Consider the following 42,515-nt stretch of genomic DNA (forward strand, 5'->3'; position numbering starts at 1 on the left):
GGCGATGGGCCTGCCGGTACGGCCGCCGCTGGAGCTTCTCGCCGGGCTGGTGCCCCGGATCCAGGCCTGGCAGGACGGGGACCGCTGGACAGCGGTCGGCGCGGGGCAGAGCGGACCGGAGCAGCCGTGCCAGGTGCTGGCGGCGATAGGGGAGGGGACACCACCGCCGGGGGCCCGCATACCGTAGCCGTGCGCGGGCCGCCCGCAGGGACCGTCGGCCTGATTCCCCGCGGGAGCCCCGGTGGCCGTCCGGTCAGGACTCGGCGAATGCCGCGGCGCGCAGCCGCCCGTATTCCTCCGCCATGGTGGCCGCCGTCCAATGGGCGTTCAGGCCACTGGGGTTGGGCAGCGCCCAGATGCGGGTGGTGCCGAGGGTGCGTTCCTGGGGGCCGATCCGGGCGTGCTTGTCGCCGAAGGCGACGCGGTACGCCGTGACGCCGGCGACGGCGAGCCACTGCGGGCGCAGCAGGTCCACCTTCTCGGCCAGCAGCCGGCCGCCCTCGCGGTACTCCTCCGCGCTGAGCTCATCGGCCCTGGCGGTCGCCCGCGCCACCACATTGGTGATACCGCAGCCGTGGTCGAGCAGTTCCCGCTGCTCGGCGGGGAGCAGCAGCCGGGGGGTGAAGCCGGCGGCGTGCAGGACGGGCCAGAAGCGGTTGCCGGGCCGGGCGAAGTGGTGGCCGGTGGCCGCCGTCATCAGCCCGGGGTTGATACCGCAGAAGAGCACCCGCAGACCGCTCGCCGCCACGTCGGGGACGAGGCGGTCGCGAGCGGCCTCCAGTTCTTCGGGGGTGAAGCGCATGGCTGCGGCCCGGGTCAGAGGATTGCGCCCGGGGTGTAGGCGGCGGCCTCGGGGTGCTGCTTGGCGATCTCCTCGATCCGGGCGACGACGGCCGCCACCTGGTCGCCGGCCGCGCCGGTGAAGGACAGCTTGTCCGCCATCAGGGCGTCCAACTCCGCCTTGCCCAGCGGGATCCGGGAGTCCGCCGCCAGCTTGTCCAGCAGCTCGTTGCGCTCCACGCCCTGCTCGCGCATGGCCAGCGCCGAGGCGACCGCGTTCTCCTTGATCGCCTCGTGCGCCTCCTCGCGGCCGACGCCGGCGCGCACCGCACCCATCAGCACCTTGGTCGTGGCGAGGAAGGGGAGGTAGCGGTCCAGTTCGCGGGCGACGACGGCGGGGAAGGCGCCGAACTCGTCGAGCACGGTCAGGAAGGTCTCCAGCAGACCGTCCAGCGCGAAGAAGGAGTCGGGGAGCGCGACCCGGCGGACCACGGAGCAGGACACATCGCCCTCGTTCCACTGGTCGCCGGAGAGCTCGCCGGCCATCGAGGCGTAGCCGCGCAGGATCACCATCAGGCCGTTGACGCGCTCGCAGGAGCGGGTGTTCATCTTGTGCGGCATCGCCGAGGAGCCGACCTGGCCGGGCTTGAAGCCCTCGGTCACCAGCTCGTGCCCGGCCATCAGCCGGATCGTCTTGGCCAGCGAGGAGGGGGCGGCGGCCAGCTGCACCAGCGAGGTCACCACCTCGTAGTCCAGCGACCGCGGGTAGACCTGGCCGACGGAGGTGAACGCCTGGCCGAAGCCGAGGTGGGCGGCGATCCGCTGCTCCAGGTCGGCGAGCTTGGCGGCGTCACCGCCGAGCAGGTCGAGCATGTCCTGGGCGGTGCCGACCGGGCCCTTGATACCGCGCAGCGGGTAGCGGGCGAGCAGCTCCTCCAGCCGTGCGTAGCCGACCAGCAGTTCGTCGGCGGCGGTCGCGAAGCGCTTGCCGAGCGTGGTGGCCTGCGCGGCGACGTTGTGCGAGCGGCCGGCCATGACCAGCTCGGAGTACTGGGCGGCCAGCGAGCCGAGCCGTGCCAGCACGGCGACCGTACGGTCCCGCATCAGCGCCAGCGACAGCCGCACCTGGAGCTGCTCGACGTTCTCGGTCAGGTCGCGGGAGGTCATGCCCTTGTGGACCTGCTCGTGGCCGGCCAGGGCGTTGAACTCCTCGATCCGGGCCTTGACGTCGTGCCGGGTGACCTTCTCGCGCTCGGCGATCGAGGCCAGGTCGACGGTGTCCAGGACCCGCTCGTAATCGGCGAGCGCCTGCTCGGGAACCTCCACCCCCAGGTCCTTCTGGGCACGCAGCACCGCGAGCCACAGCTTGCGCTCCAGCTTGACCTTGTACTCGGGGGACCACAGCACGGCCAGCTCCGCGGAGGCGTAGCGGCCGGCCAGGACATTGGGGATGCGAGGCTTCGCAGACACAGCAGTCACGTGGCCAGAGTCTACTGGCGGTTTGCGCAGGCCAGCGCCCCGCCCCGGCCTGTGCGTTCCTCCAAGCGGCGGGGGGCGCCCTCCGGCGCCCCCCGGGCCCCGCTGTCAGCTCTCGTCAGCCCTCGTCGTCTTCTGCCCGGCGCTCGCCCTCCGCCTGGGACGGCTGGGTGCGCATCGTCTCCGGGTGCCGCGGCTCGGCCGGATCCATGTCCTCCTCCAGCCTCTCGCCCTCGGCCTGCGACGGAGTCGTGTACTCGTCGTACTCGCTCATGGCGGCCTCCGCATGATCGGGAACTATGCCGACAAATCGAGCGTAACGCCTGGACCGGCCGACGGCCCGGGCCGACCGTGGTGCGCGGCGGCGCGTTCCTCTGGCCGAGCACCACGCACGGCCCCCCGGAATGCCGCACGCGAAGATCTGCGCGGAGCAGCCGCGGGATTCCTGCGCCGCGCCGACCCGACCGCCGACGGGGTCTCCCGCCGCGAGGGCGCGCTCCGGCGGACAGCGGACGAACTCCCGGAGACGAGCCGCGAGTTGCAGGTGTTCACGGCGTCTCGTGCCAGTCCGTCACCGGGCCGGGGTCCGTCCGGTCGACAGGGGTTATCCAGAAGGCCTTGCCCAGATCGGCACTGAACTGGGCGCCGGTCCGGCCGTCCCCCGACGACCGCCCGGTGAGCCGGCGGCCGATCCACGGGACCAGGTGCTCGCGGGCGAAGCGCAGATCCGCGGAGCGGCGGGCGGTCCAGCCGGGCGGTACGGCGGCGGGCAGCGGGGCGTCCCAGTCCGACTCGGCGGGCAGGCCGAGCGTCTGCCAGACGGCTTCGGCCACCCTGCGGTGGCCCTCGGCGTTGAGGTGCAGCCGGTCGTCGGCCCACAGCCGCGGGTCCGCCAGGGCCCGCGACGCGTAGAGGTCGACGACCAGGGCGTCGTGCCGGGCGGCCAGCTCGTCGAGGTGGGCGAAGAGCTGCTCCATGCGCGGGCGGAAGCGTTCCAGTACGGGACCGCGCCGACCGGGGCTGCGCATGAGGACCAGCCGGCCGCCGCCGCGCGCCAGCAGGTCGGCGGCGGTTGTCAGTTGTGCGCACACCTGGTCCACGTCGCACTTGGGCCGTAGTACGTCGTTGAGGCCGCCGACCAGGGTCACCAGGTCGGCGCCCATCGATGCGGCCGGTCCGCACTGTTCGTCGAGGATCTGCCCGATGAGCTTGCCGCGCACCGCGAGGTTGGCGTACCGGAAACCGGGCGAGCGAAGCGGGGCGGGGGTCCCCCCGGCCGAAGGCTGGGGGAGCGTCGCGAGCCGCGCGGCGAGCAGGTCCGCCCAGCCCCGGTAGGAGCCGTCGGGAAGCCCGTCCGACATGCCTTCGGTGAAGCTGTCGCCGACCGCGACGAAACTGGTGTATCGGGCATTCATCTCCATGGCGCGGTGATCCTATCCCGCGGTGTACGGTCGGGTTCCGGCAGGACCGCGGGACATCACGCGGCGGCCAGAGGCGGCGAAAGACAGAGGTGCGGGTGCGATGACTCCTCGGCAGCGCGCGGATTCCGAGGCGAAGACGTTCACCGAGCGGGCCCGCCGGCAGCAGTTGATCGACTGCACCGTCGACCTGATCTCGACCCGCGGCTATCCGGCGACCTCGCTGTCCGCGATCGCCGAGCGGGCCGGGGTCTCCAAGGCCGCGGTGCTCTACCACTTCTCCTCGAAGGACAACCTCACCCGCGAGGCGCTGACACAGGTGCTGGACCAGTTCGGCGGCTACGTCGCCGAGCGGGTGGCGGGGGCCCCGGACCCGCAGGCCGCGGTCGTCGCCTACGTCCACGCGATGATCGGCTACCAGCGCGACAACCGCCGCCAGGTCCGGGTGATCACCGAGATGCTGCTCGACGACCAGGGCGGCACCCGCCTCAAGACGCCCGGCTCGCATGACACCCACGACCGCTGGCAGACCCTGGCCGCCCTGCTGGCGGAGGGGCAGAAGGCGGGCGTGCTCCGGGAGTTCGACACCTGTACGGTGGCGCTCGCGATCGGCGGCGCGATCGACGGGGTGATCGGGCACTGGCTCGCCCACCCGGACCTCGATCTGGACGCCGCCGCCGCGGAGCTGGAGACCTTCACCCTCAACGCGATCGCGCGCCGGTCCTGACACGGGCGAAGTCCGGGGTCGGCTCGGGGCGGATGCCGACACCGCCGAGATAGCCGGTGACGGTCCGCAGCGCGGGTATCCGCCGCAGCAGCTTCATCGGCACCGGCAGCCGGTCCCCGTGGAGCGTGCCGTTCAGTGCGGACCGGATCATGGCGTGCTCGCTCGCCTGCGACTTCTGCACCACGGCCATCGGCCACTCCCGGCGCTTCTGCACCCGGGTCAGGTCCTCGGTGCCGACCGTCCCCCGGCGCAGCGGACCGGCCAGGATCCGGGCCGCGGCCACCGCGTCCTGGAGGGCGAGATTTACGCCGACGCCGCCGACCGGCGACATGGTGTGCGCGGCGTCGCCGATGCACAGCAGGCCGGGTCGGTGCCAGCGTCGCAGCCGCCCGAACGTCACCTCCAGCAGCTTCACGTCGTCCCAGGAGCCGAGCGTGCCGGTCACCGCGTCGTCCCAGCCGAACAGTGCGCCCAGCCGGTCCCGCAGCCACTGGATGTCGTGGCGGCGCAGGGCCGCGTCCTGCCCCTTGCCGATCAGGTAGGACGTCTGGAAGTACGTGCCGCGGTCCATGGTGACCGCGGCCTGGCCGCCGCCGAACCGGCCGAACACCCGGCCTCCCTTGAGGCCGTCGGTCGGCGCGTCCACCCGGATCTGCCAGACGTCCATCGGCACCTCGAAGTGCCGCTGGTGCATCCCGGCCGCCTGCCGGATCAGCGAGTCCCGGCCGTCGCAGGCGACCGTGAGGTCCGCCGCCAGCTCCCCGGCCGTGCCGTCCTCGTCCACGTAGCGGACCCCGGTGACCCGGCCGCCGTCGGTGAGCAGGCCGGTGGCCCGGGTGCGCATCCGCAGGGTGAAGGACGGTTCCTCGGCGGCGGCGCCGGCGATCAGGTCGAGGAAGTCCCACTGCGGCACCATGGCGAAGTACTTGTGCCGGCCGGGGATGCGCCGCATATCGGCCATCACGACGGTGGTGTCGCCGATCTGCGCCCGCATCTCCTCCAGTTTGGGGAACGGCAGCCGCGCGAATTCGTCGCCGAGCCCGAGGTCGTCGAGCAGGTTCAGGGTCGACGGGTGGACGGTGTCCCCGCGGAAGTCGCGCAGGAAGTCGCCGTGCTTCTCCAGGACGGTCACCTCGATGCCGGCCCTGGCAAGCAGCAGTCCGAGCATCATGCCGGACGGGCCGCCGCCCACCACGCAGCAGGTCGTGCGCTCCATGTTGTTGCCCCCTCGTCGCGTACGCGTACGGATGCGATGGCTGATCGGCGGGCAGCCGCAGACGCGACTGACCGATCGGTTAGCAATCTAACCGATCGGTCAGGGCGTGTTTCCCGGGGGGTCCGTTCCCGCGTACCGGCGGGGTCCGGGTCAGACCGCGGGCTGTTGCAGCACCAGCTCCCGCAGGACGTCCTCCATGGTCACCAGCCCGGCGAGCCGTCCGTCGTCGCCGATCACCGCGGCCAGATGCGTACGGGAACCGCGCATCGCGGTCAGCACGTCGTCCATCGGCGTCGCGGCCCGTACGCGGGCGATCGGGCGCAGCGCGGACACCGGGAAGGGGGCCGTGCTCGGTGCGGCGTCCAGGGCGTCCTTGACGTGCAGATAGCCGAGGATGCGGCGGGTGTCGTCGACGACCGGGAAGCGCGAGAAGCCGGACTCGGCGGCCAGCCGCTCCAGCTCCTCGGGGGTGATCCCCATCCGCGCCGAGACGACCTTGCCCACCGGCAGCACCACGTCCCGGACCGGGCGGCGGCCCAGTTCCAGGGCGTCCCGCAGCCGCTCCTGGGCTCGCTCGTCGAGCAGCCCGGCGGCGCGCGAGTCCTCGACCATCTTCGCCAGCTGGTCGTCCGAGAAGGTCGCGGCGACCTCGTCCCTGGTCTCCACCCGCAGCAGCCGCAGCAGCCCGTTGGCGAGCGCGTTGACCGAGAAGATCACCGGACGCAGCGCCCGGGTCAGCGCGACCAGCGGCGGCCCCAGCAGCAGTGCGCTGCGGACCGGCTCGGCCAGCGCCACGTTCTTCGGCACCATCTCGCCGAAGAGCATGTGCAGATACGTCGCCGCGGCCAGCGCGATCACGAACGAGATCGGGTGGATCAGGGCGTCCGGCATCGACACCGCGTCGAACACCGGCTCCAGCAGGTGCGCGATGGCCGGCTCGGCGACCGCGCCCAGCACCAGCGTGCACAGGGTGATGCCCAACTGGGCGGCGGCCAGCAGCGACGACACGTGCTTGAGGCCCCACAGCACGCTGGTCGCCCGGCGGTCCCCGGCCTCCGCGTGCGGCTCGATCTGACTGCGGCGCACCGAGATCAGCGCGAACTCGGCGCCCACGAAGAAGGCGTTGACGACGAGGGTCAGCAGAGCCAGGAGCAGTTGGAGCGCGGTCATCGGCCGGTCTCCTCGTCACCGGCGGCGCCGTCGGCGCCGGTTGCGGGGGCGTGCAGCAGCACCCGGGCCGCGCGGTGGCCGGACGCGTCCAGCACGTCCATCGACCAGCCCGCCACTTCCAGAGTGTCGCCGGGTGCCGGTATCCGGCCGAGTTCGGTGGCGATGAGCCCGGCGAGGGTCTCGTACGGGCCGTCCGGCAGCCGCAGGCCGATCTGTTCCAGCCGGTCGGTACGGGCGGCGCCGTCGGCCTGGTAGATGGCGCGGCCGTCCGCGTCCGTACCGGCCGGAGCCAGGTCGGGGATCTCCATCGGATCGTGCTCGTCGCGGACCTCGCCGACCACCTCCTCCACGATGTCCTCCAGGGTGGCCACACCGGCCGTGCCGCCGTACTCGTCGATGACCACGGCCATCGTGCGCCGGCCGGACAGCCGGTCCAGCAGCCGGTCCACGGTCAGCGTCTCGGGCACCAGCAGCGGCTCGCGCAGCAGGTCCGAGACCGGGTGGCGGGGGCGCCGCTCGGCCGGTACGGCCAGCACGTCCTTGATGTGGGCCACCCCCACGACGCTGTCCAGGCTGCCGCGGTAGACCGGGAAGCGGGACAGTCCGGTGGCCCGGGTGGCGTTGGCGACGTCCTCGGCGGTGGACTGCACCTCAAGGGCCACCACCTGCACCCGCGGCGTCATCACGTTCTCCGCGGTCAGATCGGCGAGGTTGAGGGTCCGTACGAACAGCTCGGCGGTGTCCGGCTCCAGGGCGCCCTCCTTGGCGGAGTGCCGGGCCAGTGCCACCAGCTCCTGTGGCCCGCGCGCCGAGGCCAGCTCCTCGGCCGGCTCCAGACCCATCCGGCGGACCATGTGGTTGGCCGCGTTGTTCAGATGCCTGATCAGCGGCTTGAAGGCGGCGCTGAAACCGCGCTGGGCGGTGGCCACGTTCCTGGCGACGGCCAGCGGGCTGGAGATCGCCCAGTTCTTGGGGACCAGCTCGCCGACGACCATCAGCACCACGGTGGAGATCGCCGTGCCAAGGACCAGGGCCACCGAGTCCGCGGCCGAGCGCGGCAGCCCGAGCGCGGTCAGCGGCCCGGACAGCAGTGTGGCGATGGCCGGTTTGGACAGCATGCCGATGAGCAGGCCCGTGACGGTGATGCCGAGCTGGGCGCCGGAGAGCTGGAAGGTCAGTCCGCGGACGGCCTTGAGGGCGCTGTCCGCACCGCGCTCACCGCGTTCGGCGGCGCGGGCCAGGTCGCTGCGCTCGACCGTCGTCAGCGAGAACTCCGCCGCGACGAAGACGCCGCAGGTCAGGGTCAGGAGGAGTGCCACGGCCAGCAGGAGCAGGTCGGTCATCGGGTCACCTCCGTCCCATGTTCGAACAGGATCGGAAGGTTCGCGTCCTGTCGCCAGGACGCTCGACAACTGGGAGGTTCGCCCATGGCTGGACGCTCACACACCTTTCGCCGGGGTAGGGGAACTCAATAGTAAAGGGTCGGCAAAGTGGCCGAGATGGCGCGAGCCCGCCCCTCGGATGCGGGGCGGCCTCCCAGAGGGCCCTGCGGCTCAGGCGTCGAGATGCTTGACCCAGCGGCTCCACTGCGGCTCGGGCGCATACCCCGCCGCCCGCCAGGCATGGTGCGCGAGCTCGTTGCGGTCCAGCACCATCGCATCGCCGCGCCGGCCGCCCAGTGCGGTGAACCGCGCCTCGGCCGCCGCCAGCAGTGCGCCGCCGACCCCGCGCCGGCGGTGCCCGGGATGGACGGCGAGCCGGTACAGATGGCAGCGCCAGCCGTCGAAGCCGGCTATCACCGTGCCCACCAGCTCGTCCTCCTCCTCGGCGAGCACCAGCGACTCCGGGTCGCGCGCCAGCAGCCGCGCCACCCCGTCCGTGTCGTCACTGATGCTGGTGCCCTCGGCAGCGACCTTCCAGAAGGCGAGGACGGCATCGAGATCGGCCGGCGTCGCGGCCCGTACCCGGAGTTCACTCATGATCCGATCCCATCACCGCGCGCGGCGCCGTGTCGATCGGATTCCGCTCCCGGTCAGCTGCCCTTCAGCTCCTCGATCACCGGCGCGAACGCCTCCAGGAACGGGTCCAGCACGGTGATGTACGAGAAGCCGTACCGCTCCCGGCGCTCGCGCAGCTGCTCGGCCAGCTGCGCCGGCGTGCCGATCAGCAGGGTCGGGACCTCCAGCGCCTGCTCCTCGTCCACCCCCATGCCCCGTGCGGCGATCTCCCGGGCGGCGGCACGGCGGTCGTCGGTCACCAGCACCTGCTGGACGAGGATGTTCAGCTCGGCCGGCTCCGCGCGGTCCGCGGCGTACTTCTCGTACGCGGCGACCGAGGCCGCCAGCTTCTCGGGCGGCAGCAGCTCCAGCGTGCCCTCCGGCTTGCCGGGCGCCTGCCGGCCGCCGGTGAACGCCGCGATCTGCGCGTGACGCGCCGCCAGCCGCAGCATCCGCGGGCCGTTTCCGCCGATCAGTAGCGGCGGGCGCGGCTGCTGGACGGCCTGCGGCCGGTGCTCGGGGTCGCCGAGCAGCCGGTCCAACTCCTCGATGGTGCGCTCCAGATGGTCCACCCGCTCACCGGGCGTCCCGAAGGGCAGCCCGGCCGTGTCGTGCTCGGCCTTCACATATCCCGTGCCCAGGCCCAGCTCCAGCCGGCCGCCGGTGAGCGCGTCGGTGGTGGCCACCTCGCGGGCCAGCAGCGCCGGGTTGAAGAACCCGGCGTTCAGAACGAAGGTGCCCACCCGGGGGCGTTCGGTCGCCTCCGCGGCGGCGACCAGTGCGGGGAACGGCGCCGGCCACCCCAGATGGTCCGGTACGAGCAGTACGTCATAGCCCAGTTCCTCGGCGCGCCGGCACTTCTCGCGCCAGGCCGGGCCCGAGTCGATGGTGAGCATGTTGACGCCGAAGCGGAACGGACGCGGCATGAGGCCCCCTGTGCAAGTGTGGTCGGTACCGCATGCCGTAACAATCAACCCCCCGGCGCTCATTCCCGGTTGACTCCCGGCGTCCATCCCCGATCGGTGCCCGTACGGTGCCGGATGCGGGGTAGCCCCGGCTCGCGGTGCGTCGAGCCGGGACTCCGGGCAGTACGGGACGACGGCCGGGGTCCGGCGGCCCGCTCAGGTGGAGACCGTCAACTCCTCGTACTCCAGCGTCACCGACTCCTCGGCGGGCCCGCTTCCCGCCTCGTCGTGGAGGGTTTCCCACGACGTCGGGACGGCGTTGGCGAGGTGGAAGCGGCGCAGCGGGGTGCGGTCGGCGGCGTAGTGGACGACGGTCACCGCTTTCCGGGCCGGGACTTCGGCGCGGTCCACCAGGCATCTCGTGAGCCAATCGGTGAAGGCGGTGCTCTTGTCCGGGCCGCGCACGATGGTGATCTCACCGGACCGCCCCGGGCCGTCCGGCTGCCGGCCGGCGCCGGGTGGTGCCGCTCCGATCGCCGTCCCGGTCACCGAGCGGACCGTCTCGACCTGGAACGCGCCGAGTTCGATGCTGACGGCCGAGGGGAGCGGTGCATCAGCAGCTGCGTCTCCGTGAGGCATGGGTCAACTCCTGCTCTGGTCATGGGGACTGGGCCGGCCGGCCCCGTGTCCGGTCGCCGGACCGCTGCCCGTGCCGGTCCCACGGCATTCCCCGGCTCGCTCGAACGGAGGCAGGAAGAACGATTCGGCTCGCTCGGATGGCGCTGTACCGCCGGTCGCCGCACGGCTGATGGCACCAGGCCGGCCCGGGGCGCGGCCGGGCAGGCCCGGCCCCATGCCGATCCGGCCGATATCAGTGGACGTCTGGGGGAGTTCGCCGAGTCGGGTCTGAGGGATCCCGACCGGGCGGTGGACGTGGCGGTGGACGCGCTGACCGCCCGGCGGGCGGTCGAGCCGATCCGGCGCGCGGAACACCTGGCCGCGATGGCGCGTCAACCAGACGATCAGGGGGCCGAGTTCGTCGCCGCCGTCACCCCGAGGCAGGGAAGGCCGCCGTCCCGCCCGTCATGACCCCGGGTCCCCGGCCGCCGCCCCGGCCGCCTCCTCCGCCGTGTCCAGCCCGCTCCAGATCTCGCCCGACAGCGCCACCGCGGTCTCCGTCGCCCGCGCCGCGCAGGCGTCGATCAGCGCGTCGTGCCGCTCGACGGAGGCGCGGGCCCCGGTGCTGGAGAAGCGGCGGCGCTCCAGCCTGCGCAGGAGCGGGGTGTAGCGGCGGACCGTCTCGGCCAGCGCCTCGTTGCCGCACACCTCGATCGGCACGGCGTGCAGCGCGTCATCGGCGGCGATGGCGGCGGCCGGGTCCTCGGCGTCCAGCGCACGGACGAACGCGGCATTGGCCGACCGCATCCGCGCCAGATGCTCCTCGGTGAACCGGGGGACCGCCTCGCGGACGGCGAGGGCGTGCATCGCCTGGACGACGGCCAGCGCATCGCGGATCTCCCGGGCCACGACGGGGGCGACCCGGGTGTAGCTCTGCGGCTTCGACACCACCAGCCGCTCGGCGGCGAGGCGGGCCAGCGCCTGTCGTACGGGGGCGCGGGAGAGGCCCAGCCGTTCGGCGAGCTCGGCGTCGTGGAGTTTCTGGCCGGGCGGCAGCTCGCCGGAGACGATCGCCTCCAGCAGTGCGTCGTACGCCTCGTCGCGCAGCAGCCGTCGCGGCACCGGTTCCAGTGCGGTCACGCCCCTGATCCTAAGCGGCGGCCCCCGGCGCGGGGACCGGACCGGAGGCCAACTAACATTTCAGATGTCAATCTGCCTCAGCGGCCGGAAAGTGCAGGCCAGCTGGGTGGGAGGGCGGCAATGTCACAGCGTTACAGGTGAGGGAGAGGTGGGGCGCGATGCCGATGGCGAGCCCGAGTACGGGAGCGATCCGGGGCGGCCGGGCGCGGGTCCCGATCGTGTACCCGATGGCCCTCGGCATCCTCGCCGCCGGCTGCTTCGCCACCACCTTCGTGCTCAACCGCCTGATGGCCGTCTCCGGCGGCTCCTGGATGTGGAGCGCCGCCCTGCGTTATCTGTTCATGGTCGTCCCGATGGTCGCGCTGGTGGCGGTACGCGGCGGACTGCCCGGCGTGCTGCGCAGCCTGCGGACCCGGCCGGCGGTCTGGCTGGTCTGGTCGACCGTCGGCTTCGGCCTCTTCTACGCGCCGCTGACCTGGGCCGGAGAGACGGGCGCCGGGTGGCTGGTCGCCTCGACCTGGCAACTGGTGATCGTCGCGGGTATCGCCCTGGGCGCGCTGGGCGGCGGCCGGGTCCCGCTGCGCACCCTCGTGGTCTCCGTGCTGATCGTCCTGGGCGTGGTCCTGACGCAGCTTCAGCACGCCGGCGGGACCGGGCCGGGCGCCGTCCTGCGGGTGGTGCTGCCGGTCGCGGTCGCCGCCGTGGCCTATCCGCTCGGCAACCGCCGCCTCCTCGGGCTCGACGGCCTGGACGGGGTGCAGCGCACGCTCGCCATGACACTCGGCTCGCTCCCGCTGTGGCTGACGCTGGCCGGTACCGCCGCGGCGACCCAAGGACCGCCGTCCGGCGGCCAGTTGGCCCGGTCGCTGATCGTCGCCCTGGTCTCCGGGGTGGCGGGCACCACCGTTTTCTTCCGCGCCACCGATCTGGTCCGCGGCCGGCCGGCCGCCCTGGGCGCGGTCGAGGCGACCCAGGCGGCCGAGGTGCCGTTCACCCTGCTCGGGGAGGCGGCAGTGGTCGGCGTCGCGGCACCCGGGCTATCCGGCTGGGCGGGCCTGGCCCTGATCGTCGGGGGACTGTGTGCGCATGCGCGGGGTCAGATATCCGGCGAGGCCGACGGCGAGCAGCAGGCCGACGGTGCCCAGGGTGAACGTCTCGAAGGTGAGCCGGGAGACGCCCCAGGTCGTCCGGAAGCGGTACGGGATGCCGACCGCCGCCTCCAGGGTGCCGGGGAAAAGCGTCGCCCATGAGCCGAGCAGGATCCAGGCGTAGACCAGCAGGGTCGCGACCGTGAAGCCCCGGGTGCCGAACGGGACTTCGTAGGGCCGGGGCACCTCGCGGTGGTGCAGCCGCAGCGCCAGCAGGGCGGGGATCAACGCGAGGTAGGAGAGCAGCAGCGTGGTGATCGCGACGGACAGCACGACGCCGAAGACGGCAGCGGCGTTGCCGTGCGCGAGGTTCATCGCGGCGACCATGAACGCGGTGGCGGTGACGCCGGAGACCAGGTTCATCCGGACTGGGGTGCCCAGCCGCGGATGGAACGCGCCCAGGGCGCCGGTGAAGAAGCCGCCGTCGGCCGCGGCCATCGCCTGCATCCGGTCGGCGACGATCATCCAGGCGCTGCCCTGGGTCAGCAGCGCCACCGCGAACAGCACGGCGACGCAGGTCAGCAGCGGTCCGCTCCAGCTGCCGTAGATCCCGAAGACCAGCTCGGCGGCGTCCATGAAGCCGCCGATCCCGGTGACCCGGCCGGGCGGGGCGGCGGACAGGATGGCTGCCACCGGCAGGAGATAGCAGCAGGCGGCGATGGTGCCGGTCCTCCCGATGGCCACCGGGACGTCGTGCTGCGGATCGTGCATCTCGTCGCCCGCCGCGTTGGGCGCCTCGAACCCGACGTAGGCGAAGAGGAGGACCGGCACCAGCGCCAGGAATCCGGCAGCGGTGGGGGAGAAGGCGGCCTGCTCCAGCCCGCGGAAGCCGTGCTCGATGCCGTAGGCGACCGCGGTGACGGTGAAGAAGGCCAGCGCCAGCACCTTGGCCGCGGCGCCGCCGGTGGTGATCCACTTGCCGCGGCGCAGCGAGACCACCGCGGTGAGGATGGCGGCCCAGATGAAGACGAGTTTGAAGACGTAGTCGGCGAAGGAGCCGGAGCCGAGGCGGAAGACGAAGTCGTTCCAGGCTTCGGCGGCGATGAAGACGAGTGAGCCGCCGAGCCATACGGGGTTGGTGACCCAGTAGAACAGGGTGGTCAGCGCGGCCGGCAGTCGGCCGAAGGCCACTTCCACCCAGACGTAGGGGCCGCCCTCCTGCGGGAAGGCGGCGCCGGTCTCGGCGAAGATCAGGGCGTACGGCAGCAGGAACGCCACGGCCAGGACGGCGATCCAGACGATGGCCTGGCCGCCGCCGGCGGCGATCTGCCCGATCACATCGAAGGAGATCACCGCGGCGACGCCCATCGCCATGATGTCGAACCGGCGCAGACTGCGCTTCAGATGCGGAACAGGGGCGGGGACGGACACGGCTGTGATCCTCCTGGGGCGGAGCGGCGGGCGGGCGGTCCGGTCGGTCGCTCCGGTCTCCCGGCGGATCACATCGTGCGGCATGCGCTCCGGCCGCATCGGCAGCGGCGCGCGGGTGTCGCGGTCCGCGCCCGGATACCCGCCCGGCACCATGCCGGTCGGACTTCCCCGGCCAACGCCAACTCTCCTGACTGCACAGGGAGTTCACGGGGCGGACAGCACGCCCGATTCGGATGGCGCGGGCCGGCGGCCCCTCCCGAGCCCTCTCCCGAACCCCCTCCCGGGCGATCGTCCGCACCGCGGCGTCCCCCGCGCTCGCCCGCGACCTGGTGGCGCCGGCGGGCGGCTGCGGTCAGCACACCATCGGCCGCGACCCCGGCGTGGACCGCACCGCCGCACGCGAGGCGGTCCCCGGCCGCGCCCGTACGATGACCGGCTGCCCGCGGTGGTGAGCCGGGCCCGCCGCGCCGGACCGGCGGCCACCGACACGCCGTCAACGCCCGCGCCGCCGCTCGGTTCAGGACCTTGATGGCCTGGTGCCCCTGTCCACGGAGGGCTTCCCCCCGCTAGGGTCGGCTGCGTTGTCGATCATGGCGCTTCCCCACGGCGCCCCCGGGCGCCGTGCGCCGAGCTCCGAGGAAGGGCCGTGGAACTCAACCTCCACCGACTGTGGATCTTCATGCAGGTCGTCGAGCACCAGGGCTTCTCCGCCGCCGCGCACAAGCTCTACATGAGCCAGCCGTCCGTCTCCAACCAGGTCCGCCGGCTCGAACAGTCCCTGCGGGTCACCCTTATCGACCGCTCCGGCACCCGCGCCCGGCCGACCGCCGAGGGCGAGGTGCTCGCCGAGTACGGCAAGCGGGTCTTCCTGCTCACCGAGGAGGCGGTGGCCGCCGTCCAGCAGGTCGGCGGCCTGGCGGCCGGCCGCCTCCTGGTCGGCGGCTCCACCACCGTGGGCACCTATCTGCTGCCCGCCCTCCTGGCCCGGTACCAGCAGCGCCACCCCGGCATCGACTGCGATGTCTTCGTCGGCAACCACGAGGCCGTACAGGAGCGGCTGCTCGGCGGCGGCATCGGCATCGCCGTCGTCGCCGGCACACCGCAGAGCGACCGGCTGGTCGTCGAATCGGTCCTCGACGAGCACCTGGTGCTGATCACGGCCCCGGACCATCCACTGGCCCGGCGCACTACCGTCGGCCCCGCCGACCTGACCGCGGCCCGCGCCCGCTTCCTGCTCCGCGAACAGGGCTCGCGGACCCGCGAACTCCAGGAGCACGTCCTGGCCGACTGGGGCCTGGCCGCCGCCCCGCGGGCCGACATCTGGGGCCCGGAGGCGGTCAAGCAGTGCGTGGCGGCCGGCCTGGGCCTGGCCCTGATATCCGAACACGCCGTCGTCGACGAGGTCCGCGCCGGCACCCTCGCGGTACTCCCCGTCACCCCGGCCCCGCGGCCCCGCCCCATCAGCCTGGTACGCCGCCGGGACCGCCTGCCGTCCCCCGCGGAACGGGCGTTCCTGGACGTCCTTCGGGGCCTGCGGCACTGGCCGGGGCGGCAGGAGGCGAGCCCGGAGCCCGCGGTGCGCGGGGGACACGCGGAGGGCGGCGACAGCGGCTCTTGCCGGTGCTAGCGGATCCGCGCTAGCTTGGAGGGGTGGCGAAGACGCAGCTGAACGTCCGCGTGGACGAAGCCACCGCCGAAGCGGCGCGGGAGCGCGCCCTACAGCGGGGAGTGAGCATGAACCGCTATATCGAGGAGCTCGTCCTCAAGGACGCGGGAGAGGTCGGCCAGACCTTCGTCGAGGCCGCCTCCGACTTCATGAAGCAGTACGAACGGGTCTTCGCCGAAGAGTTCGGCCTGGAGCAGGGCCGCACACCCCTCAGCCACCCGGAAGGACAGCCGGGCACAACGTGACACTGCGTATCGATCTCGCCTGGCTCCTCCTGATCGCCGAACAGCACACCCCCGGAGACCCCCAGGTCACCGACTGGGGTGCCCTGGTGGCCGCCGTGGGCCGCCACGAAGCGGAGATATTCGGCGTCCCCGTCTACCCCGAACCCCAGGACCGCGCCGCAGCCCTCCTCCAACTCCTGCTGCGCGTACCGGCGTTGGAGCGGTCGAACGCCATGTTCGCGACCGCCGTGGCCTACGGCTACCTCGTCGCCAGCGGCCGGAAGGTCGCCACCTCTCCCGAGCAGGTCCGCGACCTGGCCCGCCTGGTCAAGGAAGGCACCGCGGACGTCCACGCCATCGCGGAGGAGCTACGCACCTGGACGGTCTGACCCGGGGCCACGCCGCGCGACGGTGATGATCTCCGGGCTCGCCGGCGTCAGCGGGCCGCGCTCCCAGTCCCCGTACCGCTCCGCAACCGCCAGCCCGGCCCCGGCCAGAAACCGCGCCAGCGCCTCCGCGCCGAGAAACCGCAGCGCGGCCTGACGCACCTGCGGACCGGCCGGGCCCGGCCCGCTGAACGTCTCGGAGAACCGGACGAGATCCCCCTCCACCGGCAGGCGCACCTCGTGCGCGACCCGCACCGTGCGCCCGTCGGGGTGTGTCACCTCCACCGCCCGGTCCGGGGTCCACCGCTCCCACGGCCGGACCAGCGGATTCCGCGTCTCGAAGACGAACCGGCCACCCTCGCGCAGCGCACCCCGGACGGCGGCGAGCGCGCCGCGCAACGCCTCGTCCGTGGTGAGGCACTGAAAGGCGTGGCCGGTCATCACGACCAGGTCGAAGCCGCCGAGTCCATGGGCGCCGAGGGACTCCGCGTCGCCGGAGACCCATGCGATGCCGAGGTCCGTACGGCGCCGGGCCCGGGCCAGCATCGGGCCGGACGGGTCGATCCCGCAGAGGCGGCCGGTGTGCCCGGCCTCCCGGGCGCGGTGCAGCAGGGTGCCGGTACCGCAACCGACGTCGAGGACGGAGCCCGCGGCCATCACCAGGCCGAGGGAGAAGTCGTTGTCCGGGCCCCAGGGGTTCAGGAGGTCGTACCACTCGCCGTGGTCGGGCGCTCCGTCCGCTCCGCCGTCCGCGCTCTTGGCCATCGCAGCAGCATGCGGCACAACTCGTCTGCGGTGCGAGCGGGTTACGCGGGCGTCCGGAACGCGCCCGAGCCGCCCAGTTCCGGGGCCAGCCAGCCGGGGGCCGCGGCTCGGAACGCGGTCGGGGCCAGGGTGCCGGAGCCCTCCGGGATCAGGCCGAGGAGGGGCGCGCCGGCGGCCTCCGGGAGGTCGGCGAGGTTGCAGCGGCAGGCGAGATCGGGCTCGGCGGGCCAGCTGCCGACGACGATGCCGGGGGAGTCGATGCCGTACGAGCGCAGTGCCATCGCTGTCAGCGCGGTGGTGTTGAGGGTGCCCAGACCGGCCTGGACGACCACGAGGACGGGGGCGCCCGCGAGGCGGGCGGCGTCGGCGAGGGTGTGGCCGTCCGCGTCGAAGCGGACCAGCAGTCCGCCGGCGCCCTCGACCAGGACCAGGTCGTGCGAGGCGTCCAGCTTCGCCGCGGCGTCGGCGATCTCCTGCGGGCCCACCGCCGGCAGACCGGCCCGCCGGGCGGCCGTCCCGGGTGCCAACGGCTCGGGGAAGCGGGCGAGTTCGGTGGTGGTGACCGGCCCGGCCAGCCGCTCGACCTCCGCCGCGTCGCCGGGTTCCTGGGCCGTGACACCGGTCTGGGCCGGCTTGAGCACGGCCACCGAGCGGCCCCGGCCGAGCGCCGCCGCGGCGATCGCGGCCGTGGTCACGGTCTTGCCGATCTCGGTACCCGTGCCCGTGACGAACAGCACCGCCATGGTGCGCCTCCGAACTCCGTACTGGTGGTGGGGATGGTGGGGGTGGTGAGGATGAGGGTCAGTGGTGGGGCGGAGGAGGGGCAACTCTCCCGCCCCCGACGGAGGTTCAGCCCTCGCGGGCCGCCGCGCAGACCGCGGCGCAGATCCGTGCCACGTCCTCGTCGCCGGTGATGTACGGCGGCATCGTGTAGATCAGGTCCCGGAACGGGCGCAGCCAGACGCCCTCCCGGACCGCGGCACGGGTCGCCGCCGCCATGTCGACCGCATGGTCGAGCTGGACGACGCCGATCGCGCCCAGCACCCGGACGTCGCGGACCCCGGCGATGCCCCGGGCCGCCGCGAGCCCGTCCCGCAGGCCGGCTTCGATGCGTCCGACCTGCTGCGCCCAGTCCTGGGACAGCAGCAGCTCGATGGAGGCGTCCGCGACGGCGGCGGCCAGCGGATTGCCCATGAAGGTGGGGCCGTGCGCCAGCACCGGCAGCTCGCCGCGGGAGATGCCGTCGGCGATCTCCGCGGTGCACAGCGTCGCCGCGAGCGTCAGATATCCGCCGGTCAGCGCCTTGCCCACGCACATCACGTCCGGGGCCACGCCGGCGTGCCCGGCGGCGAAGAGCGCGCCGGTACGGCCGAAGCCGGTGGCGATCTCGTCGAAGACCAGCAGCACGCCATGGGCGTCGCAGGCTTCCCGCAGCACCCGCAGATAGCCGGGGGAGTGGAAGGACATCCCGCCCGCGCCCTGCACCACCGGCTCGACGATCACCGCGGCCAGCTCCTCGGCGTGCCGGGCGATCAGCTCGCGCAGATGGTCCGCGTAGCCGTCGTCCGGCGCGGCGTCGAAACCGGCCGGCGGCGCGTCCGCGAAGATCTGCCGCGGGAGCACGCCCTGCCACAACTCGTGCATCCCGCCGTCCGGATCGCAGACGGACATCGGCTGCCAGGTGTCGCCGTGGTACCCCCCGCGCCAGGTCAGCAGCCGCTGCTTACGGGGCTTGCCGAGCGAGCGCCAGTACTGGAGGCACATCTTGACCGCGACCTCGACCGACACCGAACCGGAGTCGGCGAGGAAGACGTGCCGCAGCGGCTCCGGGGTGATGTCGACCAGCCGCTTGGCCAGCCGCACGGCGGGCTCATGGGTGAGCCCGCCGAACATCACATGGCTCATCCGGGACAGCTGGCCGCGGGCGGCGTCGTTGAGCACCGGGTGGTTGTACCCGTGCACCGCCGACCACCACGACGCCATGCCGTCCACCAACTCCGTCCGGCCTTCCGCGGGCCGGGCCAGCCGCAGCCGGACGCCGGAGGCCGACTCGACCAGCAGCGGCTCGCTCCGGCCGGGCATCGGCCCGTACGGGTGCCAGACGTGCTGCCGGTCGAGCGCGAGCAGTTCCTCCGGAGGGAGCGGGGTGCGCGGCTCAGGCATTGGGCGGCAGATCGGTGCCGGCGCCGCGGCGGCGCACCGCGACCAGGTCGCGCCGGCTCTCCTCGGCGGGCGCCGGGACGCCGGCGGTCTCCGCCGTACCGGACACGGCTTCCTCCGCTGCCTCTGCCTCTGCCTCTGCCGCCGGCCCGCCGCACGTGCGGTGTTCCGGCAGCGTCATGGTGTCCGTACCCTCCACCTCGAAGCCGGCGTCCGCGATCATCGCCAGATCGTCCTTGCCGGCCTGGCCCTCGCTGGTCAGGTAGTCGCCGAGGAAGATGGAGTTGACCAGATGGAGGGCGAGCGGCTGCATGCTCCGCAGGTGCACTTCCCGGCCGCCGGCCAGCCGCACCTCCACGTCCGGGCAGACGAACCGGACCATCGCGAGGATGCGCAGGCAGCGCTGCGGAGTGAGGTTCCACTCCTTGGCCAGCGGCGTGCCCTCGAACGGGATCAGGAAGTTGACCGGCACCGAGTCGGGGTCCAGCTCGCGCAGCGCGAAGACCACGTCCACCAGATCGGCGTCGGACTCGCCCATACCGGCGATCAGCCCGGAGCACGCGGACATGCCCGCCGCCTGGGCCTGCTGGACGGTGTCCACCCGGTCCGAGAAGTCGTGTGTGGTGCAGATGTCGCCGTAAGTGGCTTCCGAGGTGTTGAGGTTGTGGTTGTACGCGTCGGCGCCCGCCGTGCGCAGCCGCTCCGCCTGGCCCTCGCTGAGCAGCCCCAGGCAGGCGCACACCTCCACGCCCTCGTTCTGCTCCTTGATGGCGGAGATGGTCTCCGAGACCCGCGCCACGTCCTTGTCCGTGGGGCCCCGGCCGCTGGCGACCAGGCAGACCCGCTTGGCGCCGCCGGCCACCCCGGCCGCGGCGGCCTTGGAGGCCTCATCGGGCTTGAGCCAGGTGTACTTGAGGATCTCGGCCTTCGACCCCAGCCGCTGGGAGCAGTACGAGCAGTCCTCCGGGCACAGGCCCGACTTGAGGTTGACGAGGTAGTTCAGCTTGACCCGCCGCCCGAACCACTGGCGGCGCACCTTCCCGGCCGCGGCCACCACGTCGAGCAGTTCGTCATCGGATGTCGCCAGTACGGCGAGCGCCTCTTCGCGGGTCGGCACCTCGCGCCGCAGTCCCTTGTCCACCAATGCGTTCAGCAGGTCCATGGCGTTGATCCTGGCGTACGCCCCGCCTCCCGGCCAAGGAGGATTCCCACAATGCGCGCCGATCGGGGTGTGTGTATCACCACACTGTCTCCCCGCAGAACGACCGCTAACGTCTATCGACAGCCCACAATCACGGCCGATATGAAGCCCGCTTTCGAGGCCGCCGGACGAAGGACGCCGATGCCGCACGACCCCGCCCCGTCGCTGCTGTACGACACCCCGCCCGCGACGCCCGCCGCGGCCCCTCGGCCGGCCTCCGGCGCGGCCTTCGACTGGATCGACACCGCACGCGCCGAACGCCACCGCGCCGGTCTCGTCCGGACACTGCGGCCCCGCCCCGCCGACTCCCCGCTGCTCGACCTGGCGAGCAACGACTACCTGGGACTTGCCCGGCACCCCGAGGTCGCCCACGGCGCGGCCGAGGCCGCCCACCGCTGGGGCGCCGGCGCCACCGGCTCCCGGCTGGTCACCGGCAGTACCGAACTCCATGCCCAACTGGAACGCGCACTCGCCGAGTTCTGCGGCTTCGAGGCGGCGCTGGTGCTGTCCTCCGGCTACGCCGCCAACCTCGCCGCGGTCACCGCGCTCACCGCCCGCGGCACCCTGGTCGTCTCCGACGCGGGCAACCACGCCTCCCTCATCGACGGCTGCCGGCTCTCCAGGGCCCGCACCGAAGTGGCCCCGCACGCCGACCCGGAGGCCGTGCGCGCCGCGCTGACCGGTCACGACGGCCGGGCGCTCGCGGTGACCGACTCGGTCTTCTCCGTCGACGGCGACGCCGCCCCGCTGCCCGCACTCGCCGACGCCTGCCGGTCCCGGGGCGCGGCCCTCCTGGTCGACGACGCGCACGGGCTGGGCGTGCTGGGCGACGGGGGCAGCGGCGCACTGCGGGCCGCCGGACTCGCCGGGGACGCCGATGTGGTGACCACCGTGACGCTCTCCAAGTCGCTGGGCTCCCAGGGCGGTGCGGTGCTGGGCCCGGCCCGGGTCATCGAGCATCTGGTCAACACCGCCCGGACGTTCATCTTCGACACCGGCCTCGCGCCGGCCGCGGCCGGCGGCGCGCTCGCCGCGCTGCGGCTGCTCCAGCGTGAACCGCAACGCGCCGCACGGGCCCGGCAGGTGGCGCGGGAACTGCATGCCCGGCTCACCGCGGCGGGCCTGGCGGCGGTCCGCCCGGATGCCGCGGTGGTCTCCGTACGCGCCCCCTCCCCGGAAGCCGCGGTGCGCTGGGCCGCCGACTGCCGTGCGGCCGGGCTCGTCGCCGGCTGCTTCCGGCCGCCGTCCGTGCCCGACGGCATCTCCCGGCTGCGGCTGACCGCCCGGGCGGATCTGACGGATGACCAGATCGCCGCGGCGGTGGACACGATCGTGGCCACCGCGCCGCAGGTCTGAGCGGTCCGGGCGGCGGTCCGGCGCCGTACGCGGCACCGCTGCCCGGACGGACGAACCACCGTCACGAACGCCTCGTTTGCCCCAAATACGGTCTCTCGTAGCAGAGTTCACCGCATCGGGCGATAGAACAGCGATAGAACTCTGTATATCTTGGGCGATCGTCCACCACACCGGCAGCATGGGTGGCAGTCTGGCGCACAGTACACATCCGAGGCCGTCGGCGTCCCGACCGGCATCTCGGCTTCCCGGCGGGCCGGAGCCGAGCCTCGGTGGGAAAGGGACGGCGTCGCCATGGCAGACCACCAGGAATCCACCCTCACCCTGCCGAGCCACCCAGCCTCGGTCTCCACTGCCCGCAGACACGTGCTGGACGTCCTCACCCAGTGGGGCCTTCCCGATACCTCCGACACCGCCGACTCCGTCCGGCTGATCGTCTCCGAACTCGCCACCAACGCCGTCCAGCACACCTTCGGCCAGTCCCCGACCTTCACCGTCGAGCTGCGGCTGGACCGCGACGAACTGCTGTGCATCGGCGTCACCGACAGCCATCCCCGCTGGCCGCGCCGGCTGCCCGCCGCCGTCCAGCAGGACAACGGCCGGGGACTGGTCATCATCCGCTGCCTGGCCGCGGAACACGGCGGCCGGCTCTCCGTCGAGCCGACCGACACCGGCGGCAAGACCGTCTGGATCGCGATGCCGTGGACGGTGGCGGTGCCCTGAACCCGCCCCGGCCGGCGGTGGTCGACCGTCATGGCGCCGAGGCGCCGCGAGCCGGGTGGCCGGTGAAGGCACCGCGCAGCAGCGCGCGCAGGGTGTCCGCCGCCGGGGTCCCGCCACCGGGGCGATAGGCCACCGAGATCCGGCGGCGCAGCTCCGGCGGCTCCAAGTGGCGGATGCCCAGCGGCGTCACCGAGCCGGCCGCCATCATCTCCGGGACCACCGCCACCCCGAGCCCCGCGCTCACCAGCGCGCACACCACCGCATAGTCCGGCGACTCGCAGCGCACCGCGACACTCGCCCCGGCGGCGGCCAACGCCGCTTCCACCGCACGCCGGTTGGGGTCGGCCGGGGCCGTGCTCACCAGCGGCTGCCCGGCCAACTCCGCGAGCGGCAGCCGCCCGGAACCCGCCGACAGGGCATGGCCGGGCGCGGTGACCAGCACCAACTCCTCGGTCAGCAGCGGTTCCAGCCGCACCCCGTCCGGCGGTGGCATCGCCTCGCCCGGCACATACTCATGCGTCAGCGCCAGATCGACCTCGCCGACCGCCACCGCTTCCGTGCCCTCAGGGGGTACGTACTCCGTCACGCTCAGCTCCACGTCCGGGTGGGCGCGCCGGAACGAGCTGAGCGCGGGCGGCAGCAGATGCGTACCGGCGGTCATGAACGTGCCGATCCGCAGTCGGCCGCCGGAGAGCCCGGCCAACCGGGACAGCTCGTGCCGCGCCTGATCCAGCTCGTCGAGCACCCGGCGGGCCCGGACCAGCAGCAGCTCGCCGGCCGCGGTCAGCCGGGCCCCGCGGTGGTGGCGCACCAGCAGCGCCGCCCCGGTCTCGCGCTCCAGCTTGGCGAGCTGCTGGGAGAGCGCGGGCGCCGTGTAGCCGAGCCGGGCCGCGGCCCGGGTGATCGAACCGGCCTCCGCGACCGCTACCAGAGCGGCCAGCCGCGTGGGGTCGAACATTAAGAACCTCTTTGGGCTCACATAGAAGATTGCCAATACCTATTAAAGGCTCAGGTCGGTGACGATGGCCTCATGGACGGACAGCTGATCACCTTCACCGGAGTCGCCGCGGGCATGGTCACCCTGCCGGGCGCGGACTTCGCGGTCGTGGTGCGCAATGCCCTCGACTCGCGCCGCGCGGGGGTGGCGACCGCCGTCGGCGTCGCGGGCGGGCTGCTGGTGCACACCGCACTGGCGGCGGCCGGCCTGGCGGCGGTGCTGGTGGCCGTGCCCGCACTCTTCGGCGCCGTCCAACTCCTGGGCGGTGCCTACCTGTTGTACCTGGGCATTCGCGCGCTGACGGCGGTCCTGCGCCGCCCGGCCGCACCCGCGGCCGTACCCCCGGCTGTCCCCGCGGCCGTCCTCGCCGGGCCCGCGCCCGGCCCCGGCGCCCTGCGGATGCTCCGCCAGGGCTTTCTGACCAATGCGCTCAATCCCAAGGCCCCCGTTCTCTTCCTCAGCCTGCTGCCGCAGTTCGTACCGGCGGGCGCGCCGGCGCTGCCCCGGACGCTGCTGCTGGCCGCGATGGTCGTGGCCATGGCGCTGGTGTGGTTCCCCGCCGTCGCCCTGCTCGTCGACCGGCTGGGCACCTGGCTGCGCCGCCCGCTCGTGGCCCGCGCCCTCCAGGCCACCACCGGCGCTCTGCTCACCGTCCTGGGCGGCATCCTGCTCGTCGAGCTCGTCGTCGCCTGAGCACCCTGGCGCCGCTCGTCACAGGCCCGTCTGCCCCGCCCTTCGGGCGACGACGGGAATGCGGCGACCGGCCCTGGCCGCGCGCTCCGTGCGGCACCAGCAGCGCCTCCGCCCCCACCGGCCGGAAGCCCGCCGCCAGCAATGCGCGCACACTGCGCGCATTGCCCGGGGCCACCTGCGCCCACAGCAACTCGCCCGCCGGCACCAGATGCCGGGCGGCCCGCACCAGCTCCCGGCCGAGTCCGCGGCCCTGGGCGTCGTCGGCCACCTCGACGGCCACTTCCCATCGGCCGCCGACACCGCGGCCCATGACCAGCGTCCCGCCGCCTGCGGTCGTCCAGGCCCGCACGGCGTCACGGTGCCGCAGGGCCCGGACTATTCGGGGGTGGCCGCGGTCCACTGTCTCCGTCAGCTCCAACGGCGGCCGGCCGGGGAGCGCCTCGGCGACCGTGAGCATGTCGATGTTGTTGACCTCGCGGCCCGCCTGCTCGCCCAGCGCGGCCAGGAACGGCGGGCAGAGCGGCGCGGAGAGGTCCCCGGGCCGTATCCGCTCGCGCACCCAGGACTCCGTCACATCGGCGAACACCACGGCATGGGCCGTGAAGGACACCACTCCCACATCGCGCGGGGAGGGCGGCGGCAGCACCGTCACCGAACCGTCGGCGGGCGGATAGCTTCCGCGGGCCGCGGCCGTCAGCAGTGCGGTCAGTTCCGAGATCACCTCGCCAAATTACCCGGGGCCACTGACAATTGACCGGGCATAAGGCGTCGCCGCAGCTCAGCGCACTCTCCCGTACCAGACCGTGCGGCTCCAGATCCGCTCCAGACGGACCACCGCGCCGGTTTTGGGCGCGTGCCAGATCCGGTCTCCGCCGGCGTAGATGCCGACGTGGTAAATGCCCCTGCGGGAGTGGAAGAAGACCAGATCGCCGTCCCTGCGGGCGGCGCGCGACACATGCTTGGTGTGGTGGTACTGCTCCGCCGCGGTGCGGGGGAGCGCCCGCCCCGCCCGCCGGTACGAATAGAGCGTCAGCCCCGAGCAGTCGAAGCTGTCCGGTCCTTGGGCGCCGTACTCGTAGGGAGCGCCCTTCTTGGAGGCGGCGATCCGCAGTGCCGTGGCGGACACGGACACCGCCTCGGTCGCTCCCGGGGCCGTCGCCGTGCCGCCCACTGTGACCAGTGCCAGGGCGGACACGGCGCCGGCACGCATCAGGAGATGCGGCACCTGTAAGCGCATGGTCATGCGCAACCCTTCGTCAGCCGGTGATCCGGACGACGGCGGGATCAGGAGCCCGTCCGGACCGCCCCGTCGCTGTGGCGGGGTCTTGTCGTCGAAGGGATCGTCACGCAACCACTCCCCGATTTCCGAGCTGAAATTGCCCTATGTGGCATTGGTCACATTTAGTGCCAATGGGGGATTTTTGTCGCTCCGGCGCGGCGACGGGCGTGTCGCTGAGGCCGGGACCAGCGGCGAAGCCCTAGGGACAGCGGAAATCCCGATGCGCCGCGCAATTTCTCGCCTCCTTACCGCAGCCGCGGACGCTACGCCGTATGCGCGATGCGGAGTCGTTCGTGTCCTGTGCGTGTCCGCCGCGCGCGTCGCGCCGGCGCCTCAGATCTCCTCCTGCGGCGGCACCGCGACACGCCCGGCCCGGCGCTCTCCGTCCAGCACCCGCAGTGCCCGGCCCAGCGTCTCGTGGTGCAGTTCGCTCTCGCCGCGGTTGTGCATCAGCGTCAGCGCGTCCCGCAGCTCCGTGGCCTTGCCGACCAGGGCCTGGGCCGCGCGCAGGCTGCCGTATGTGGAGCTGCCGCGGGCCGGGTTGATCCGTCCCAGCAGGTCGAGGGCCGCCAGATAGCAGTCGATCAGATCACCCTCGGCGCGGGTCAGTGCGGGCAGCGGCGGCGGTTCCGGTGGCAGCACGGCGGCTCACCGCACCACGGGCCGCGCGGCGGACCGCTTGCGGTCGCGGGTGAGCCCGTCGATCAGGCCGTACTCCTGGGCGGCGGGGGCGTCGAAGATCTTGTCGCGCTCGATGTCCGCGGCGATCCGCTCGCGCGGCTGCCCGGTGTGCTCGGTCAGCATCTCCGCCAACTTGTCGCGGGTGCGCAGCAGTTCCTCCGCCTTGATCTGAAGATCGCTGGTCTGCCCCTGGACCGGCTCGCCGAACGACGGCTGGTGGATCAGGACCCGGGCCCGGGGGAGTGCCAGCCGCTTCCCGGGGGTGCCGGCGGCCAGCAGGACCGCGGCCGAGGAGGCGGCCTGCCCCAGGCAGACGGTCTCCACGTCGCAGGAGACGAAGCGCATCGTGTCGTAGATGGCGCACATCGCGGTGAACGAGCCGCCGGGGGAGTTGATGTACAGCGAGATGTCCCGGTCCGGAGCGGCGTGTTCGAGGTGGATGAGCTGCGCCATCACGTCGTTGGCGGAGGCGTCGTCGATGGGGGTGCCCAGGAAGACGATCCGTTCGCTGAGCAGCTTGGAGTACGGGTCCATGGTCCGGGTCCCGTTGGTGGTGCGTTCGGTGAACTCCGGCAGGACGTAGCGCGCCGCGGGTCGCAGCATGGCTGCTCCTCTCGCTCTGTGAAAAATGTACAGGACGTACATCCTGTCAGAATGGGACTCGATTCTAGTAATCAAGTCAAATGCCCAGGTCAGAGGCCATTTTGACTGTTCGCCGAGGGCGTACGTCTCACAAATTTCTCTACGAACTTTCGTTTGGATCGCCGGGCGGACCAGGGGAAGATGCCTGCGATGTGAAGTCCGGCCGGGTAGATGGTTGCCGCCTTCTCGTAGCGGGTGACGATGCCTCGCCCCTGGTCGATGACAGGGTTCACGAGGGTCTGCATGACCGAAGCCGGACACTCATTCGCTCGTGGCCATGGGCAGTGTCGTGTGTGGCCTCAGGACATAGATGACATGCGCTGCTGCTCGGCCTTGTCACAGTGCTGGGGCAGATCGTCTGGGCGCGCCTCGCCCAGGGAGAGGTGGCCTGGGCGCAGGTGGCACTCCTCGTCGGCGTGACCGCGGCACTCGGCACCGTCTTCGCGCTCAACTTCACGATCGGTCACCTGCGGGCCGCACGCGAGCAGGTCAAGCGGCTGGCCGCGCACCAGGAACGGGAACGGGGCGCCCGGGACATGCACGACATCCTCGGCCACACCTTCTCCACGATGACGGTCCAACTGGGTCTGACCCGGCGCATCCTGGGGTCCTCCGCAGACGTAGCCCTCGCCGTCGACCAGGTCACCGAGCTTGAGAACATGGCGCGCACGGCGCTGTCCGATGTACGGGCCACCATCTCGGGCTACCGCACGCTGTCGCTGGACAGCGAACTCGCCGGCGCCCGCATGGCCTTGCATGCCGCCGTGGTCCGGGCCGAACTGCCCGCCGCGACCGACGCCGTGCGCGCCGAGCTGCGCGAGGTGTTCGGCTACTTCATGCGAGAGGCGGTCACCAACGTGCTGCGGCACTCCGACGCCGAACTGTGCACCATCCGCCTCGGGCCCGACAGGGTCGAGGTCACCGACAACGGCAGTTCCACCGGCGGGGCGTGCGCCGGGAACGGCCTCACCGAACGGCTGGCCGCCGTGTCGGGCACCCTCGAACACGAGCCCGCCCCCGGCGGCGGGTTCCGGGCCATCGCCCGCGGGCCGTACCCGGCGATCTACCGCGCACCTTCGCACGAAGCCGAACCGACATGATCCGTGTCCTGCTGGCCGACGACCAGGCACTCGTACTCGGCGCTCTCGCGGCCGTGCTCCGACTTGAGCCCGACATCGACGTGGTCGCCGAGGTCGGCACCGGCACCGAGGTGCTGGCCGCCGCGCAGCGGACCGTGCCCGACATCGCGCTGCTCGACGTACAGATGCCCGGCAGGGGCGGCCTGACCGTCGCCGCCGACCTCCAGCGAGCGCTGCCCGGCTGCCGCACCATCATCTGCACGACCTTCAGCCGACCCGGCTACCTCTCGAGGGCGATGGTCGCGCCCGCGGCCGGATACGTCGTGAAGGACTCCCCGCCCGAACAACTGTTTGATGAGATCCGCCGCGTCCACGCCGGCCTGCGCTTCGTGCATCCGGCGCTGGCCGCGGAAGCACTGGCCGGCGGCGCCAGCCCACTGACCGGCCGCGAGGCGGACATGCTGCGCGCCGTCAAGCAGCTCAACAACGGCCTCAAGGCGGCCGGCTACCCGACGGTCTGACACGCACGGCCCGACGGGAGCGGTCCGTCCGATCGCAGGAGTGGAACCGAGGCGACTGCGTACGCAGTGAGGGGCCGGTGGAAGAATCCACCGGCCCCTCACATCAAGTAGCGGGGACAGGATTTGAACCTGCGACCTCTGGGTTATGAGCCCAGCGAGCTACCGAGCTGCTCCACCCCGCGACGGCACGCTGAACTCTACGTCACTGTCCCGGATCAGCCGAATCGGTTGTCGTTCCAGCTCGCTGGCGCCCCCCTTTTGCGCCACCGCATCCACGCCCAGCCGGTGAGACGAGCCATCAAGGCTCTGGCTCTGCGCGGCGTAAGTCAGGGTCGGGACCGCGCGATGATGATCGGTGTTTCCCCGGCGGGCTGACCTTTCAGCCAGCATTCCTTCGCGTCCGTGCCGGTGACGGCCGTGTCGCCTCTCGCGGTGGTCCAGGCGGTGGCGGTCGAGGCCGCGCTTGACGGGACGGAGCCGGTTATGGCGGCCAGGCTCCTCAAGGCGTTCGGCTCTTCCCTAGCCGATCTCGGGAGTGCATCTCGGTGGGCCGAGAGCTCGCTCACCGAGAGCCGGGCCCGTGGCAGCACGGGAATGCCGGAGGTGGGGAGGCAGACACTGGCTGTCGGAGTAGGCCAGACTGTCAGTACGTGATGGAGGTGAAGGGATGAGCGTTGCCAGCTTTACGCACCACGGGCCCTGGAGCGTCGAGGACGTCCTGGCCCTGCCCGAAGACCGGACCGTCCGCTACGAGCTGCTGGGGGAGTCGCTCGTGATGTCCCCCGCCCCCGGCCTGCGCCACCAGCGTGCGAGCTTCCGGCTCCACGTCGCCCTGGACGCGGCCGCCCGCGCTGCCGGCGCCCCGGTCGAAGTGCTGGAGGCCATCAACGTGATCCTGCCGTCCGGGCTGGTCGTGCCGGACATCGTCGTCGCCGACGCGGGCGCGACCGCCGAGGACGGCGTCAGCCTCGACGCCGACGCGGTACAGCTGGTCGTCGAGCTCGTCTCACCCGGCAACAAGACGATGGACCGCAAGATCAAGCCCCTGCTGTACGCGGAAGCCGCGGTCCCGCACTACTGGCGTCTGGAGTTCGACCCGGCCCCGCGCCTGATCGTCAGCGAGCTGGACGGCGGCCGGTACGTCGAAACGGCGACCGCCCTCCCGGGGACCGTGACCCGCATCAAGGAGCCGTTCCTCTTCGAGATCGACCCGGCAGGACTCGCCCAGCCGCAGCACAGAGGCTGAGACCCAACCCACGGGTGGCGACCGGTGGCCGGCCCCGTGGCAGGGCGGGGGTATGTGCGGCCGATATGCCTCCACCCGCCGTCCGCAGGATCTGGCCGCTGATGGAGCAGAATTTCTACGCCGGGATCCGGCGGGCAAGGTTCCCCGCCAGGTGCCGGGCCGCGTACGCTCCTTCGCCGTTGCTGGCACTGAGTAGTTGCAGCAGCTCGACCGCCGCGCGTGCCTCGTGCAGCGTCAGCAGGCAGCAGGAGCGCGAGGGGATCCTGGTGTTGGTTGCCACGCAGGATGAGTACGTCCAGGGGCAGTTGTGCCATTCACGGTGACCATGGACTGGGTGGTGTGGTGGTCATGGTGCCGGGCTGCACCGTGGCCATCGCCCTGCGCACCGCGTACGAGGACATGCCGAACGAGTTCTGGCGCCTGAATCCTGCGCAGGTCAGAGCCTCATCTCAGGTTCAGTGGCTCGGGCGCCGCCGGGCGACGAGGGCAGCAATGTCGTCGTCGAGGTCGCCGCCGCTGTAGGCGATCAGGTCGCGGTTGAGGTGGTCGAGGAGCTGGTGGGGTGTCTCGCTGCTCCATGAGCGGATCCGTTCGGCGAGGGGGTAGAAGGCGCCGGAGCGGTCACGGGTCTCAGTGACCCCGTCGGTGTACAGCAGGAGCTGGTCTCCGGGGAGGAAGGGGGCGAGGTCGACGTGGTACCCGTCGCTCACCAGCATGCCCAGGTTGAGCGGCGGCGAGGGAGCGGCGGGCTGCAGCTCCCGGACCTCGCCGTGGTGCAGCAGCAGCGGGGGCGGGTGGCCGCAGGTGACGGTCTGGACGACTGGTTCGTCGTCCGGGATCTCGGCGAGGAGCGCGGTGATGAAACGTTCAGCGATCTCCGAGCCCGGGACTCCCGGGTACTGGGAGGCGTGGCGGCTGATGCTCGTCTCCAGGCGGCGTGCGAGGTGGGGCAGGTCGGGCGCGTCGTGGGCGGTCTCGCGGAAGGCGCTGAGCAGCGTCGCGGCCGTCTGCACCGCGAGCAGGCCCTTGCCGCGTACGTCGCCGATGAGCAGTCGTACGCCGTGGGGGGTGTGTATAGCCTCGTACAGGTCACCGCCGATCCGGGCTTCAGCCGCAGCGGCCAGGTAGAGGCTCTCGAGCGTGACGTGCCCGAGGTGTCGCGGTACCGGGTGCAGCACCGCCAGCTGGGCGGTCTCGGCCACTGAGCGGACCTGGACCAGCTGATGGGCGCGTCGGTCCAGCAGGCGGTTGAGGAAGACGGCGAATGCCGCGATCGCCGCGAGGGTGGCCAGCTCGGAGTAGGCGGTCGCATCCCGCAGATCGTTGAAGTCCACCATCAGGCCGACAAAGATGGCGCACGCGCCCACTCCGGTGAGCACGGTCCCCCACAGGGGCAGCAGCGCGGCGGCAGCAACCGTGGCCGTGGCGAGGAAGGCCTCCGGCCTGACATTGCGGGGTGTGAAGAGGCCGAAGAGGAGGCCGATGAGCAGCAGCAGAGCAGGCAGCACGGGCAGCAACCTGCCCCCCGCACCGGTGCTGTGCGGGACTCCGCGTTCCTCAGGAGACCTCGCCACCGTGCCGCTCCCTCGCACAGGTCGAGCGGCAGCCCAGGCCCGGAAGCCAGGCCACCGATTTGCGTATTTCTATCGTCGTTCGCCCGTGGCCCACGAACAACCCGGTGGGCGATGGTGACGCGCAGGCGTCACCAGGTCACGGTGCCGCTCGGCGACAAGATCGACGGAGAAGGTATGCAGAAGGTTACCGGGGCTCATCTTCGGTGAGCTCCGGTTCCATGCCGCTCATGGTGGCCGCGCCCAACCGAACGGCAATCGAGATCACTACAGGGCGCCACGACCCCGTGACCTGCGAAAAGTGGCTGAGGCCCGGTCAGGCCGCCGGCGACTGTCTGGCGGGCGCGGCCCGGTCGGCGGGGCAGGTCACCGGCGGCACGAGAGCGTCAGTGGTCGGCATCTCGGCGTCGGACGCTCCACCCTCTACTGCACCCTCGCCGCCTACGACGCAGCTGCCACGCTTGAGTTGGCGGGCGGGGCGGGCTTCGATGGGGCTGAAAGTCGTTCTTTCGTTCGTGGGGTTTGGAGTGTGGTATCTCTCAAGGCCGGGATGTTGTCCACGGACAGCGGTCCGTCCGGGTGAGCGGATATCAGTATTGGCCGGGCTTGTAGTGGCCGCCGGGGGTGCGGGCGGTCACGTTGAGTCGGTTCCAGGTATTGATTACGGCGATCAGCGCGGTCAGCTGGGCGATCTCCTTCTCCTCGTAGTGCTCTGCGACTCGCTCGTAGACCTCGTCGGGGACGAAGCCGTCGGTCAGCACGGTTACGGCCTCGGTGAGTGCCAGGGCCGCCCGCTCCTTCTCGCTGAAGAACTCGGGCGCCTCGTCGAAGGCCGCCACCAGGGAGATGCGCTCCTCGCTCTCGCCGGCATGGCGGGCGTCCTTGGTGTGCATGTCGATGCAGAACGCGCAGCGGTTACGTGCCCGGGGCCGGGGCCGGGGCCGGGCGCCCGCCCGAACTACTGGAACAACTCCTGGCTGATTCCAGCCCACTCCGCCGGCGGCGCAACCGGAGCCGCGGTCTCTGCAGCGTGGTCCAGAGGGATCGTGTCGATCGTCGCCTTCGTCACGCGTTCGGTGCCGCTGAGGATGGCGTCGAACGCGGCTCCTCGGATCGCGTGGGACAGGGACCCCGATCATGCCGTCGGTCCGTTTGCGGAGGTAGCGGTCGAGTTCGACCAGACTGCCGGGTGGGTGATCGTGCAGCAGGAGTGTGTTCTCCAGGGTCGCGACCAGCCCTTTCCACTCGGGGCCGTAAGAAAATGGGCGGGTGGGGACGAGCGCTCCCGGGTCGGTCAGCGGCCCGCCCCGGGATGGCTGAAAGCGCAGCGGAGGGGCAGGGAACGCGGTCGGGTGCGTCACCGGGTTTCGGCGGGGAGGAATTCCGCTTCGAGTACTTTGAAGAAGGCGGCGATCGGGTTGACCCAGTCGCCGTTCACGTTGCAGACGACCAGGCGCTTGCCGTCACGGGTGCCCATCACGTAGGTCCAGGAGCCGTTGAGTGCGCCACCGCCGCCGAAGACGGTGACGCCGTTGGGCAAGGTCTGCTCGAAGGTGCCCATGCCGTACCTGGTGTCGGGGATCCAGCCCGCGCCTTCGGTCGAGACGGTGGCCCACATCTCGGCCTGCAGGGCGGGCGAGAAGAGTTCGCCGCCGAGCAGGGCGGTGAAGAAGCGGCCGAGGTCGCCGGTGGTGGAGACGATGCCGCCGGCGGCCCAGCCCAGCGACGAGTCCCATTCGGTCACGTCGTAGACCTTGGCGTCGGGGTCACCGGCCGGCAGCTTCGTGTACAGCCGGGGGTGTGGCCCGCTGATGGTGGTCTGGGTGCCGGGAAGGTAGGTCCCCGTCAGGCCGAGCGGGTGGAGGATCAGCCGGGAGAGTTCCTCGGCGAAGCTGCAGCCGCTGGCCCGCTCGATGATCAGGCCGAGGAGCATGTAGTTGGCGTTGGAGTAGCGGAAGGCGGTGCCCGGCGCGAAGTAGGGCGGGTACTTCATGGCGATCTGTATCAGCTGCTCGGGGGTCCACTTGTCGAAGCGGTGGGTGAGGTACCCGGTGGTGACGTAGCGGTCCATCATGTCCGGGTCGTCGAAGGCGTAGTTGACGATGCCGCTGGTCTGCTGCAGCAGGTGCCTGACGGTGATGACGCTGCCGTCGTTGCCGTTTCCCTGGACCAGACCGGGCAGCCACAGTTCCACGGTGTCGTCCAGACGCAGCCGGTGCTCGTCCACGAGCTTGAGGGCCACGGTGGCGGTGAACGCCTTGGTGAGGCTGCCGATGGGGAACTGCTCGCCCTGGGTGCGTGCGCGCCCGGTCTCGATGTCGGCCACCCCGGCCGTGCCGAACCAGCTCCGGTCGCCGTCGCGGACCTCGGCAACGATGCCGGGCAGGCCCTCGGCCACTACCTGCTCAAGAGCGTCCTGGATCTTGTTCATGACGTCGTTCCTCTCGGGTTCGCGAGGCGGTGTCGGCCGCGCCGCAATCGGTGTTCGGTACGCACTGAAAGCTATGTTGCGTTCGATATTCAGTCAAGCAATACATCGGCGAAGTTTCGTATTTGCCAAGGTAGATGGCTCGCAATCATTGCAATGACCTTGATGTTGAATGCACCGCAGTTTCTCGCTTGTTGCAATGAGATGGATATGAACGCACACTGATCGACGGACGGGACCTAGATGGACCGAGACGGGGAGAACGCCGATGCCAGGAGGCAGGCTCAGCCACCAGGAACGCCGAAGCATCGCGGAGGGACTGGCCGAAGGGCTCGCCTACGCCGAGATCGCCAGGAGCCTGGACCGGCCGACCTCGACCGTCACCAGGGAGGTCACCCGCAACGGCGGACCCACCGCCTACCGGGCGGACCAAGCGCACCGGGCCACCGAGCGGCGCGCCCGCCGCCGCACACCCACCCCGACACAGGCGCCGCCGGCCGAGACCGACGCCTACGGACGCGACCCGGAGGTGGTGCGCGACTTCGAGGAACAGTTCACCGCACTGTTCGTCCAGACGGGACTGCCGAAGATGGCAGCCAGAGTGCTCGGCTGCCTGTACGCCGCTGACACCGGCAGCCGCACCGCGGCAGAACTGGTGCAGCGCCTCCGGGTCAGCCCCGCATCGATCTCCCTGGCCGTGCACTACCTGGAAGAGCAGGAACTCATCCGGCGCGAACGCGACCCCGGAAAGCGCCACGAACGCTACGTCATCGACGACGACGTCTGGTTCCGGGCCATGCTCGCCAGCGCCAACACCAACGCGCTGCTCGCCGAGGCCGCCCACCAGGGCGCCCGGACACTCGGCGCCACCACACCCGCCGGCATGCGACTCGCCGACATGGGACGATTCCTCACCCATGTCGGCCAAGACCTGGTCACATCGGCCGAGCACTGGCGAGAGGTCCTCTCGGCCGGGCCAGGCTCTGGAACCGCAGGCCGCCCCCGGCAAGCACAGGACCGGTGTCCCGGCCTCCGTGCGGCGCAGGAGTAGTCCGCGCCGTGCCGCCGCTCACGCACACCGTCGTGCCAGTGCGGCCAGAACGGCTGAGAGCCGACCCCGATCACCGAGGGATCGAAACCCATCTCCAGCCGATACAGCCACCCGCCACCCCGGCACGATCACCCGCACGACCAGGTTCGCTGAGACAGAAGGCCAAACGACTGGGTTCGCTATGACTTCGGGAGTCGCTGCCGCCGTCCTCGCGGGCTGAACGTAGCCTTCGCCTCCCATGCGGCCCCGGGCGCGGCGGTCCCGCCGGTGGCGCGTTCGGCCCGCCCCGACCCCGATGGGATGAACCAGGACGGCACCGCGTGGCCTCCCGCCCTGCGGTGCGGTTGTACGACGGACACCGTCCCGACCGACCGGTCGATTCGGCGGGCGCACGAGCGCCCCGCCTTCCCGAGCCACAAGGGAGTCCGCGTGAACCACGCCCGCACCGCCGTCGCGACCGTCCTGGCCGCAGCCGCCTTCCTCGGCACCGTCGCCCTCGCCCCCGGCGCGGTCGCTGATGACGGCCGCGATAACGCCCCCCAGCACAGGTGACTCCCGAACTCGCGCACATCGGGTATTCGCGCGAGCGTGCGACGGATCGGCGGAGTTCCCGAGGAGACGGCCCGGGTGGCGTCGGCTTGGTGGTGCTCCAGGGGAGGCTGGAGAGGGGCTCAGGAGGCTGGCATGCGTATCCAGGACATCCGGATCGGCGAGACCTACCAGGTGAAGGTCCCCCAGCGACTGCCGCCGGACCCGCAGGTCCGGCGCCTGCGTACCCGTGCCGATGTCGCTGCCAACATGCAGCTGCACCTGCGCCGCGGGGACCGCTTCGACCTCACCGTCACCGAGATCGATCCCGACGGCGCCACGGTCGACGGCTACGAGGCCACCACCACGAACAGGGTCACCCTGCGCCTCACCACCGAGCAGACCGAACTCCTGCAGCTCCCCGCCAGCCCCGAGTACGAGATCGACGGCCCTCCCCGCCACCGTCACCTACACCCTGTCTTCGCCCTGCTCGGCAGCGTCGCGGACGGGCTGACGGACACCTCCCGCGCTCATGGGCCTCCAACGTCCCTCCGGCTGGACACTGCATGCCGCGCGATCGTCGGCAAGGTCAGCTCCCGCTCTTTCTCGATGACGAGCCAGCCCTTACCAAGGAGGGACTGGAGGAGGGGGCGGACTTCGTCGCCCAGCTCGTCCGCCAGGTCGTCATCCGTGGGGGAGTGGCCGGTCCGAAGGAGGGCGGCCACATGGAAGACGAGTGCCTCCTCCTCCGTGGTGAGATCGGCACCCTCAAGGGGCACCTCGCCCCGCTGGTCGACCAGGCCAAAGAGCACGTCAACGAGCACCGGCCGGGAGACGGCGCCTGGCGCCAGGCCGTCGCCGGGGCTGAGTTCCAGCTCCGGGCCGGGCCCGGCAACGGCCTGGTCTCGGCAACGCACCGCCTCCAGGCCCTCGCCCGGTGATAGGGCTCGTTGAAATTGGTTCAGGCAAGATTCTTGTGGAGGGTGACAGAGCGTCAACTACCTGGCATCGTCACCTATGTGTGACGGACTCTTGGACATCGTGTTTCCGCACCTGAAGACGGTGCTGGTGGAGCATGTGTGCGTGGAGGGTGGCACGGTGCATGTCACCCCGCGCACTCCGGACAACCGCGCCGTGGACTGCCCCAGCTGCGGCGTGGCCGCGCACCGTGTCCACGGACGCTATCAGCGGCACCTCGCTGATACCGCTGTCGCCGGTCGGCCGGTGGTCATCGACTTATTGGTGCGCCGTCTCATCTGCGATCATGCAACATGCCCGCGCCGCACGTTCGTTGAGCAGGTCGAGGGCCTGACCATCCGCTACGGGCGGAGGACCCCGCTGTTGCACCACCTGTTGCTGGCCCTCGCGCTGGCTCTGGCCGGCCGGGCCGGAGCCCGGATGGCGGCAGTGCTCGCGGCGGCCGTCAGCCGGGTGACGCTGATCAGCATGCTGATGGCCCTGCCCGACCCTCCCGCCACGAGGCCGTAGAAGATACCCGACGTCACTTATCACTCTCCAAGCGTGCGTGGCGGTTGATGGTTGCGTTGTTCTGTGCCTGTCATGATCGCAGCAGGTGCCGGTACAGGCAGGCTTGGGGGTTCGCCCTGCCTGGGCGGGCTCAGGTGGCGGACGTTGGGGGCCCGGTGTGAGAGGGCCCTTCTCCGGTGTGGCATGCCGCAGCTCGCGCAAAAACCGGACCACCGGTATGCATAGCGTTAAGGAGGCGCTAACGTCCCTCTTGGTGTGCCGGGAAGTCTGGTCGGCGATGCAGGCAGTCATGCCCTTCGTGGACCAGGAGAACCGTCCTGATGGAGATCACCCGCCGTACCGGCACCGCGGCCCGTCTGCTGCACGCCCGACCGGTCTTGCTTGTCGCCTTCGCGTTCGCGGTGATGGCCGACCCGGTCTCCTCCGTCGCCTACGCCATCGAAGCCGCCTTGCGGGCCCTGCACGGCGACCTCGCCCTGCTACTGCCGACCATGACCCTGGTGGTCGGCCTGATCGCGCTGGTCATCGTCAACTACCACCAGCTCGTCGCCCGATACCCCGGCGGAGGCGGGGCAGCTGCCGCCGCCGGGGAGGCGTTCGGCGAAGCCTGGGCCTTCCTCCCGATCGGCGCCCTGATCGTCGACTTCGTGCTGACCATCGCCATCAGCTCCGCCGCCGGAGCCTCCGCGATCATCGCCTACCTCCCGGCCGCCGCCCCCTGGCGGATCCCACTCGCCCTCGGCCTGACCATCGCCGTGGCCGCGCTGACCTGGTTCGGACACATCGGCCGAGCCGTCTTCGCGCTCATGACCCTCGCTTTCATCGTCATCACCACAGTCGTGCTGGTCGGCGGCATCAGAGCACCCGTCCACCCCACCGGCACCATCACCCACAGTGCCGGACACGTCGCCCCCCTCGCCGTCGCTCTTGCCTTTCCCGTCGCCATGGCCCTGGCCACCGGCGTCGAGGCACCCTCTTCCGCCATCGCCCAGCTCGGCCAGCTTGACGACGCCGGACGACGCCGCTTCGGCCGCATCACCCTGTGGCTGACCCTCCTGATCGTCGGCACCATCACCCTGGGCCTGACCTCCGAAGCAGTCCACCTGCGCATCGGCATCCCCGCCGCCGACAGCACACAGATCTCCGACCTCGCCCAGCAGGCCGCACCTGGTGCCCTGCACGCCCTCTTCCAGCTGGTCACCGCACTGCTGCTGCTCTCCGCCGCCTCGTCCTCGTTCCAAGCAGGACCCGGCCTGCTCAAGGCCCTCGCCCGTCGGCACGGGGAACAGGGCGACATGGGGGTCCTGCCCGCGCTGTGGGGGACGACCAACCGCCACCACACCCCGTACTGGGGCGTGGTCCTCTTCCTGGCCGTCTCCGGAGCCGTCATCACGGCGGCCGGGGGACAGGACCAGCGTCTCGTGCTCTTCTACGCGGTGTCGGTGTTCATGTCCTTCCTCGCCGGCCTCGTCGCCATGGCCCGCTTCTCCGCCCGCGAGAGGCAGCCCGGCCACATGGTCCTGAACGTCATAGGCGCACTCGCGGTCGGCTTCACCCTCGCGGTCAACCTCGCCCGAGGGGAGCCCATCGCCTCGCTGGCAGCCGCGCTTCTCATCGCCGGGCTGCTCTACCGCCTGTGGGTGAAGGCGGGACGCCCGCGCGGCGTACGGGACGTCGCCGCCGAGGCGGAACACATCGAGTGACTGCCCGTGCGGCCGACGCTTGTAGAGCCTGACCCGATCGGCATCGGCTATCGCCGCGGTCAACGGGTTGGTCACCGCGGCGAGAGCGGGCAGCCACCCGTGCCGTCGCGGTCATCCGGGCGGGTCAGGACGACCGCGGCGGGCGCTCCGTTGTCGTTTCTTGGCCAGGAGAGCCGAGGCGGTGATCACGATGGCGAGGCCGGTGAGCACGCCGTACAGCAGTGGCCCCGGCCGGGTGATGCCGGATGGGGCATCAGGCGTCTCCTCGGTCGGTGGTCGTGTCCAGCGCATCACGCAGGCTCACGGCCCGTCAGGACGGCGGGGAGCGCAATACCCCTTCAGGGGGTTGAGGGTGCCATTCGAAGAGCAGGATGGTGGCGTCGTCCTGCGGGCCGTTGTGCTGGTAGTCGAGTATGGCGTGGATGAGCAGGCGCAGCGCCTCGGGCGGGCGCTGTTCGGCGGCGGAGGCGCGGATGATGAAGTCCGTGAACCGGTCGAGGCCGAACTCGACGCCGTTCTCGTCGCGCGCGTCGACCACACCGTTGGTGTAGAGCAGGACGCGGTCGCCCGGTTCGAGTGTGGTCTCGTGGACCTGCCGGGCGTCTGGGGCGAGTTCGAGGTGCAGGCCGATCGGCGGCTGCGGGGGGCTGTCCAGCGCCCCGTCGAGCACGCGCATGGCACGGATCAGCAGCGGTGGTGGGTGGCCGCAGTTGATCCAGTGCAACTCCCCGGTGTCGGTGTCGAGTCGGCACACCACACCGGTGCAGAAGTGGTCGGGCAGCCACTGGGCGAGTGCGCGGTCGACGGAGCCGACGAGGTCGGGCAGGTCGGCGCCGCTGCGGCGGGCGTTCCGTGCGCTGGCCATGGCCACCGAGGTGGTCAGACCGGAGGCCAGATCGTGGCCCATGCCGTCGAGGATCATGGTGTGCAGCACGTGCTTGACCACCGCGTGGTCGAAGGCGTCGCCGCCGACGTCGTACGCCGGCTCCAGCACCGCGGTCGAGACGCACTGCTTGCTGCCGATGGTGCGGGGAGGCAGGAAGGCCCTCAGTATCTCGGCGGGCAGCCGCATGGTCGCGGTGCGGGGGCGAGCGGCGATCCAGTCGCTGTAGGCGTGCTTGGAGGTGACGACCATCGCGAGCAGGTCGGCCAGCATCCGGCTGCGGCGCATCCGCGTCCCGTCCAGTGTGGTGGTCCGCACCGCCAGTACCCCCAGCCGCTCCGCACCGTCGACCAGCGGCACCCACACGACCAGGGCGTCGCCGTCGTCCGTCACCCGCGGGGAGACTGTGCGGTACGCCCAGCCGGCCTGCGAGGCGTCCACCGGCAGCGGTTGTAGGGACTCGTCGAGCGGGACGAGCAGCCATTGCTGCAGGTCGACGAGGTAGATCAGCGCTGTGTTCAGGCCGAGGGCCGCGGCGCACCGGTTCGCCAGTGCGGGCAAATCCACCGGGAGGACGATCTGCGCCTCGGTGATCAGCTCTCCCAGCAGACGCTCGTCCACGGCGGCGCCGGGATCGGCTGGCGCCCGCGATGGGTCCGGCACCGGGATCACCCCTTCCGCACCCAGTCTCACACCGATCCCGGCGCCTCTCCCCTCAGCGGCGCGCGCCGAGCTGGGCCCGGGAGCGGTGAGCAGCACCGCCTGCAGCTCCAGCCTGTTCCGGTCGGGCGCCGGAACGGTCGTTGGTGCGGGCTTACGAAGGCCGCCGCGGTGTCGGCACGGGCGCGGGGTCGGCGGCGAGGCCGGGCGGAGCGGAGGCGAGCGCCCGGTGGACATCGTGAGGGCGACCGGCCCTTCCTCCGTCAGCTCCACGACGACCTGCGCGGACGAGCCCTGTCCGGGGTTGAGGAAGCCAATGTTGAGGGTGTGTTCCTGCGGCGCGTGCTGGGGGCCGTCCTCGTTGCCGGTGTCCGCACGTGGCACGGACACCGGCAGGGCCTACGGGGCTGCGGGTTGCGGCTCTGCCGTGGGGCCGTGGTGAAGGGCCGTGAGGACGGCTTGGTGGGTGATCCGGCCGAGGAGGCGGGTGCGGCTGTCGTCGAGAACGGGGAGTCCCGCGCCTTCGGCGGTGACGAGGGCGTCCAAGGTCTCGGACAGCTCGGTGGCCGCGATGACGGGCTTGGGAAGGTGGGTTATGGCGGCCACGGTGGTGGCGTCATGCGCGCCGTCGGCCAGGGTCTCGGCGACGCTCCGGGCGGTCGCGGTGCCCAGATAGGCACCGTCTGCGCCGAGGACTGGCAGGACACCATGTGGGGATCGGGCGAGCGCGTCGAGGGCCTCGGCCAGCGGTGTGGTGCCGGACAGGGGTTCGGGCACGGGTTCCATCACGGCGCTGGCCGTGATTCCGGCAAGTGGCGCGCTGGTCGGGGTGTGGTCGAGGTCGATGCCGCGGCGGCGCAGTTTGAGGGAGTAGATGGTGTCGCGGGACAGGGCCCGGCTGACGCCGGTGGCCAGGACGATGGCGGTCATCAGGGGCAGGATGATCGAATACTCGCCGGTCAGCTCGAACATGATGATGACGGCCGTGATGGGGGCACGGGCGGCTCCGGCGAAGACGGCGCCCATTCCGATCAGCCCGTAGGCGCCGACGGGTCCGGTGATGCCCGGGGCGAGGCCATGGGCGGCGGTGCCGTAGGCCGCGCCGAGCATGGCGCCCATGAAGAGCGAGGGCGCGAAGACCCCGCCGGAGCCGCCGATGCCGATGGTGAGGCTGGTGGCGGTGATCTTGCCGACCAGGAGAAGGAGCAGGAAGCCGATCACGTACTTGCCGCTGACGGCGTTCTCCAGGACTGGGTAGCCGACGCCGTACATCTGCGGCAGCACCAGCAGCAGGCCGCCCAGGAGCAGGCCGCCGACGGCGGGACGGGCCCATTCGGGGCCGCGCCAGGCGAAGTCGCAGGCGTCCTCGATCCGGTACAGGATGCGCGTGAACGCTACGCCGACCGCGCCTGCGATGACGCCGAGCAGGGCGAAGAGCAGGTACTCGGACACGTGCTGGACGCTGAAGGCCGGCAGGTGCAGGAACGGAGTGTTGCTGAAGGCTGCCCGGCCGATGACGCTCGCGGTGACCGAGGCGAGGACGACCATGCCGAAGGACTCGGCGGTGAAGTCCCGCAGGATCAGCTCCATCGCGAAGAAGACCCCGGCGAGCGGCGCGTTGAAGGTCGCCGCGATGCCGCCGGCGGCGCTGGAACAGGCCAGCCCGGCCACGAGCAGCAGGAGGACGGTGAGGCTGGCGAACGCCTTCGCGGCGAAGATCCGCCTGGGCGACCGTACCGCCACGAGCAGGTGGCGCCAGGTGCCGAGCCGGTCCTCGACGGCGAACACGTCGCCGGCGACCACCGAGGTCAGCAACGGAAGTGCCCAGGTGCCCGCGAAACCGAGCACCACCAGCGGTCCGGCCCATCCCGTGGCGTGCATCCAGCGGCCGAAAAGGGTGTCGACGGGCAGCGTGCTCTGTTGGCTCACCGCGGCGACGAAGAACGCCGGCGCGATCCAGCAGGCAAGAACCAGCAGGCGGATCCGCCACTGCGCAACCAGCTTGACCAGCTCGAAGCGGTAGCCACGCACCACCGAGGCGCGGCGGGTACCAGCACCGTGGGGCTGGGCGTGGGCGAGGGTCGCGGTTATCGCCCGGCCTCCTCAGGTTCGGTGAGGGCGAGGAACGCTGTCTCGAGCGGTGATACCACGGGGGAGAGCTCGCGTATCGCGACGCCCGCCTGCACCAGCCGCACCACCAGTTCGTCGAGGGCAGGCGCCGGCGCGCGCACGACGAGCACCCGGGCGTCGTGCCGTGCCCCGACGTCATCCACGAGGCGGATCCCGGCCACCTCGGCAGCCAGTCGGCGGGCGGCGTGCGCATCGCAGGTGCGTACCCGGTAGTCGAGTTCCTGCTCCTCGGCGGTCAGCTTGCTCAGCGGCCCGGAGAAGACGACCCGCCCCGTGGCGAGGATGGTGACGTCGGAGCACAGGGCCTCGAGGTCGTCCATCCGGTGACTGGAGAGCACCACGCCGGCGCCTTCCGCCGCGAGCCGGGTCAGGACACCGTGAACGTGCTTCTTGCCTGCCGGGTCCAGACCGTTGGACGGCTCGTCAAGCACGAGCAGCCGGGGCTTGGTGAGCAGCGCCGCGGCCAGCCCCAGCCGCTGTCGCATGCCGAG

General features: G+C 71.7%; 42 protein-coding genes, 1 tRNA gene and 5 pseudogenes. 18 read left to right on the forward strand and 30 right to left on the reverse strand.

The features are described from left to right. Nucleotides 1-187: pseudogene (locus IEZ17_RS36000) on the forward strand (hypothetical protein); the annotation flags it as partial. 66 nt (nt 188-253) lie between these two features. On the opposite strand, the gene mug reads toward IEZ17_RS36000, so the two are convergent. The 4 genes from mug to IEZ17_RS36020 form a co-directional block, all read right to left on the reverse strand. Next, nucleotides 254-802, reverse strand: coding sequence for a G/U mismatch-specific DNA glycosylase (mug, locus tag IEZ17_RS36005; RefSeq protein ID WP_189307716.1), 549 nt, complete (start codon nt 800-802; stop codon nt 254-256). Between the two features lie 14 nt (nt 803-816). Continuing rightward, the gene (purB, locus tag IEZ17_RS36010; RefSeq protein ID WP_189307778.1) at nt 817-2,250 is read right to left on the reverse strand and encodes an adenylosuccinate lyase; all 1,434 of its coding nucleotides are present in this window, start codon (nt 2,248-2,250) and stop codon (nt 817-819) included. A 124-nt stretch (nt 2,251-2,374) separates the two neighbouring features. Further along, entirely contained in the window at nt 2,375-2,530 is a 156-nt protein-coding gene (locus IEZ17_RS36015; protein WP_189307718.1) for a hypothetical protein, read from the reverse strand. Between the two features lie 274 nt (nt 2,531-2,804). Continuing rightward, on the reverse strand, nt 2,805-3,677 hold the full coding sequence (locus IEZ17_RS36020; RefSeq protein WP_189307720.1) for an SGNH/GDSL hydrolase family protein: 873 nt from the start codon (nt 3,675-3,677) through the stop codon (nt 2,805-2,807). Between the two features lie 100 nt (nt 3,678-3,777). Between IEZ17_RS36020 and IEZ17_RS36025 the strand changes: the two genes are divergently transcribed. After that, nucleotides 3,778-4,401, forward strand: a complete 624-nt coding sequence (locus IEZ17_RS36025; protein WP_189307723.1) for a TetR/AcrR family transcriptional regulator — start codon at nt 3,778-3,780, stop codon at nt 4,399-4,401. Here the strand turns inward: IEZ17_RS36025 and IEZ17_RS36030 are convergent. The 7 genes from IEZ17_RS36030 to IEZ17_RS36060 form a co-directional block, all read right to left on the reverse strand. Next, on the reverse strand, nt 4,376-5,617 hold the full coding sequence (locus IEZ17_RS36030) for an FAD-dependent oxidoreductase (protein ID WP_189307725.1): 1,242 nt from the start codon (nt 5,615-5,617) through the stop codon (nt 4,376-4,378). The two genes, IEZ17_RS36025 and IEZ17_RS36030, sit on opposite strands and share 26 nt — an antisense overlap. A gap of 150 nt (nt 5,618-5,767) precedes the next feature. Then, complete coding sequence (locus tag IEZ17_RS36035) at nt 5,768-6,787, reverse strand: hemolysin family protein (protein WP_189307727.1); 1,020 nt, start codon at nt 6,785-6,787, stop codon at nt 5,768-5,770. Then, nucleotides 6,784-8,130: a hemolysin family protein gene (locus IEZ17_RS36040; protein ID WP_189307729.1), complete on the reverse strand. Its 1,347-nt coding sequence runs from the start codon at nt 8,128-8,130 to the stop codon at nt 6,784-6,786. The genes IEZ17_RS36035 and IEZ17_RS36040 overlap by 4 nt, the downstream gene beginning before the upstream one ends. 210 nt (nt 8,131-8,340) lie before the next feature. Further along, the gene (locus IEZ17_RS36045) at nt 8,341-8,766 is read right to left on the reverse strand and encodes a GNAT family N-acetyltransferase (protein WP_189307731.1); all 426 of its coding nucleotides are present in this window, start codon (nt 8,764-8,766) and stop codon (nt 8,341-8,343) included. 53 nt (nt 8,767-8,819) lie between these two features. Beyond that, a complete protein-coding gene (locus IEZ17_RS36050) occupies nt 8,820-9,710 on the reverse strand; it encodes an LLM class F420-dependent oxidoreductase (protein WP_189307733.1) in 891 nt (296 codons plus the stop codon). Between the two features lie 195 nt (nt 9,711-9,905). Continuing rightward, on the reverse strand, nt 9,906-10,328 hold the full coding sequence (locus tag IEZ17_RS36055) for a phage tail protein (protein ID WP_189307735.1): 423 nt from the start codon (nt 10,326-10,328) through the stop codon (nt 9,906-9,908). 444 nt (nt 10,329-10,772) lie between these two features. Beyond that, on the reverse strand, nt 10,773-11,447 hold the full coding sequence (locus IEZ17_RS36060; RefSeq protein ID WP_189307737.1) for a GntR family transcriptional regulator: 675 nt from the start codon (nt 11,445-11,447) through the stop codon (nt 10,773-10,775). Nucleotides 11,448-11,734: 287 nt separating this feature from the next. Here IEZ17_RS36060 and IEZ17_RS36065 point away from each other — a divergent pair. Continuing rightward, nucleotides 11,735-12,481, forward strand: a pseudogene (locus tag IEZ17_RS36065) (multidrug resistance efflux transporter family protein); the annotation flags it as partial. Between the two features lie 3 nt (nt 12,482-12,484). On the opposite strand, the gene IEZ17_RS36070 reads toward IEZ17_RS36065, so the two are convergent. Beyond that, complete coding sequence (locus IEZ17_RS36070; protein ID WP_229852978.1) at nt 12,485-14,119, reverse strand: APC family permease; 1,635 nt, start codon at nt 14,117-14,119, stop codon at nt 12,485-12,487. 80 nt (nt 14,120-14,199) lie between these two features. Between IEZ17_RS36070 and IEZ17_RS36075 the strand changes: the two genes are divergently transcribed. The 4 genes from IEZ17_RS36075 (at nt 14,200) to IEZ17_RS36090 (ending at nt 16,245) form a co-directional block, all read left to right on the forward strand. Further along, nucleotides 14,200-14,418 (forward strand): hypothetical protein, encoded by a 219-nt coding sequence (locus IEZ17_RS36075; protein ID WP_189307739.1) that lies wholly within the window; start codon nt 14,200-14,202, stop codon nt 14,416-14,418. Between the two features lie 194 nt (nt 14,419-14,612). After that, nucleotides 14,613-15,593, forward strand: a complete 981-nt coding sequence (locus IEZ17_RS36080) for a LysR family transcriptional regulator (protein WP_189307741.1) — start codon at nt 14,613-14,615, stop codon at nt 15,591-15,593. A gap of 23 nt (nt 15,594-15,616) precedes the next feature. Then, a complete protein-coding gene (locus tag IEZ17_RS36085; RefSeq protein WP_159506786.1) occupies nt 15,617-15,877 on the forward strand; it encodes a toxin-antitoxin system HicB family antitoxin in 261 nt (86 codons plus the stop codon). Continuing rightward, entirely contained in the window at nt 15,874-16,245 is a 372-nt protein-coding gene (locus tag IEZ17_RS36090) for a fic family toxin-antitoxin system, toxin component (protein WP_189307743.1), read from the forward strand. Before IEZ17_RS36085 ends, IEZ17_RS36090 begins: the two co-directional genes overlap by 4 nt. Here the strand turns inward: IEZ17_RS36090 and IEZ17_RS36095 are convergent. The 4 genes from IEZ17_RS36095 to bioB form a co-directional block, all read right to left on the reverse strand. After that, nucleotides 16,225-17,007, reverse strand: a complete 783-nt coding sequence (locus tag IEZ17_RS36095; RefSeq protein WP_189307745.1) for a class I SAM-dependent DNA methyltransferase — start codon at nt 17,005-17,007, stop codon at nt 16,225-16,227. The genes IEZ17_RS36090 and IEZ17_RS36095 overlap by 21 nt on opposite strands. A 41-nt stretch (nt 17,008-17,048) precedes the next feature. Continuing rightward, the gene (gene bioD / locus IEZ17_RS36100; protein WP_189307747.1) at nt 17,049-17,750 is read right to left on the reverse strand and encodes a dethiobiotin synthase; all 702 of its coding nucleotides are present in this window, start codon (nt 17,748-17,750) and stop codon (nt 17,049-17,051) included. Between the two features lie 106 nt (nt 17,751-17,856). After that, the gene (locus IEZ17_RS36105) at nt 17,857-19,170 is read right to left on the reverse strand and encodes an adenosylmethionine--8-amino-7-oxononanoate transaminase (protein WP_189307749.1); all 1,314 of its coding nucleotides are present in this window, start codon (nt 19,168-19,170) and stop codon (nt 17,857-17,859) included. Next, nucleotides 19,163-20,329, reverse strand: a complete 1,167-nt coding sequence (gene bioB, locus IEZ17_RS36110; RefSeq protein WP_189307751.1) for a biotin synthase BioB — start codon at nt 20,327-20,329, stop codon at nt 19,163-19,165. Before bioB ends, IEZ17_RS36105 begins: the two co-directional genes overlap by 8 nt. A 180-nt stretch (nt 20,330-20,509) precedes the next feature. Between bioB and IEZ17_RS36115 the strand changes: the two genes are divergently transcribed. Both IEZ17_RS36115 and IEZ17_RS36120 read left to right on the forward strand, forming a co-directional pair. Then, nucleotides 20,510-21,724 carry an 8-amino-7-oxononanoate synthase gene (locus tag IEZ17_RS36115; RefSeq protein WP_229852983.1) on the forward strand — a complete coding sequence of 405 codons (1,215 nt, stop codon included), beginning with the start codon at nt 20,510-20,512 and terminating at the stop codon, nt 21,722-21,724. 291 nt (nt 21,725-22,015) lie between these two features. Beyond that, nucleotides 22,016-22,444: an ATP-binding protein gene (locus tag IEZ17_RS36120; protein WP_189307753.1), complete on the forward strand. Its 429-nt coding sequence runs from the start codon at nt 22,016-22,018 to the stop codon at nt 22,442-22,444. Between the two features lie 28 nt (nt 22,445-22,472). Here IEZ17_RS36120 and IEZ17_RS36125 read toward each other — a convergent pair whose 3' ends face one another. Next, complete coding sequence (locus IEZ17_RS36125; protein ID WP_189307755.1) at nt 22,473-23,402, reverse strand: LysR family transcriptional regulator; 930 nt, start codon at nt 23,400-23,402, stop codon at nt 22,473-22,475. Between the two features lie 72 nt (nt 23,403-23,474). Between IEZ17_RS36125 and IEZ17_RS36130 the strand changes: the two genes are divergently transcribed. Further along, a complete protein-coding gene (locus IEZ17_RS36130) occupies nt 23,475-24,134 on the forward strand; it encodes a LysE family translocator (protein WP_189307757.1) in 660 nt (219 codons plus the stop codon). Between the two features lie 94 nt (nt 24,135-24,228). On the opposite strand, the pseudogene IEZ17_RS36135 reads toward IEZ17_RS36130, so the two are convergent. The 4 genes and pseudogenes from IEZ17_RS36135 to IEZ17_RS36150 form a co-directional block, all read right to left on the reverse strand. After that, nucleotides 24,229-24,855: pseudogene (locus IEZ17_RS36135) on the reverse strand (GNAT family N-acetyltransferase); the annotation flags it as partial. A gap of 57 nt (nt 24,856-24,912) precedes the next feature. Then, complete coding sequence (locus IEZ17_RS36140; protein WP_189307761.1) at nt 24,913-25,377, reverse strand: C40 family peptidase; 465 nt, start codon at nt 25,375-25,377, stop codon at nt 24,913-24,915. A 369-nt stretch (nt 25,378-25,746) separates the two neighbouring features. Beyond that, on the reverse strand, nt 25,747-26,055 hold the full coding sequence (locus IEZ17_RS36145) for a hypothetical protein (protein WP_189307763.1): 309 nt from the start codon (nt 26,053-26,055) through the stop codon (nt 25,747-25,749). Nucleotides 26,056-26,061: 6 nt separating this feature from the next. Further along, nucleotides 26,062-26,697 (reverse strand): ATP-dependent Clp protease proteolytic subunit, encoded by a 636-nt coding sequence (locus IEZ17_RS36150; protein ID WP_189307765.1) that lies wholly within the window; start codon nt 26,695-26,697, stop codon nt 26,062-26,064. Nucleotides 26,698-27,077: 380 nt separating this feature from the next. Here IEZ17_RS36150 and IEZ17_RS36155 point away from each other — a divergent pair, with 380 nt between their 5' ends. Continuing rightward, nucleotides 27,078-27,836: a sensor histidine kinase gene (locus IEZ17_RS36155; RefSeq protein ID WP_229852979.1), complete on the forward strand. Its 759-nt coding sequence runs from the start codon at nt 27,078-27,080 to the stop codon at nt 27,834-27,836. Beyond that, complete coding sequence (locus IEZ17_RS36160; protein WP_229852980.1) at nt 27,833-28,336, forward strand: response regulator; 504 nt, start codon at nt 27,833-27,835, stop codon at nt 28,334-28,336. Before IEZ17_RS36155 ends, IEZ17_RS36160 begins: the two co-directional genes overlap by 4 nt. Nucleotides 28,337-28,444: 108 nt before the next feature. Here IEZ17_RS36160 and IEZ17_RS36165 read toward each other — a convergent pair. Further along, nucleotides 28,445-28,518, reverse strand: a tRNA-Met gene (locus tag IEZ17_RS36165). A 485-nt stretch (nt 28,519-29,003) separates the two neighbouring features. Here IEZ17_RS36165 and IEZ17_RS36170 point away from each other — a divergent pair. Further along, a complete protein-coding gene (locus IEZ17_RS36170; protein WP_189307767.1) occupies nt 29,004-29,582 on the forward strand; it encodes a Uma2 family endonuclease in 579 nt (192 codons plus the stop codon). Nucleotides 29,583-29,697: 115 nt separating this feature from the next. Here the strand turns inward: IEZ17_RS36170 and IEZ17_RS36175 are convergent, their stop codons facing one another. The 4 genes and pseudogenes from IEZ17_RS36175 to IEZ17_RS36190 form a co-directional block, all read right to left on the reverse strand. Further along, nucleotides 29,698-29,862: a hypothetical protein gene (locus IEZ17_RS36175; RefSeq protein WP_189307769.1), complete on the reverse strand. Its 165-nt coding sequence runs from the start codon at nt 29,860-29,862 to the stop codon at nt 29,698-29,700. 175 nt (nt 29,863-30,037) lie between these two features. After that, the gene (locus IEZ17_RS36180; RefSeq protein WP_229852981.1) at nt 30,038-31,090 is read right to left on the reverse strand and encodes a PP2C family protein-serine/threonine phosphatase; all 1,053 of its coding nucleotides are present in this window, start codon (nt 31,088-31,090) and stop codon (nt 30,038-30,040) included. Nucleotides 31,091-31,743: 653 nt separating this feature from the next. After that, nucleotides 31,744-32,070: pseudogene (locus IEZ17_RS43370) on the reverse strand (carboxymuconolactone decarboxylase family protein); the annotation flags it as partial. 440 nt (nt 32,071-32,510) lie between these two features. After that, the gene (locus tag IEZ17_RS36190; RefSeq protein WP_189307771.1) at nt 32,511-33,584 is read right to left on the reverse strand and encodes a serine hydrolase domain-containing protein; all 1,074 of its coding nucleotides are present in this window, start codon (nt 33,582-33,584) and stop codon (nt 32,511-32,513) included. 265 nt (nt 33,585-33,849) lie between these two features. On the opposite strand from IEZ17_RS36190, the gene IEZ17_RS36195 reads away from it, so the two are divergent. The 5 genes from IEZ17_RS36195 to IEZ17_RS36210 all read left to right on the forward strand — a co-directional run bounded on the left by IEZ17_RS36195 (nt 33,850) and on the right by IEZ17_RS36210 (nt 38,351). Further along, nucleotides 33,850-34,632 carry a GbsR/MarR family transcriptional regulator gene (locus tag IEZ17_RS36195; RefSeq protein WP_189307773.1) on the forward strand — a complete coding sequence of 261 codons (783 nt, stop codon included), beginning with the start codon at nt 33,850-33,852 and terminating at the stop codon, nt 34,630-34,632. A gap of 429 nt (nt 34,633-35,061) precedes the next feature. Continuing rightward, on the forward strand, nt 35,062-35,184 hold the full coding sequence (locus IEZ17_RS44015; protein WP_268249884.1) for a hypothetical protein: 123 nt from the start codon (nt 35,062-35,064) through the stop codon (nt 35,182-35,184). A 542-nt stretch (nt 35,185-35,726) separates the two neighbouring features. After that, nucleotides 35,727-36,101: a DUF6415 family natural product biosynthesis protein gene (locus tag IEZ17_RS36200; protein WP_189307775.1), complete on the forward strand. Its 375-nt coding sequence runs from the start codon at nt 35,727-35,729 to the stop codon at nt 36,099-36,101. 100 nt (nt 36,102-36,201) lie between these two features. After that, on the forward strand, nt 36,202-36,648 hold the full coding sequence (locus tag IEZ17_RS36205; protein WP_229852984.1) for a transposase family protein: 447 nt from the start codon (nt 36,202-36,204) through the stop codon (nt 36,646-36,648). A gap of 320 nt (nt 36,649-36,968) precedes the next feature. Beyond that, the gene (locus IEZ17_RS36210) at nt 36,969-38,351 is read left to right on the forward strand and encodes an amino acid permease (RefSeq protein WP_189307776.1); all 1,383 of its coding nucleotides are present in this window, start codon (nt 36,969-36,971) and stop codon (nt 38,349-38,351) included. Nucleotides 38,352-38,661: 310 nt separating this feature from the next. Here IEZ17_RS36210 and IEZ17_RS36215 read toward each other — a convergent pair whose 3' ends face one another. The 4 genes and pseudogenes from IEZ17_RS36215 to IEZ17_RS36225 form a co-directional block, all read right to left on the reverse strand. Beyond that, on the reverse strand, nt 38,662-39,897 hold the full coding sequence (locus IEZ17_RS36215; RefSeq protein ID WP_189307787.1) for a PP2C family protein-serine/threonine phosphatase: 1,236 nt from the start codon (nt 39,895-39,897) through the stop codon (nt 38,662-38,664). A gap of 249 nt (nt 39,898-40,146) precedes the next feature. Beyond that, nucleotides 40,147-40,284 (reverse strand): annotated as a pseudogene (locus IEZ17_RS44020) (DUF6295 family protein); the annotation flags it as partial. A 9-nt stretch (nt 40,285-40,293) separates the two neighbouring features. After that, nucleotides 40,294-41,985: a chloride channel protein gene (locus IEZ17_RS36220; protein ID WP_189307789.1), complete on the reverse strand. Its 1,692-nt coding sequence runs from the start codon at nt 41,983-41,985 to the stop codon at nt 40,294-40,296. Continuing rightward, the coding region (locus IEZ17_RS36225) for an AAA family ATPase (RefSeq protein ID WP_373300050.1) at nt 41,982-42,515 on the reverse strand (534 nt) is incomplete at its 5' end. The genes IEZ17_RS36220 and IEZ17_RS36225, both read right to left, overlap by 4 nt.

The sequence above is a fragment of the Streptomyces albospinus genome (assembly GCF_014648695.1).
In the GTDB taxonomy this organism is placed as follows: Bacteria; Actinomycetota; Actinomycetes; order Streptomycetales; family Streptomycetaceae; genus Streptomyces; species Streptomyces albospinus.

Bases quoted from the DNA above. Each gene is read 5' to 3' on its own strand.
- IEZ17_RS36075 (WP_189307739.1), top strand. From the start codon at position 14,200: ATGGCGCGGGCCGGCGGCCCCTCCCGAGCCCTCTCCCGAACCCCCTCC.
- IEZ17_RS36125 (WP_189307755.1), bottom strand. From the start codon at position 23,402: ATGTTCGACCCCACGCGGCTGGCCGCTCTGGTAGCGGTCGCGGAGGCC.
- IEZ17_RS36105 (WP_189307749.1), bottom strand. From the start codon at position 19,170: ATGCCTGAGCCGCGCACCCCGCTCCCTCCGGAGGAACTGCTCGCGCTC.
- IEZ17_RS36055 (WP_189307735.1), bottom strand. From the start codon at position 10,328: ATGCCTCACGGAGACGCAGCTGCTGATGCACCGCTCCCCTCGGCCGTC.
- IEZ17_RS36140 (WP_189307761.1), bottom strand. From the start codon at position 25,377: ATGACCATGCGCTTACAGGTGCCGCATCTCCTGATGCGTGCCGGCGCC.
- IEZ17_RS36120 (WP_189307753.1), top strand. From the start codon at position 22,016: ATGGCAGACCACCAGGAATCCACCCTCACCCTGCCGAGCCACCCAGCC.
- IEZ17_RS36025 (WP_189307723.1), top strand. From the start codon at position 3,778: ATGACTCCTCGGCAGCGCGCGGATTCCGAGGCGAAGACGTTCACCGAG.
- IEZ17_RS36160 (WP_229852980.1), top strand. From the start codon at position 27,833: ATGATCCGTGTCCTGCTGGCCGACGACCAGGCACTCGTACTCGGCGCT.
- IEZ17_RS36190 (WP_189307771.1), bottom strand. From the start codon at position 33,584: ATGAACAAGATCCAGGACGCTCTTGAGCAGGTAGTGGCCGAGGGCCTG.
- IEZ17_RS36030 (WP_189307725.1), bottom strand. From the start codon at position 5,617: ATGGAGCGCACGACCTGCTGCGTGGTGGGCGGCGGCCCGTCCGGCATG.
- IEZ17_RS36150 (WP_189307765.1), bottom strand. From the start codon at position 26,697: ATGCTGCGACCCGCGGCGCGCTACGTCCTGCCGGAGTTCACCGAACGC.
- IEZ17_RS36200 (WP_189307775.1), top strand. From the start codon at position 35,727: ATGCCGCGCGATCGTCGGCAAGGTCAGCTCCCGCTCTTTCTCGATGAC.
- bioB (WP_189307751.1), bottom strand. From the start codon at position 20,329: ATGGACCTGCTGAACGCATTGGTGGACAAGGGACTGCGGCGCGAGGTG.
- IEZ17_RS36020 (WP_189307720.1), bottom strand. From the start codon at position 3,677: ATGGAGATGAATGCCCGATACACCAGTTTCGTCGCGGTCGGCGACAGC.
- IEZ17_RS36035 (WP_189307727.1), bottom strand. From the start codon at position 6,787: ATGACCGCGCTCCAACTGCTCCTGGCTCTGCTGACCCTCGTCGTCAAC.
- IEZ17_RS36015 (WP_189307718.1), bottom strand. From the start codon at position 2,530: ATGAGCGAGTACGACGAGTACACGACTCCGTCGCAGGCCGAGGGCGAG.
- IEZ17_RS36050 (WP_189307733.1), bottom strand. From the start codon at position 9,710: ATGCCGCGTCCGTTCCGCTTCGGCGTCAACATGCTCACCATCGACTCG.
- IEZ17_RS36040 (WP_189307729.1), bottom strand. From the start codon at position 8,130: ATGACCGACCTGCTCCTGCTGGCCGTGGCACTCCTCCTGACCCTGACC.
- IEZ17_RS36210 (WP_189307776.1), top strand. From the start codon at position 36,969: ATGGAGATCACCCGCCGTACCGGCACCGCGGCCCGTCTGCTGCACGCC.
- bioD (WP_189307747.1), bottom strand. From the start codon at position 17,750: ATGGCGGTGCTGTTCGTCACGGGCACGGGTACCGAGATCGGCAAGACC.
- IEZ17_RS36170 (WP_189307767.1), top strand. From the start codon at position 29,004: ATGAGCGTTGCCAGCTTTACGCACCACGGGCCCTGGAGCGTCGAGGAC.
- IEZ17_RS36095 (WP_189307745.1), bottom strand. From the start codon at position 17,007: ATGGCCAAGAGCGCGGACGGCGGAGCGGACGGAGCGCCCGACCACGGC.
- IEZ17_RS36070 (WP_229852978.1), bottom strand. From the start codon at position 14,119: ATGGTGCCGGGCGGGTATCCGGGCGCGGACCGCGACACCCGCGCGCCG.
- IEZ17_RS36045 (WP_189307731.1), bottom strand. From the start codon at position 8,766: ATGAGTGAACTCCGGGTACGGGCCGCGACGCCGGCCGATCTCGATGCC.
- IEZ17_RS36130 (WP_189307757.1), top strand. From the start codon at position 23,475: ATGGACGGACAGCTGATCACCTTCACCGGAGTCGCCGCGGGCATGGTC.
- IEZ17_RS36115 (WP_229852983.1), top strand. From the start codon at position 20,510: ATGCCGCACGACCCCGCCCCGTCGCTGCTGTACGACACCCCGCCCGCG.
- IEZ17_RS36195 (WP_189307773.1), top strand. From the start codon at position 33,850: ATGCCAGGAGGCAGGCTCAGCCACCAGGAACGCCGAAGCATCGCGGAG.
- mug (WP_189307716.1), bottom strand. From the start codon at position 802: ATGCGCTTCACCCCCGAAGAACTGGAGGCCGCTCGCGACCGCCTCGTC.